Origin of the sequence: Aurantimicrobium sp. MWH-Uga1 (genome assembly GCF_003325955.1) — a bacterium.
In the GTDB taxonomy this organism is placed as follows: domain Bacteria; phylum Actinomycetota; class Actinomycetes; order Actinomycetales; family Microbacteriaceae; genus Aurantimicrobium.
Genome location: NZ_CP030929.1, coordinates 225,213 through 280,284 on the forward strand (window position 1 = coordinate 225,213; position 55,072 = coordinate 280,284).

Consider the following 55,072-nt stretch of genomic DNA (forward strand, 5'->3'; position numbering starts at 1 on the left):
GCGCTCACGAGGGGGGATGGGGCCCCAGAGTTCTTCTCGCAACAGGCGAAGCTCTCGGCTGATGGGTTCTTTCTCGTGCCAGGTGGTGCTGGGGATCTTTTCTGGTGCAGACATAGTCGCCTCCTTGGTGTTGTGGAGGCAGCGGTGACTGCACTCCATTGACTTATATGAGCGCGGATGCGCTCATATCTGTTCTTCCCCTAGGGCACCCCACTCAATGGTTGGGGGTTGCCGGATAGCTAGCTAGGTACTTGGCGCTATCGCTCTGGAACGTTGGTGTTGAGTATGACACAGGGTTCGGACATTTGTCATTTGGGGCAGATTTTTCTTGAAAAGAAGTAGCAAATATCGAGATTTTGTACTTTTGCCCCACGTGAGCAGGAGGGGAAAACACCTAAACTTTTTGGTATGTGGCTTCGTGGACTTAAACAATTAAGCGCTGTGGGGGCAGCACTATTCTCAACTGTTTTTCTCGTGATTCTGGGCACTGGCGTTCCAGCCGTGGCGGCGCCGGCGAACCAGATGCAGCTCGAGTTTCGGACCAACATGATGTTCGAAAACATCAATATTTATCTCAGTGGTGAACTCACGAACGTTGTTATCAACTGGGGAGATTTAGATTCTGATCCAAACACCCCCAACGTTACGCAGACCGTGCCCAACCAAGGACCAGGCTCCGGAGAGGTGACACTCACTCAAGCACCTGACTTTGACGGTGTTTATGTTGTTTCCATCACAGCAACAAAGTTGGAACGTTTTGGTAAATGCCTTAGTGGTTCCGATACAAACCTGACCAAAGTATTGAGCTGGGGAGACTTCGGCATGACGAGCTTGCGCTGTGGTTTTGACCACCGCAGTGAACTCAGACAAGTTCCGGCTACTCTTCCAGCCACGGTGACTGATCTCAGTAATGCATTTTCTTATGCAAATGCTTTCAACCAAGACATCAGCGGATGGAACACCAGCAACGTCACCAACATGTCAAAGATGTTTGAGTCTGCAGTGAGCTTCAATCAATCACTTGCTAACTGGAATATTTCAAACGTTACGAATATGACCGACATCTTCAAAAAGGTGGTGTCCTATTCAATGTCGAATGAAAACTACTCCAGCACACTCGTGGGCTGGGCTGCGCAGACCGTGCAACCTAACCTCAACCTTGGTCCAGTAACAATGCAAGCTGTGACGTGTGACGCAGTGAATGCCCGAGCCACATTATTAGCAAGTCCGAACAACTGGACTATTTCAGATGTTGCGCCCACTATTTCGTGTCCGACAAATAACAATCAGAACAACAACCAAAACAACTCAAGTTCTTCAAGCGTTGCGGCAAATGAACTTGCTCAAACAGGTTCTTCGGTAAACGGATACTCCGAGTTCGCATGGCTCCTGGTTATCGTGGGCACACTCGTCCTGGTATCACCAAGGGTGCTCAAGAAATTCAATCAGTAGAGGTGCTTCAACACCCCGGCACCTGATCCCGGTCAGCAATAGCTCTCTGCAGTGCTTCACGTGCTCGGGTGAGCTCTGACTGGTTGTCAGCTATGCGTTGGCGTTCGAACGCTATCTCTTCATTCGAGTCCACGCGCCATACATAGGGAGTTCCATCGGGATTCCATTGGAATACTTCAATGGGTCTATAGGGAGCAGCTAAGAGTTCTTCTAAGTGAGCAGTGTTACTGGCTATCCAGCCTTCTACGGTGCTCACATAGCTTTGTGCTTGATCAACAGCAACTTGCTTAGTGGTACGAATGTTGCTGTAGTAGGTCTGTTCTGCCGGGGTATAGGGGCAGGGTTCAGCTGTGGTTATGAATCCCGTGCTGGGGTTAGTTCCTGCTTGGGCATCTGGTGTGCTGCTTGAGGTCCCTGGTGTTGTTTCTGAATCAGAACTGCCGTTGGCAGTGCTGGATTGTGGATCCAGCACTGTGGTCAGGTCCTGGGTCTCGCTCGTGGCTTCGTTGTTACTTGAGGTGCTGGTTGTGGTGGTGGGGCCATCGGTGTTGTTCAGAGCAATAGCTCCGCTGACCCCACCACCGGCCAGCACGATTGCTGCGATGAACAGTCCATATACCTCGGCGCGCGATGCGCGCCCTCCTGTGAACTTCTTGGTGTGTGTTTTCATGTTTCCCTCCTGGTTTGACTGTAGGAGGGGGTACGGACATTCCACCACAAGGAGATGCCGAGCACCTTATCCACATCGTGGGATTTAGGTCATTTCCTTACGCCACTGTCTTCCTACAGTGGCGCGCATGGTATTCGAATCCTTTGCGCATGTTCCTGTTACGGAGGAACTCCTTCGGCACGTGTGGGAAGGTGAGCCGAATGGCCGCCAAGGCGGCCATCGCTCTGGTTTGGGACGTGAAGGGAAAACCGAATTTCCGGAGGATTGGACTCCTGAAGTTGTTCGACTGGGTATCGAGTTGACTTTGGCTCAGCCGCAGTGGCTGAAGAGAGCAGAACACAAGATCACAATAGTTTGACAGGTTGCACAGGTAATGATTGCTGTTGAGCTCAAATCCCAAGCAAAAGAACTTTACTTATTCACTGCTTATCCCATGAATGGCGTGGGTGTGTATAGAAATCAGAGAGGTATCAGAGTGTTGGTACCCCTCGAGTTACCGAAATGGGAGGCATAGGATGTTGTTCATGGATGAAAGCACACTGTTAGCACATGCCCTGAGGGACTTCCTCCGGCCGCAGTTGAGCAATGATGACATCCTGATGATGGATCTACCACTTCACGCAGGTGAATGGGTGTGCGCAATAGATTCTGGTCTCTGTCTTGCCAGCGAACACAAGATTGCTCTTCCGCCCATTTTCGGTGAGAAGATTCTTGGCATCGAGGGCTTGAGTGAAGCTGACATTGAGATGTTCACACTGGACTTAAGCACTATTCCTCGTTGGTATGAGCTCGCTTCTTAAACTCGCTTTTTTCCTAACACCCCGGTCGGGTCAGTAGTCATGACAGTGCGGTTGGTTCGTTCTCGAAAGAAAATGAAAATTCTGAATGCCTTTCCACTTTCGGGTGAGGGTGTTTATCAAAATCGTGATGGGTTGAGGGTTTCCCGCCCCCTCGATTTATCAGTATTGGAGGCATAAAATGAGCACTATGTTCGAGGAAACCTTTATTGCTCATGCACTTCGGGATTACTTGCGCCCTATTGCAGGTGAATCAGAAGTGAAGTGGATGGATCTGAGCCTCAGCGCTGGAGAGCCGGTCGATGCAATCTGTATGGGGCTCGGCATTGCCGAACATTTTTCTGTTTCTTTGCCTCCGCTGTTTGTAGAGAAGATTGAGGCCATTGAAGGCCTTCGAGAAATTGAAAGCCAATTCATTCAAGAAAAATTAGCTAACCTGCCTACCTGGTGGGAGTTAGCTTCTTAGTTTGAGGTTGAAATGTGGGCGGAGCGGAGGCTTCGCTCACACTTCTTTAACCGCTGTGTCACATTAAGCAACCATCCTCACCACAGCCCTCCCCAACCGAGGTTTGTCTACAGCCAAGCTCGTGAGGCGCCGAGAGTGAGCATTGTCTTTCTACAGTGGCGCGCATGGTTTTGAATCCTTTGCGCATGTTCCTGTTACGGAGGAACTCCTTCGGCACGTGTGGGAGGGGGAAGCTGATCCCACCAAAGGTGGGCATCGTTTTGGGTTAGGGCGAGAAGGAAAAAACTGAGTTTACTCAGGATTGGGATCTTGCCGTGGTGGAACAAGCCATACACGCACTATTGGAACATCCGCAGAGCATCCGCGTTAGAGGAAGCGAGCTCAGTTGCCTCAGAGTAGTGAGAGAAGTAATGGTCAAAGTTATTCTCAGATCAAACGCCCAAGGCCTATTTATTCACTCCGTTTATCCAGTTTGTGGTGAAGGTGTTGTCACAAACTGCTACGGCAAAGCTGTTTCGGTGCCTCTCGATTTATCAAAATTGGAGTTTTAGAATGTTGATTATGGACAACAGCGAATTCGTTGCACGGGCGTTGCGGGATTATTTGCGACCTCTCGTAACTGAGAACGAAGTCCAGCACTTGGACACTTCAATTCAATGTGGTGAAGCTGATGCTGCAATTTTCAGTGGAATTAGCATTGCTCGCCACTTTGGTATTGCGCTTCCTCCCATTTTTCGCGAGAAAATCATTGAATTAGGAGTCCTCCCCATGGGCATGGATGAGGCAATTCTTCAAGAGTTTGATGCTCTTCCTGCTTATTGGCAGGCCGCTTCCTAATCCCGCTCTTCGTGGTTCCACTCGGCATCAGGATCAAACCCTGAACCGTATTGGGTCTCTGGGTATCCGGTCATTGGTGAGTAGCCGCGGGGTCCGTTGTAGTAGTCCCCGTTGTTCATTCCATCAATGTCGTCTGATGCCGGTGGTGTGTATCTGGTTGGGGTTTGTGTGGGGGAGCTCAAGAGCTTCCCAATGCCTCGGATAAAGGCAATAAAGCCCCACCCAATAAGTCCCAGCCCCACAAGGAGTAGTACTCCTGCAATTGTTTCCATGTGTTCCTCCCTCAATGAGTAGCACTGTAGGACCAGCCACGGACAGTGTTGTGTTTCTACGTGGATTGGCAATGTCCGTGGCTGCTGTGATGCTCACTTTTGTGACGGGGAATCGGCACGGGGGGCTCTGCTGAAACTGCCGGGGGAACCGTCACCAGTGAGGGGTGGTCGCTGATCACCCCTCACTGATTGAAGGGCCCACCCTCCACAGGTGGCAGTGAGGTGGGATGTCCACATGTTGAGATTGGAGCGACTCCTGCAGTTGATGCGCTCCTTAATCTGGCGCGCATGGTCTTTGAATCCTTTGCGCATGTTCCTGTTACGGAGGAACTCCTTCGACACGTGTGGGAAGGTGAGGACGACATCAATAAAGGCGGGCACCGTTTTGGTCTTGGGCGAGTAAGGAAAACTGAATTCCCCGAGGAATGGACTCAAGAAGATGTGCAGAGAGCATTGGCTGAAACACTGAAGTCACCGCAAGTAATTTCAGGGAGGAAGGCTCCCTATTTTTGTGATCGTGAAGTAAATGGAGTTGTAGTTCGTGTTGTATTGAAAGAGGGTATTTCTGGTCTGCAGATGCACGCTGCATACCCTCTATGTGGTCAGGGTGTCTATCGGAATGACCCTGGTGGCAAGGTTGCATTGCCACTCGATTTATATATCTGGGAGGAATAACATGATGCTTATGAACGAGTCTGAGTTTGTCGCACATGCATTGACTGATTACCTCAGTTCTTTTGTCGACCGCTCTTTAGTTTCAGCGATACATCAATCTTTGGTTGCAGGTGAATCCGAGAGTGCAATTGGTTTTGCTCTGGGTATTGCAGCATCTGAGGGAATTCCTATCCCCTCACTTATGAGAGAAAAGATTCTTTCCATTCCGAACTTATCGACTGTAGATCATGAGTGGTTCAATGAAAGTTTGCAACTTATTCCTGTAGTTGAACTGGCAGCTTAGTTGCCTCTTTGTGAGGAACTTTGCCTGCACCATAATTGCTCGACATCATCAAGGAATGGTTAGCTGTTCAGCGCAACAATCAGGGTGCAGATAGCGCTAACCAACAGAACTGGAACCCAAAGGTTTCGCTCCTTCTTGCTTCTGCTCATGCTGTTGACAATGAGACCTAAGACGGCAAAGCCAAACCAGAACCAGTTCACGATGGCGTTCTGTCCGGGGCTCAGTGCAGGGGTGAGAATTCCTGCTTGGGCGAGGTAGTGACCACACTGGGCAAGCATCACGATTGCTGAGACAGCTGCGGCGATGCGCAGCTGCCCAGGCAGCTTGCCGGGGTTCTGTCCACCGAGGGTGTATTCGCCCCAGGGAGCACCTGAGAGAACTGCGATTTGAAATCCTGCGACGCCCAGTGAAATCAGTGCCTGTATGAGTGCTGCTGTGGTGACGAGTGTGGTCATGGTGCAAGTTTATGAAAGATGTTTTCCACATGAATATTTCTGAGGCAGAATCCACAACTGGTCAAATCAATCGGTTTCGAGAGTGTTGATCACCGCAAGCTGTCAGTATGACTTTTCTGGATTATTCGCATGTCGAGCTCACTGCGGTATTCATTGCTCATGTTTTGTTTGGTGAAGACGGTGATTTAGGAAAAGGTGGTCATTTATCTGGGCAAAAAAGAGAAAACAAGACTGAATTTCCGCCTAGTTGGGACGAAGAGCGCATCACAATTGCCTTGAAGAGCGTTCTCAAACAACCACACTTTGTCTTGTTTCTTCTTCCACGCATTATTTTGCAGAAAGAGGTTGATGGCGTTTTCATCGAATTAGTTCTCAGAGCCACAAATTCAGGGCTTGTTCCGCATTCAGCTTTCCCGATGCATGGCGAAGGTGTAGTTCAAAACATCTTGGGCCAGCAGTTCCATCTTCCCCAGTCCAATTCAAGGAAAGGAAAGTAAAATGACACTCATGACCGACCCGATGACCACTTCACGCGGCATACTCAAACTCATCAGTGAGTCAGTGAGTGAAGCCGATTTGGCCAGAGCTTATTCAACCTTGGAGCTGGGTTATCCTCGGGATGCCATTTTCTATGCCCTAGTCGCTGCTCGTGACAGTGGAGCCAGTATTTCCAGCGGAGTCAGAGAGCTCATCCTCACAGGAATTTCTTGGCCAGAAGATGAGTTGAAAGATATCAATTCAACCCTCAACGACATCCTTTTCCTAGCTTCGTAACGTTGCACATTCAGGTGCTTACTGCCGCCTGCCTTGCTTGAAATAGAGTTTCCAACAAACAAGATTTTAGGCAGTATTGCTGACATTTTTAGCTCGATTAGGCTGGAGTAATGTCCTACAACGTTGTTGAGAAATCCTTGAGTGAACTGCGCCATGATTTGGCTGCTGGAGTGGTCACAAGTGTGGAGCTGGTAGCTCGCTATCTTGATCGCATTGCGTTCTATGACCGACACGGAATTACTCTCAACGCCGTCCCTGTCTTGAGCCCCAGCATGTTTGCTGAAGCGCGCGCTGCTGACGAGCGCCGCGCTCGTGGTGACGTGCTCAGCCCACTCGATGGCATTCCTTATACCGCTAAGAACAGCTACAAAGTTAAAGGCATGACGGTTGCTTCCGGGTCTCCGGCATTTGCCGACCTTATTGCCACCGATGATGCCTTCACTATTGCGCAGCTGCGCAAGGCAGGTGCCATTTTGATTGGCCTGACCAACATGCCCCCAATGGCGAACGGGGGCATGCAGCGCGGTCTCTATGGCCGCGCGGAAAGCCCCTATAACGCTAACTTCCTCACTGCTGCTTTTGGATCTGGCTCGTCTAATGGTTCGGGAACAGCAACCGGAGCAAGCTTTGCTGCTTTTGGGTTGGGTGAAGAGACGTGGTCTTCTGGTCGTGCTCCGGCATCAAACAATGGGCTGTGTGCATACACACCCTCTCGGGGTGTGATTTCTACCCGTGGTAACTGGCCATTAGTTCCCACCATGGATGTGGTTGTTCCTCACACCCGAACCATGGATGACATGTTGGAGCTGTTAGATCTCATCGTGGATGACGACTGGGAAGTCCGAGGAGATTTCTGGCGCATGCAGCCCTGGGTTCCAACCCCCAAGAGCTCACAGCTACGACCTGACTCGTATGTGGGGTTAGAGAACCCAGAAGCGCTGCGCGGAAAGCGCATCGCGATTCCGCGGATGTATATCAACAAGGATCCCGAGACCATTGAGCTTGCGGAGATTGACCGCATTCACACCCGTGACTCGGTCGTTCAGCTGTGGAATAAAGCCAAGGCGGACTTAGAAGCTTTAGGTGCAGAGGTCATCGAAACTGATTTCCCTGTGGTGACCAACTATGAAAGTAGAGGACCCGGGGCCACCAACCTCGTTTCACGAGGTTTGGTTCCAGAGACGTTTGCCGAGCATGAGCTGTGGGAACTGTCCATGTGGGGATGGCATGACTTCCTTGCCGCCAATAATGACCCTCACCTCAATGCACTTGAGCAGGTTGACGGAGACAAGATTTTCCCCGTACCCACCGGGTCGGTGCCTGGTCGTTATGACGACCACCTGCACCGTTTTGCTCCTGAGGATGTTCCCCTCGAGGAATATGTGGTGCGTGCCAAGCGCGATGGCATTCCTGAGCTTGTCGATATTCCCGACATGGCCGAGGGTATTCCTGGTTTAGAAAAGGCACGCAAGTTAGACCTTGAAGACTGGATGGACGAGCTGGGCCTGGATGCTGTGGTGTTCCCCGCTTCTGCTGACGTGGGCCCCGCTGACGCTGATGTTAATCCTGCTTCAGCAGATCTGGCCTGGCGTAATGGAACCTGGGTTGCCAATGGCAACCTGGTTCCTCGCCACCTCGGTATTCCCACGGTGACTGCGCCATTAGGCGTCATGGCTGATATCGGCATGCCGGTGGGATTGACCTTCGCTGGCCGCGGTTATGACGACAGTAATCTCTTAGCTTTTGCGTGGGCATTTGATCACCAGCGCAACCGCCGCATTGCAGCACCGCGAACCCCTGAACTTGGGGATGTTTCTTGGAACGCAACCGGTCACGCAGGTGAGGGAACTCCAACACTGGCGGTCACCGCCACCGCCGGTGAGGTGACCGGGGGTGTGGTTCCCCTTCGCGTGGTGATCAACACCACGGCTGCCGAGGTTGCCATCACCATTAATGGTGTTGCTCACTCAGGTGTTCTCACCGACGAGGGATATGTGGTGGAAACGACTGTTCCTGAGATAGAGCACACTCGTATTCACAGCGAATGGCGCGGCGGTTATGGCTCGGTGATTGTGGTGCTGGCACGCACCGGCCACGATGTTGTCGGAGACTACGTCGTGGTCGGAGGCGTGGCCTAAGCCAGAGAATCCCGCCAGGCGGTGTGCAAGCTGGCGAACTTCCCCTCACCCTCAATGAGGTCATGAGGTGTGCCATCTTCGATGATTTCCCCGTGTTCCATCACGAGAACGCGGTCAGCAATGGCCACCGTCGACAGGCGGTGGGCAATGATGATGGCGGTGCGGTCAGAAAGCAAGGTTTGTAAGCCGCGCTGCACCAAGCGTTCGCTGGGGATATCCAAAGAGGCTGTCGCCTCATCCAGGATCAAGACGGTGGGGTCGGCAATAAAGGCACGGGCAAAGGAAAGTAGCTGGCGCTGTCCTGCTGAGAGGCGACCGCCGCGCTTGTTCACATCGGTGTCGTAGCCTTCGGGCAGACGCATGATGAAATCATGCGCGCCGACGGCGGTCGTGGCGGCAATGATCTCGTCCCTGGTGGCACCGGGCTTACCCAAGGCAATGTTCTCGGCCACGGTTCCCGAGAACAGATACGACTCTTGGGTCACCATAGTGACGGCATTGCGCAGGTCTGCATTGCTCAGACGGCGTAGGTCAATACCATCTAGGCTGACGGTTCCTGAGGTGGGGTCATAGAAGCGGGCGACCAGCTTGGCCAAGGTGGATTTACCGGCACCGGTTGTGCCGACCAACGCAATGGTTTGGCCAGCAGGAATGTGCAGATCCAAATCAGGCAGCACCACGGTGTGCTCGTTGTAACCAAAGCGCACGTGGTTAAAATCCAACGCACCTTGGGGGTGGGGAAGAGCAATAGGGTCTTCGGGTTCGGTCACTGTGGCACGCTCTTCGAGCATGCCCGAGACTTTCTCTAGTGCTGAGGAGGCATTCTGGAAGGAGTTGTAGAACATGGCCAACTCTTCCATGGGTTCAAAGAACCTGCGGGTGTACAAAACCGCCGCCAGCAGCACGCCCACATCCATGACACCGTTGACCACACGGAATGAACCCAGTATCAACACAGCAGAGAGGGTGAAGACACCAATAACTTTGAGGCCTGGGTCATAGGTTCCAAACAGGCGAATGACTTTCCTGTTTGCTTCGCGGTAGTCATCCACGGCAACGGCATAGCTTTGTTCGTTGCGTTCCTCGCGGCGGAACGCTTTAACCGCACGAATACCGGTCATGGTCTCCACGAATTGAACAATCAATCGTGCAGAAAAAGTGCGAGCTTCACGGAACTGCTTCTTGGAGGTTTCTGAGAACCACTTGGTGAGATAGAAGCAGGGAATCAAGGCAACCAGCAGCGGCACAGCACTCGAAGGATCGAGGGCAATGAGGGCGCCTGCCGTAAAAGTCATCAGCAGCACACCTCTAAAGAGGTTGCTGATTCCACCGTCAAGAAGTTCGCGCAGAACTTCAATGTCGCTGGTCTGGCGGGCAATCACTCGGCCTGAGGTGTAGTTCTCGTGGAAGCTCATGCTCAAGTTTTGGGTGTGCTGGAAAACACGCTCGCGCAGATCAATGAGCACGGTCTGGCTGATCACCGCGGAAGAGCGCATATAGACCGCCATCATGGTGGAACCAGTGATGGCGGTGATGACATAGGCGGCCACGATGAGTTGTGCTGGGAGCCAGTTGTTGTTCTCCAGTACTTGGGTAAGTCCTTGGTCGATACCAAGGGCAAGCAGGGCAGGACCTGCAACTTGGGCTGCCGTGCTGATGACAACAACAAGGAGCGTCCAATACACACGCACGCGCACAGGATGCAGCAACGATCCCAGCAGCGCTAAAGAGCGCTGACGTAGACGCTTGCCTTCTGCTTTTGTGAAGTCGGAGCGTTCTTCTCCGCGAACACCGGTAATGGTCATTGCTTCTCCTCATCCAGTGAAGCAATCACATTGCGGTATTCAGGGCAGCGAGCCAGCAACTCAGAGTGGGTGCCCACATCCAAGATTTTTCCCTCGTGCAGCAAAGCAACACGATCGGCCAGCATCACTGTTGAGGGGCGGTGCGCCACGATCAATGCTGTCGTGGTGTTGAGCACATGGCGCAGCGCTTTCTCAACAGCTGCCTCAGTGGTGACGTCCAGTGCAGAGAGGGGGTCATCGAGAACAAGAATGCTGGGCTGCACAGCGATAGCTCGTGCTAACGCCAAGCGTTGGCGTTGACCACCAGAGAGGCTGAGGCCTTCCTCGCCTATTTTGCTTTCAACTCCGTTGGGCAAATGGCGAGCGAAGTCTGCCTGAGCAATATCAAGCGACTGATTGAGCAGGGCTTCTGCCTGCTGTTGTTGTTCTGGGGTTCTTGCATCACTGAGTTCTTCACGGCCTAAGAGAACGTTCTCTCGGACAGAGATGGAGAACAAGGTGGCGTCCTCGAAGGCCATGGCAATGCGGGTGCGCAAGCTTTCGATGGAGACATCGCGAATGTCGACGCCGTCAATGAGGATGCGTCCGGAGGTGACATCAAAGAGGCGGGTAGTCAGTGCAGTGAGGCTGGTTTTTCCCGATCCTGTTGCCCCCACTAATGCCATGGTTTCCCCGGGCTCAATGCTCAAGTTGATGCCATTGAGGAGGTCGGGGTGTTCGGGAGAGGAATCTTCATAGTGGAAGTGAACATCTTCAAAGACCAGTGCACCGGGCCCCGCAGGGGCCTGTGGTGCACCGGGCTTGTCCAGGATCTCTATTGGAGCATCCATGACTTCGTGGAAACGGTTCAGGGAGCTTGCTGCCTCAATCGAGATGGACAGCATGGGAGCAATCGATTGCATAGGTCCTTTGAGCAGGGCAGCGGTGGCAAAGAAGGCCACCAGTGTTCCCACTGAGACCACACCGCGTTCTGCCTGCACAATTCCCAGCAGCAAGGTCAGCGCAAAACCGAGGTCTGGAATCAGCAGCATCCAAAACCACATACGCCCGTTGGCTCGGCCTTTAGCAAGCTCGGTGCCACGCAGAGTGTTGGCCTGATCGAGGAAGTCATCAAGGGCTTCGCCCGCGCGACCAAAAGATTTGAGAACACGAATACCGTGAACAGATTCTTCAATGGTGGTGGCGAGGTCACCCTGCTGGTCTTGGGAGTCTCTTGCCAAGACAGCAAACTGCCGCTGGAAGCGAATGCTGAAAATAATCAGCGGAAGCGAACAGGCCAGGAAGATTCCACCGAGCAATGCACTGAAGGTAAAGAGCATGGTGAAACCAGCAATCAACATGATGCTGCTGGTAATGAGCTGCACAAAAGCGAAAGAGATCCAGCGGCGGACCGTACTGATATCTCCCATCGCACGAGAAAGAAGCTGGCCACTTTGCCACTTGTCATGAAAGGCCACCGGCAGTTTCTGCAGGTGAATATAGATGGCATTGCGCATCTTGCCTTCAAGATGAACACCAGGGCCGAGCGTTAGCCAGCGGCGCAGATAGATAAAAATCACCTCGGCTATGCCGAGAGTGAAAATCACGGCAACGCCGGGAATGATTTGGGCAATATCTCCCGAAGAGAGAGGGTTATCAACCAACCAGCGCAGAGCAAGCGGAATAGTCAGCGCCGTTGCAGCAGCCGCGAGTGCAATAAAGACGCCCAGAAACAACCGCGGGAAAGCACCTTGCACATAAGGAATTACGCGCCACAAACTCTTCACAGTTGATAACTGCTCGGTTTGTGTGGTCACGAGGAATTCTTTCTCAGAAAAAGCATGGCAGGCTCACCAGAACATGAGCCAAGTGTGGTTGAGGAGAGAAAAGTAAGCTCCCGAACCCACAAACTGTAACGTCTGTGCACCCTGTAATTATTCCGGATAAGGCTCAGCAGAAATGCCGGTGCCCGCCCCAACTTACTCTTCGGGCGAGACGAGCGTAAAGTTTTCATTTCCTTCATGGGGAAGAAGGTGACAGAGTCGAAGTATGACCATGGATGCTTCAGAGAGAACCCCGTACGCTCACGCCCTGGGAGAGTTTGCTCGCAGGGAGACTCTGCGACTGAATACCCCCGGCCACAACGCGTCAGAGTTGGCTTCAGAAGCTCTAGCCGCATTCTTTGGCCCCGAGGCTCTCCTGCTTGATGCCCAACCGTTGCTCAGTGGCTTGGACAAGGGAGACAACAATCCTTTTGACCGGGCTGTACTGGCAGCAGCACGCGCGTGGGGTGCACGTCGGAGTTGGTTCCTGACCAACGGTGCCTCCCAAGGAAACCGGATGGCTGCCTTGGCTATTGCTCAATATGGTGAGCCAGATGCTCCCGTGATTACCCAGCGCAGTGCTCACTCGAGCTTTATTGACGGCATTATTCTCGGCGGAATCTCACCGCGCTTTGTTCAGCCCACTATTGATACCCAACACGGCATTAACCACGGCATAACTCCAGAAGTTTTTGCTCAGGTGGTTGCCGAGAATCCCGATGCCAAAGCTTCCTATGTGATTAGTCCCTCCTATTTCGGAGCTGTGGCAGATATTGCTGCGTTGGCAGATATTGCTCACACAGCTGGAATACCCCTCATTGTTGATGGCGCCTGGGGAGCACACTTCGGTTTCCACCCTGATGTGCCAGAGAACCCACTTGCACTGGGTGCTGATGTGTTGGTCTCTAGTACCCACAAACTTGGTGGATCACTGACCCAATCGGCCATGATCCATGTGGGCAAGGGCCCTTTTGCGGATCAACTCGAGCCATTACTCGAGAGTGCTTTTTCTCTCAACCAGTCCACGAGTGAAAGTGCGCTCCTGCTGGCTTCACTGGATATTGCTCGAGACCAGTTGGAATTTGGTCACGACCGCATCGCGCTCGCGATCGCCTCGGCCGATCGCTTACGCGATGCCGTGCGCGCATCTGAGTTATTGTCTGTGGTCAGTGACGGGTTTGATCAGTTCCCTGACATTGTTTCCCACGACCCCCTGCACGTCTCCATTGATGTTCACCGCTTAGGACGCAGTGGCCCTGATCTGCGCGAAGCACTCATGGATGAATTCGGCATTTATTGTGAGATTGCCTCCCACAGCTGCATCGTGGCTTTGGTCGGGCCAGGCATGGAATTTGATGCGGACTTCTTTGTCTCTTCACTGGTTTCTCTCGCTGCTCCGGAAGGAACTTCTTCCTCACTGGCTACCGAAGTTCTTCCCTTGCCTGCGCCAGGAGAGATGAAGATTCTCCCTCGCACAGCCTTCTTTGCCGCACGTGAACTCGTTTCTGCCGAAGAAGCCATCGGTCGCATCAGTGCAGATTCCCTGGCGGCCTACCCGCCAGGAATACCGAACGTACTCCCTGGCGAAGTGATTACTACTGACGTGGTGGAGTTCTTGCAGGCTATTGCTTCTGGTCCTGGAGGGTATGTGCGTGGAGCACATGACTCAGCAGTGAGTTCATTCTCGGTGGTTCGAGAACACTAGGTTGTCCGACAGGTAGGACACACTTTCGCACTGAATGTCTAAAAAGGCTTAACCCCTCGACGTAGCCTTCATATATGGATCACAACCTTCGTTTGGGCGCTGCGCGCAAAGACATTCTGCACTCCACCTTGGAAACCGTTACCCAGGTGTGGGAAGGATTCGACAAAGCTCGAGAAGAAGAACCTGAGCTCACCCAGAAGACCGTCCAGCTGCTCTCTGAGCACCTGCCCGAACAGGGCATGACTAAAGTCGACGCCCTCGACGAGGCCGTCGATGTGCTCGACCAATCCCTTGCACAGTCACGCCCCCGCTTTCTGGCCTACATCGGCTCCAGCGGTTTAGAAATCGGCGCTATCGCCGACTTCTTGGCCGCCTCCTATGACATCAACCTTGCTGTAGATGCCCGAGCTGCATCCATGCTGGAAGTACAAACCAGCAAATGGCTGGGGGAATTCATTGGCTTTCCCAATTCCCGAGGATTGTTCACATCCGGTGGAACCGTGAGCAACATCACGGCGCTTGCCGCAGCTCGCCACCGTGCTGTTCCCGAGTCCCGGGAGTTTGGTAACACCATTCCGATGGCGGTCTATGTTTCTAGCGAAGCCCACTACTCCAACAAGCGAGCAGTGGAATTGCTGGGACTGGGAACACGAGCTGTTCGATCGATTGCCATTGATGAGCAGCACCGCTTGATTCCTGCTGCGTTGGAAGAACAGATCAAGGCAGATATCGCTGCCGGCGTGAAACCAATGGCCATTATTGCCAGTGCAGGAACAACACTTACTGGTGCTGTCGACCCTCTACGAGAAATTGCCCGCATTGCCCAGACCTATAACGTCTGGATGCATGTCGACGGTGCGTATGGTGCTCCTGCAGCAGGAACAGATGTTGCTCGTGAACTCTTTGACGGCATCGAGTTAGCTGACTCGGTCACTATCGATGCGCACAAGTGGCTCTTTGTGCCCAAAGCGTGCTCGATTGTGTTGGTCAAAGACTATGCAGCCCTTGCAGCCACCTTCGGTCACAATGAGGCCTATATGCCGCACGAAGGAGAAGAGCCCAACCCCGTAGATGTGACCCTGGAATATTCACGCCCTCTGCGCGCACTAAAACTGTGGCTGGGTTTCAAAGCCCACGGAGCTGGAGCTTTCCGCGCAGCCATTGAGCACAACATTGCTTTGGCAGAACTCACCTACTCGCGAGCGAGCGTGAATCCGTCCTTCCGAGTTCTGCCTCACCGTCCCCAGCTCTCGATTGTTCCGTTGCAACACATTCCTCACGGCATGACAGACCCTCAGCAGATCAGCGAACACAACGCGAAGTTGTGTACGGCCATCGAAAACGATGGCCGAGTATTCCTCTCACCTGCGGTGATCAATGGTGAAGTGTGGCTTCGTCCCTGTTTCACCAACTTCCGCACCGAAGCCAGTGATGTTGACGTGCTCTTCGAGGTCATTGAGGAACTGAGCCACTCTCTTCACCACTAACTTCAGTGGAAGAATAATGGCTATGACCCACGCCATTGTGATCTCTGAATTCGGAGACTCCTCTGTTCTGAACTTCACCGAGGTTCCTACCCCCACACCAGCACCTGGGCAGGTGCTGGTGAAGATGCGTGCCACGGGTGTGAACTTCATTGAGATCTATCAGCGCAAGGGTCTTTACTCTGTTCCTCTTCCCATTGTCCTCGGTGCTGAAGGAATGGGTGTCGTGGAAGCTCTCGGGGAGGGTGTAACCACCCTCGAAGTGGGTCAGCGTGTGGCCTTCACCGATGGAATCTCCACCTATGCCGAGTATGCACTCGTTGATGCCCAGAAAGCATTGCTCATTCCTGAAGGCATGGACGACCACACGGCAGCTGCGCTGCCGTTGCAAGGTCTGACCGCGCACTATTTGTCTTCTTCCACGTTTGCTTTGGGTCCTGAACACACCGCACTGATTCATGCCGGAGCTGGTGGCGTGGGATTGCTCTTGATTCAGTTGGCCAAGATGCGTGGGGCACGGGTCTTCACCACCGTCTCCGATGAATTCAAAGCTGAGCTTGCCCGAGAAGCCGGTGCCGATGAGGTGTTGTCCTATGACGGTTTTGACGTTCGCGTCCGGGAGCTGACCAACGGCCGTGGCGTGGACGTCGTCTACGACGGCGTTGGTCAAGCCACCTTTGACCGTTCGCTGATGTCTTTGGCTATTCGCGGAATGATGGTGCTCTTTGGTGCCGCCTCTGGACCGGTGCCCGAATTTGATCTGCAACGACTCAATTCCGGTGGCTCCCTCTTTATTACTAGGCCCACACTGTGGAATTACTTATTAACTGCTGAAGAACGCAATTGGCGCTGGGGTGAGCTGACGCAGGCCGTTATTTCCGGCAAACTCCACGTACGTATTGGCGGAACCTACCCGCTCGCTGAGGCTGCACAGGCTCACGATGACTTGGCTGGCCGCAAAACCACCGGCAAACTGTTATTGCTTCCCTGAGAAAGATAAGGCACACATGAACAAGGGCGAATATCAGATTATTCACCGGCAGTCATCGGACTATGACTCTAAGCTTCTGAGCTCGGACGGTGTTGAATCGGTCACTTTAGGTGAGCACACTTTTACTCAAGTGTCTCCTGAAGCCCTCGAGAACTTGGCGTATACCGCCTACCGCGAGATCAACTACTTCCTGCGCCCCGCCCACCTGGCACAGCTGCGCAAAATCTTGGATGACCCTGAAGCTTCCGGTAACGATAAGTATGTTGCGCTGGATCTTCTCAAGAACGCCAATGTTGCCTCCGGCGGTGTTCTGCCCATGTGCCAGGACACCGGAACTGCACTGGTCATGGCTAAGCGTGGCCACCGCATCTTGACCGATGGTCGCGATGCTGAATACATCACTAACGGTATTGCCAAGGCGTATCACGACCTCAACCTGCGTTACTCCCAGATGTCTCCAGTGACCCTGTGGGATGAGGTCAACACCGGAACGAACCTTCCAGCCGAGATCGACATTTCTCTCACCAAAGGTGACAGCTATGAATTCTTGTTCATGGCTAAAGGTGGCGGTAGCGCCAACAAGACCTTCCTTTACCAGGAGACCAAGGCAGTACTCGAAGAGCAGCGTCTGCTGAAATTCCTTCGAGAGAAGATTGCCAGCCTGGGAACGGCTGCCTGCCCTCCCTACCACCTGGCCATTGTGATCGGTGGAACTTCCGCAGACTTCGCCGTGAAGACAGCCAAGCTCGCCTCCACCCACTACCTGGACTCCCTTCCCACCGAAGGTGGCAAGGAAGGCCAAGCCTTCCGTGACGAAGCTTTCGAGCAGAAGGTATTCGAGATGACCCAAACCATCGGGTTTGGTGCACAGTTTGGTGGCAAGTATTTCTGTCACGACGTCCGTGTTGTTCGTCTGCCTCGTCACGGTGCCTCGTTGCCTATTGCCATTGCAGTGTCCTGCTCCGCAGACCGCCAGCTACTGGCCACCATCAATAAAGATGGTGTCTTTATTGAAGAGCTCGAACACGACCCTGCCCGCTTCATTCCGGAGACCGGACTCGAGGCAATCGAGGAAGCATCACCTGGTGTTCCTATCAACTTGAACCAACCCATGCCCGAGATCCTTAAAGAGCTCTCTGCCTGCTCTATTGGTACTCGAGTGATGCTCACCGGAACCATGATTGTTGCCCGCGACATTGCACACGCACGCATGCGGGAGCGTCTCGAGCGTGGTGAAGGCTTGCCTGACTACGCGATGAACCACCCCATCTACTACGCAGGCCCCGCAAAGACTCCCGAAGGTTTGCCCACTGGCTCTTTTGGTCCCACCACGGCAGGCCGCATGGACAGCTATGTTGAAGAGTTCCAGAAGGCTGGCGGCTCGATGATCATGCTGGCCAAGGGTAACCGCTCCTCTGTCGTAACCAAAGCCTGTGGCACCTACGGTGGTTTCTATCTGGGTTCGGTCGGTGGTCCTGCTGCCCGCTTGGCTCAAGACAGTATTCGCTCCATGGAAATCATCGACTATCCCGAACTCGGTATGGAAGCGGTCTACAAGATCGAAGTAGAGAACTTCCCTGCCTTCGTTGTTGTGGATGACAAGGGGCATGACTTCTTCACCATGGACACCAGTAAGCCGCTGTTGTTAGGTCCCACCCGAACAAAGTAGCCACGGCCTTCTTCTTCAGTGCCAGACTGGAAAGATGAACACGTTTCTTACCTTTTTGCGTAAGAACCCCCTGTTCAGTGGCACGGGGGTTGTTGCCCTCGTTGGTGCCGCATTCGCACTCTCAGGTGCGAACGAGATAACTCAATGGCTGTTGAGTATTTTTGCGCTCATTGTGGCGGCCAAAGAATCTGTTGGCATGGTTCGCTCAATTCTCAAAGGGCACTGGGGTGTAGATGTTCTGGCGGTCACCGCCATCATTGCCACCGTGCTGGTGGGGGAATACTGGGCCAGCATCATCATTGTGTTGATGTTTACCGGTGGTGAAGCCCTCGAGGACTATGCCGAACGTCGAGCAAAGCAAGAGCTCACGGCACTACTGGATAAGTCACCTCAGATCGCCCACCGTGAGGTGTATTCCAGTGCGGGGGCCGAGCGCGGAGCGCTCTTTGCCACCGAAGATTGCCCCGTGGGCGATTTGAACGTGGGCGATGTTGTCGTGGTTAAGCCTGGGGAACTCATTCCTGTCGATGGCACACTGCTTTCTCCTGAGGCCACACTTGATGAATCTTCACTCACCGGGGAAAGCATTCCGGTGGAGCGCGTCACCGGTGAGGCGTTGATTAGTGGTGCAGTCAATGGTGCTGCTGCTATTCGCATGGAGGTGACCGCCCGCGCTGAAGATAGCCAATATCAGCGCATTGTGCAGTTGGTCACCGAAGCTTCCGAGAGCAAAGCACCCTTTATTCGCATGGCGGATCGCTATGCCATCCCCTTCACTATCGCCGCGTATGCCTTGGCCATTACAGCCTGGGTGCTGAGCGGTAACCCCACCCGTTTTGCAGAAGTGTTAGTAGTGGCAACACCCTGCCCACTCATCATTGCGGCACCCGTTGCTTTTATTGCCGGTATGAGCCGAGCAGCTCGTCACGGCATCATCGTGAAAAACGGTGGCACCCTAGAAAAGCTTGCCCGCATCAAAACGGTGGCTTTTGATAAAACCGGAACTCTCACTCATGGCCAGCCTGTGCTCAGTACAGTGATCACCGCTGCAGGTGTAGACGAGAACGAGCTGATACGCCTAGCCGCCATTGCAGAGCAATACTCGGCACACACCCTCGCCCACTCGATTGTCGAGGGTGCACGCGCTCGCAGCATCCCCATTGCTCCGTGTGACAACGTGAAAGAAACCACTGCTTCAGGACTGACCGCTACCATTGATGGCAAAACAGTCATGGTGGGCAAATACAGTTTCATTGCTGAGCATGACCCACAAGCTGTTCGGGCAGAGATTTCCGCCGGTGAACTCGCTGTGTATGTCGCGATCGATGGAAAGTTCGCCGGAGCATTACTGCTCCGTGACGAACTGCGCAGCGATGCGCCAGATACCCTGCAGTGGCTTTCTGCCCTCGGCATTAAGCACACCCTGATGCTCACCGGCGATGGCAAGGTCACCGCTCAGCATGTGGCTGATTCACTCGGTGTGACCAACGTGCAAGCAGAATGCCTCCCGCTGGATAAAGTCCGTGCGGTTGAAGCGGTGACCAACCGTCCGGTCATGATGGTCGGCGATGGTGTCAACGATGCCCCCGTGCTCGCCGCAGCAGATGTTGGTGTGGCAATGGGGGCACGAGGTTCGACGGCCGCCAGCGAATCCGCAGATGTGGTGATCATGAAAGATGACCTACACCGCGTGGCCAGATCGATTGAAATAGGTCAGCAAACCATTCGCATTGCCACCCAAAGCATTTGGATTGGAATCTCACTGAGCTTGGTCCTCATGGTCTTAGCAACCTTTGGCTTTATTCCTGCTGTGGTGGGTGCTGGATTCCAAGAAATTATTGACGTGGTGACAATTCTTAACGCGCTACGAGCTCTTGGAACCTCGCGTTTGCTTGCACGGCTGAATCTAAGCCAACCGTCACGACAGCCACAGAAAAGTCTTGTGTGATCTGGTTGAGTGTCTCGCTTCCGCCAGAAATAATGGCCGTTGCTAACACGTCAGCAGTAATGATGTCGTGGGCAATCACGGTGGCTTGAACAAACTCTGTGGTTGTTTCTGGGCGCATCCAGATGTGTTCTCCCCGCTCGGCGGAACCGGAGGTCGCCATCGCGGGAAACTCTTCTGTCAGGCGAACAGCGGCGAGTAATGTGTTGCGGTCTGAGGGCTCGACGATGCCGGTAATCCAGCCAGGAATATCTTCGGCCTGATTACCGGACGTGGTGAGATCACCGCCAACATTCACACTGAAGTTGGCAAAGCCAGCTTCAGTGAGTATCCCTGCAGCTTGATCAATAGCAACCGCCTTGATGGTGCCTGACAGGTCAATGACGCCATCGGGGCGATGCGGGGTGAACGCACCTCCGGTGCGATCACGCCACTGCAGAGCCCGGGCGTATTCATCACGCATGAGTTCACTGGAATGAGCCAGAGCGAGCTCGCCGGAGGCGATGCGGGAGGCTTCGGAGTCTGCCCGATACAAACTGAATGTCTCGTTGAGCTGGGCAAAGCTGTGTTCCACCTCGTTGAGAACCGAGATGGCATCAACAGCTCCTAGGTCAGCATCAGCGAGTCTGATGCTGACCATGGTTCCCATGGTCTCAAACGAGTGAACGGCCATGATGCTTAGCCAGTGAAGCCAGCAGCATCTAGTGCAGACTGCAGCGACTGGAGGTAGGCCTGAGTTGTGTAGGTACCACCAGAGATGTTGGCCACGTGTGCTGACTGTGCAGTCAACACTTCCGAGCGAACCATCGGAGCAACCTGCTGGCTAATTTGAATGGACTTGCGGTCAGCATCCGTGAGCTTCACGGCAATGACGTCGGTGATCTTTCCGCCGGAGATGACTGCCTGAACCTGAACAGTTCCAAACCGAGTGTTCACCACAGAACCGTCATAAGTGCCATCGGCAGGGCCGGAGGCAACAGGCGCGGTGGCAGCAGCAGGTGCTGCCGCACTGCTGTCTGTTGTGTTCGAGGAGTTGGAGGTGGTTGCTGAGGTGCCGGTGGAGACAGAGTTGCTGGTTCCGGAGGCAGAAGCCTGGCTTTCAGGAAGAGCGGAAACAAGAGTTCCCACTCCTGCCTGCCAGCCGACAGCGATGATTGCTGCCGAACCCATTCCGGCGAAAAAAGCACTACGTGCGCGCATTAGAAATCAAACCTTTCTGCATGGATTTGGTGGTCTTGAAGACCAAGACGCTTTGCGTCACGGACCACGAGGTCCGTCCAGGGGGTGGGGCCACAAATGTATAAATCGGAGTTTTTGATCTGGGGGGCCAGAGTAAGCAAGCTTTCACCCTTGCTGTACGCCTCGGCGGAAAGCCAGGTGTTCACACCCTTGGGGCGGTGACCAACCAGAACGCGCAGCGATGCGGATTTCTCAACGCACAGGTCGTAGGTTTCCTGCCAGAGGTAGACATCCTGTGCGTCGCTGCCGCGAAGAATCACGGTTGCCTCCAGGGGATCCAGGTCTGAGCTTTCCAAGATGGCACGGATGGGGGTAATTCCAATACCGGCACCAACAAAGACGGCCTTCTTGGTGGTCCTCGACGCATCAGTGAAGATTCCATAAGGGCCTTCGAAGCTCACGCGAGTACCTGGCTTGAGTGAAAGCAAACGGGCACTTCCCTTACCCAGGTCACGAACGGTGATGCGCAGCGAGCGACCATCGGGGTGGGCTGAGAGAGAGTAGGGGTGTGCGTCCCACCACATGTTGGGAGCCCAGAAGCGCCAGGTGAAGAACTGTCCACCTTGCGCACGCAGAGCATTAATGTCGCGACCGGTCATGGTGACCGAGACAACACCGGGCGCTTCAATATCGACTGAGCTCACGCGCAGGTCGTGACGTAGCGAGCTTGCCACAGGAATGATTACACGGAAGATGGTGATGGAAGCCAGAGCACCAACGTAGAGAGCCATCCAGTACCAGCGAGCCCACGTTCCTTCCGCGAACATCATTCCCTGAGTGAACTGGTGAGGCAGGGCGAGCAGGATTGCTCCATAGCTAAGCAGGTGCACGATGTACCAGAACTCGTAGGAGAGTTTGCGGCGAACAATCACCAGGGAGGTAACAACGACAGCAATCAAGAGTCCAGTCGCGATGAACGCGATCGACATATCTTGCTGGTTGACAATCATGTCGATTGCTTCAGCAATGGGGTTCAAGCCCTGAGCAATGCCGTAACCAATCATGAGCAAGAACATGTGAGCCAAGATCAGGTAGAGCACAGGCTTGCCCAGTTTGCGGTGCACAGCTAATGCCTTGTCGTGACCGAATGTGCGGTCAATCACAGGAATACGTGCAGCCAAGATGAGCATGATGAGCATGAGGTCAGATCCGACCAGGCCGGTGACAATACCGATACCGGTGGTGACATCCTTGAGGCTGAGGAAGTAAGTTGCTCCGCCGTCTGCGAGGAACAGTGCAAGAACGATGGCAACAGAGAAGTAGACAATGGTCTCGAGCAGATCGCCGCGACGCAGACGAGCGATGTAGCGCTTCTTGATCTGAATTTCTCGTTGCGTAGCCACGTTTTTTCTCCGCGCTGCAGCTGAAGTCGGCTTGGGGGCTGTCAATGTCATGGGTTTAATCTGTCAGTCCAGACTGAACAGACCCTATGGGCAACCTATGAATTACTTATGAAGATTATTCTACAAAATGTAGAAGTAGTTTAGGCAAACTGCCACGACCGCTTCGACAGTCCATACCAAAAGCCCTCAATAGTGCTGGTGTTATCTAAACCACTGTCTAATGCAGCACCCAGTGCAACATACAGCGGAGCCCAGTGTTCAATGCGAGGGTGTGCTTCGTGGGCGGCAGGAGCGTCTTCCCAGAAGTTCAATAAGGCATCAATGTCTTTGTTTTCCAACGCTTCGGCAGCCCAGTGATCAAACTCGGCAGAAGCCTGGGGTGGAGCAACATCAGGACCGGCACCGGGGTTGAACCAGCGCAGGTTGTGGGTTGTGAATCCCGAACCAATAATCATTGTTCCGGCATCGCGTAGTGGGGCGAGCTTACGTCCCATCTCGAACAGTTCAACTGGGTTCAAACTGGGTAAAGATAACTGCAACACAGGAACATCTGCGTCCGGATACATCTGGGTGAGCGGAACATAGGCACCATGGTCAAGTCCTCGGCCCTGGTCCTGCTGGACCTGGGGGCCGAGCACACCGAGAACCTCGGTGGCGAGCTCACCAGCTGCAGGAGTGTCATATTGCATCTCGTAGTACTTACTCGGGAAGCCATAAAAGTCATAGACCAGGGGAGTGTGTTCCTTGGTGGAGCTGATGGTGGGGGGAGCTTCTTCCCAGTGCGCGGAGACCATCAAGATCTGTTTGGGCTTATCCAGTTCTTTACCCCACGAGGCAAGTTCACCAGACCAACGCTGGTCATCGACCAGCATGGGTGCACCATGGCTCATAAACAAGACCGGTTGGGTGGTGGTGTTCTCGCTCATGGTGTTCCTTCGAGGTGCTGTGGTGAAGACAAGGCTACGGGAGGAGGAAAAATTCCCGAAGGGGTGTGGGGCGGTGGAGACGACACCACCCCACACCAGATTGCGACTAGGCCTGAAGCACAGCCTGGAAGTCGAGAGTAATCTTGACCTTTTCGCCGACGAGAACACCACCGGTTTCCAGCGCTGCGTTCCAGGTCAGGCCAAAGTCTTCACGGTTGATTTCGGTTTCCGCAGAGGCGGCAACCTTGTAGTTGCCGTAAGGGTCGGTAGCAAAGCCACCGAGCTCAAAGTCAAAGTCAACGCTCTTGGTGATGCCTTTAATGGTGAGGTCACCGGTGACAATGAATTCACCGTCTTCAGCATCCTTAACCTTTACGCCGGTGGAGACGAATGAGATGGTGGGGTAGGTGTCTGCCTCGAAGAAGTCATTAGTGCGCAGGTGACCGTCACGGTTTTCTTCGTTGGTGTTGATGGAGGCAACTTGTGCAACCGCAGACACCGTGGTGTCGAGGGGGTTTTCACCGGTAACGAATGTGGCGTCGAAGTCTTCGAAGGTTCCCTTGACCTTGCTGATCATGAGGTGGCGAACAGAGAAGCCGACCGAGGAGTGGGTCTTGTCGATGGTCCAGGTTCCAGCTTTGTAGCCAGGGATGGTTTCAGCAGTAATTGTCATGAATGTTTCTTTCGTGTTGGGTGTGCATGAGAGTTCTCTCAATCAAGACAAACCCGACAGCGGCGGAACTATTCCCGCGAATGGAAAAGCGTGGATGAACGTTGGATGAACGAGTTCGTTACTTACCGGAAGATAATCGTGCGCTGACCATCACGCAGAACGCGATCTTCGGCAAACCACTTCACTGCTTGGGTGAGTGTGCGACTTTCTTCATCTTGCCCAATGGCGACGAGTTCTTCAGGCGTGCGGGAGTGGTCGACTCGCACAACGTTTTGCTCGATGATGGGGCCTTCATCCAAGTCAGTAGTGACAAAGTGTGCGGTTGCTCCAATGAGTTTCACGCCTCGGGCGTGAGCCTGCTTGTAGGGGTTTGCTCCCTTAAACCCGGGGAGGAAGCTGTGGTGGATGTTGATGATTTTGCCTTCGAGCTTCTCACACAGCTCGGGGGAGAGAACTTGCATGTAACGGGCTAAAACAACCAATTCGATGTCACGTTCTTCCACGACCTCAAGCAGGCGCTTCTCAAAAGCTGCCTTTTGTTCTGGGTTGGTTACAGGCATGGATTCAAACGGGATGCCATAGAAGCCGGCAAGATCTGCCAGGTCTGTGTGATTGCTCAAAACGAGAGGAATATCGACAGGTAGTTGACCTGCACGCTGGCGGAAGAGCAGGTCATTAAGGCAGTGCGCTGCCTTGGTGGCAAGCACGAGGGTGCGCAGAGGGCGACCGACTACATCTAAGCGCCAGTCCATGTCATAGGCGCTGGTGACCGGCTGCAGTGCCAGTTCACATTCTTCGCGGCTGGCAGTGGTCTCCACCTGCAAACGCATGAAGAATGTTCCGGTGTCATCGCTGGAAAATTGCTGGCTCTCAGTGATATTTCCATTGGCTGCAACAATGGCACCGGATACTGCGTGAACAATGCCGGGTTTATCGGCACAAACAAAGGTGAGTACCCAGTGCGTAGCGTCAGACATACAACAAGATTATTGCCTTCAAGCTTGGTAGACTGACACGGTCGCAACTGGCGTTGAGATGGGTATCCATCAGGGAGCGATTAACGGATCGGATGTGGCCGAACGCCTGGGCCATCACGAAAAAAACCTGTTACCGGGTTTGCCCCGGTCTACACCTAGGAGCCAACTGTGTCTTCAGATAACACCTTCAACGCCCCGCTCTCCGAGGTTGACCCCGAGATTGCTGCAGTACTGCAGGATGAGCTCGGCCGTCAGCGCGACTTCCTTGAGATGATCGCTTCCGAGAACTTTGTTCCTCGTGCAGTGCTCGAATCTCAGGGTTCTGTCTTGACCAACAAGTACGCCGAAGGCTACCCCGGCAAGCGCTACTACGGTGGTTGCGAATTTGTTGACGTCGCTGAAAGCCTCGCCATTGAGCGTGCAAAGAAGCTCTTTGGTGCTGCGTACGCCAACGTTCAGCCTCACTCTGGCGCTACCGCTAACGCTGCTGTATTGCACGCGATTGCTCAGCCAGGTGACACCATCCTGGGTCTGGAACTTGCACACGGTGGTCACCTCACCCACGGCATGAAGCTCAACTTCTCCGGCAAGGTCTACAACCCTGTTGCTTACGGTGTTGACCCAGAAACGTTCCTGGTCGACATGGATGTCGTGCGCAAGCTCGCTCACGAACACAAGCCTGCCGTGATCATTGCAGGATGGTCTGCCTACCCACGCCAGCTCGACTTTGCTGAATTCCGTGCCATCGCCGACGAGGTCGGCGCCAAGCTCTGGGTGGACATGGCTCACTTCGCTGGTTTGGTTGCTGCTGGTCTGCACCCCAACCCCGTTCCATACGCTGACGTGGTCTCGACCACTGTGCACAAGACCTTGGCAGGTCCTCGCTCCGGTTTGATCCTCAGCCGTGACGAAGAATTGGCTAAGAAGCTCAACTCTGCCGTGTTCCCTGGTCAGCAGGGTGGTCCACTCATGCACGTCATTGCAGCGAAGGCAACCGCTTTCAAGTTGGCAATGGAACCTGCATTCAAGGACCGCACTGAGCGCACACTGCGTGGTGCACAGATTATTGCCGACCGCCTTACACAGCCAGACATGAAGGAAGCCGGCGTGGACGTCCTCACCGGTGGAACTGAAGTTCACCTGGTTCTCGTTGACCTGCGTAACTCTCCACTAGATGGCCAGCAGGCAGAAGATGTACTGCACGCTGCCGGAATTACCGTGAACCGTAACGCTGTTCCTTTCGACCCACGTCCACCTATGGTGACTTCTGGTCTGCGTATTGGAACTCCTGCCTTGGCTACTCGTGGCTTCGGCGATGCTGAATTCACCGAGGTCGCAGACATCATTGCTGAGGCGCTCAAGCCCGGTGCAGATGTCTCTGCGCTCAAGGCTCGCGTGAAGGTTCTCACCGAGAAGTTCCCACTGTACCCAGGCCTCGAGCAGTGGTAGCAGTCACTCTCGACGGAAAAGCTACCGCTTCTGCCGTCAAGGGTGAACTCGCACAACGCATTGCAGCACTGAAAGCTCAGGGCATTACTCCTGGTTTAGGAACGCTGTTGGTTGGCGATGACCCTGGATCGCATTCGTATGTCTCGGGTAAACACCGCGACTGTGCTGAGGTCGGCATCAATTCGATTCGAATTGATCTGCCGGCAACAGCTACTCAGGCCGATGTTGAAGCTGCCATTAAGCAGCTCAACGACGACCCTGCCGTCACCGGTTATATCGTGCAGCTGCCATTGCCCAAGGGCCTCGATGAGCACGCTGCATTGGAACTGATTGACCCCGCCAAAGATGCTGATGGCCTGCACCCTATGAACTTAGGGCGCTTGGTGATGGGTATTGAAGGAGAGTTGGCTTCGCCACTTCCGTGCACTCCTGCTGGGATTGTGGAACTGCTCACTCGCTATGACGTTCCCCTGTCGGGCAAGCACGTCACGGTTGTTGGCCGCGGGTTGACCGTGGGACGTCCCCTAGGGTTGCTGCTCACTCGTAAAGGTATTGATGCCACAGTAACCCTCACCCACTCGCGCACCGTCAACATCGAGGACGACATTCGTCGTGCTGATGTTGTCGTTGCTGCGGTAGGTGTTCCTCACTTCATCAAACCGGAGTGGGTGAAGCCTGGTGCTGCTGTGTTGGATGTCGGCATTACTCGTGTGGAGAACGAAGAGACCGGCAAAGCACAGCTCACCGGTGATGTTGATCCTGCGGTTGCTGAGGTTGCTGGGCACTTCTCTCCCAACCCGGGAGGTGTTGGTCCGATGACCAGGGCAATGCTTTTGGCGAATGTGGTGAAGGCTGCGGAACAGGCGCTTTCTTAAATTCTCAAAAGAATAAAGAATGGGATTTTCCGGCTAAGTGCATAAGTCGGAAAATGAAGCCTAGTTTTTCCGACTTAGTAGGTAACCCGGAAAAACTTCCATCGACGAATGGTATTTACGCTGTTGCTTCAGCTTTGTAAATCTCTAGACGCTTGCGGTAGTTTGCCGCGTTCTGGCGCACAGCCTCTTGCTCTTCTGGAGTGAGTTCGCGGCGCACCTTCGCTGGAACACCAGCAACCAGAGACCCCGGAGGAACAATGGTTCCCTCCAGCACGAGTGCCCCAGCAGCAACCAAAGAACCCTTGCCGATCACAGCGCCGTTCATCACGGTGGCATGCATGCCAATAAGGCAATCATCTTCTACTGTGCAGCCGTGAATAACAGCGTTGTGTCCCACAGACACGTTCTTTCCCAGGGTGAGCGGATAGCCAGTGTCAACGTGACCACTCACATTGTCCTGGATGTTGGAGCCTTCACCAATCACAATTGGTTCATAGTCCCCGCGCAGCACCGCGTTAAACCAAATACCCACGTTGGCGTGCAGGGTGACATCGCCGGCCAGGCGTCCGCCTGGTGCGATGTAGCACGAGTCATCTACAACCGGAGTGCCATAGGTGGGGACAGAAATAATCTGAGCGTCAGAAGAAGTCATGCCCCTAAGCCTAGAAGGTTAACGCCGAGGTGGTGGAGGAAGTTTGGGGCCGATGTCAGGATTGGTTTTCGCATAGTGGCGTGCAGCATTCCACGCTTGCCATTTACGCAGTGCACGCCACCAGGAAGCTGACTTATGCTTCCACGCTTTCGTGAGCTCTTTGCCCCACAGCTGCAATATTGCCTCGTCATTGAACCCTTGCACGGTTGCAATTGCCGCCTCACGCATGGCCGTCACCTTTTCAGCAGGGAGCTGCTGCAAAGTGGCAATGGCTTGTGCCATGGCTGTGACATCCCCATCGGGAATAAGGAACCCATTCACTTCATGGGTAATGAGATCGCTGGGACCGTAACGAATATCAAACGCGATGGGAATGCACCCAGCTGCCATTCCTTCGAGTAACACCAGAGGAGTCCCCTCTGTTTCTGAAGTAATGAGCAGGAAGGAAGCAGTCTTGGTCTCTTCCAGGGCTGCGGTGCTGTAGCCGTGCAAGGTGGTGTACTCGGCTGCGCTGTGCTCCGCCAGCGCAGCTTCGACCTCGGGACGCGTCTCACCCTCGCCATAGATGTCAAGACTCAAACCTGAACCCACCATGAGCTGCGCTCGAGCAGTTGCCTCAATGGCAAGATGCACGCGCTTACGAGGAATAAACGCCGCCACAACGAGTCCCCGGTTCACGGGGCGCTCTACCGTAATCGAAGCCGGATCAGGCAGTGGGACCGAGTTCGGAATCACCACGAGGTTGGGGCTCGCCCCCATGACAGCCGAAATGTCCTTGCGCTGACGTTTCGTGAGTGCTGCGACAAGGTCAAAGCCGGGTAACTCACGGATACTCTTGTGGCGTGCATCCGAGAGAATGGGGCGACCATCCGCGGTTTCGCCTTCAATATGTGCACCCTGAATGACGTGCACTGTCAGTGCATTGCGACGGCGATAGCCCACAAACATTCCCACCGCGGTCTTGCTATCGATCAAGAAGGTTGTCTGTTGTGAACCAAATCTGCGATCAAGCACCCAGTGATAGAAATCGTTCGGAAACTTCCACAGCTTGAAGGGTTCACCAGCATGGTCACAAAGGATGATGCGGCGTCCGCCTCGGATTCCGCGCTCGCGGAAGTCCCGGCGGTCGCTGAGCATCAGCGTTCCATCTGAACGGTAGTGATCGGTTTGCAAGATGGTGAGTTCGTCTGCGGCATAGCGGATGCGACTATATAGAACACCGTCGCGGTAAAGCTCCTCAAATTCATCACCGTCACCCAGGGGAGTGAAAGCCTCATAGAGTTTGGGAGAGGGTCCTGAAGGTCGTGTAGGAATGTGTTCTGTGCGTAACCAGTCCCAGATGTTCTCAATCGAGACGTCTCCGTCGAGGCGACCGAGCTGCCGCATCTGCTCTTCAATTTGGTCATAGTGAGGATAGCTATCGAAGGTGAGCACAGTCACATGACCGGCACCTGATTTACTCAGTATGCTCGCGCGATGAAGCAACGTGACGGTGAGTCCACCTGATTCGGGCCGAACACCCCATGTCACACTGACATATTTCGAGGCGGGGAGGGAAAAACTCACCTGCCTATGTTAGTTCGTTCACAAGCCGAATGTGACGGCTCGCGACTAACCAGCAAGCGTGGAGGAAACTCACAAGTTACTCTTAACCAGGATTTTCCCCCGCACACCCAATATGAAAAGAGAGTGTTCTCCCGATGGCTAAGTCATCTTTTCTCGCCTCGCTCAAGAAGGCATTCCGTTCCGGCGCAAAGCAGGCCGGTGCAACCGCAGCAGAAGTTGTTGTCAAGGTTGAAGACGTTGCAGCAGATGTGACCGCAGCATCCAAGGATGCCGCAGCCACCATCAAGAAAGACGCAGCAAAGACCACCGCAGCAGTCAAGAAGACAGTTGCAGCTAAGAAGCCAGCTGCGAAGCCCGCAGCGAAGAAAGCTCCAGCTAAGCCTGCCGCAAAGCCTGCCGCAAAGCCTGCTGCGAAGCCTGCCGCAAAGCCTGCTGCAAAGAAGCCTGTAGCAAAAACCGCGGCAGCAAAACCTGCTACCAAGGTTGCAGCAAAACCTGCCGCGAAGAAGCCTGTTGCTAAAACTGCTGCGGCAAAACCTGCCACCAAGGTTGCCGCGAAGCCCGCTGCAAAGAAGGCTCCAGCGAAGCCCACCGCGAAGCCTGCAGCAAAGGCACCAGCTAAGCCCGCTGCGAAGCCTGCAGCCAAAACCGCTGCTGCGAAGCCTGCAGCAAAGAAAGCACCTGCCAAGCCAGTAGCTAAGCCTGCTGCCAAGAAGGCACCCGCAAGCAAGCCTGCTGCGAAGCCCGCAGCCAAGAAGGCACCTGCTAAGCCAGCTGCAAAGCCTGCAGCTAAGCCAGCAGTCAAGAAGTAACTTCGGTTCTTAACTCAGTCAATGGCACCCTTCGGGGTGCCATTGATGGTTAATGGGAATACTCCAAGAACAATTCGACTTATCAGTAGTGAATCACACAAAGGAGAACACGATGCCCGCAGTTACCGCTGATACCTTTACGCTTCCTCACCTGGCTCCTGCCGTTGGTCGAGCACGAGCCATTAAGTCGGTAACTCGAGGGCCGCAAGCATTTGAGGGTGACGGTTTCCCCGTGACCCGTGCTTTTGCCGGAGTCTCTTATCAAGACATCGATCCCTTCATTCACATGGACCAGATGGGTGAAGTGGAATACGCACCCTATGAACCACGTGGCACCTCATGGCACCCCCACCGTGGTTTTGAGACTTTCACGTACATGATCGATGGAACCTTCCAGCACCAAGACAATCACGGCGGTGGTGGCATAATTGAAAACGGTGCGACCCAGTACATGACTGCTGGATCTGGTGTGCTGCACATCGAGACTCCACCAGATGAGCTGGTGATGTCCGGTGGTTTCTTCCACGGAATTCAGCTCTGGATTAACCTGCCGGCGGAAAAGAAGATGACGGCGCCCAACTACCAAAACCTTGCCGGTGGTGACGTGGAGTTGCTCTCCAGCCAAGATGGTGGCGCACTCATTCGCGTTATCGCAGGTGAGATTGATGGCCATGTGGGTCCTGGAAAGTCTCAGACTCCTATGACGATTGCTCACGTCACGCTAGCTCCCGGAGCATCTGTATCTATTCCGTGGAACCCGGAATTCAATGCCCTTGCCTACACTCTTGCCGGTCAAGGATTCGTGGGCGAAGGTGAGTTTGGTGGCAGCGCTGCACCAATTAGCGCAGGAAGCCTTGCCGTGATGGTTGATGGTGATCGTGTTGTTCTCACAGCAGATAAGAATCAGGATGCTCGTAACGGAGCACTGGACGTTCTCTTACTCGGTGGTTTGCCCATCAAGGAGACAGTGGTTGCCTATGGGCCGTTTGTGATGAACACCAAGGAAGAAGTTATTCAAGCACTTGAAGACTTCAACTATGGGCGCTTTGGTCAAATACCTGAGGATGCGCTGCAGCCCTTCCACCACAGGCACTCAATCGAATGATTCAGCGCGTATATTTAGGGAGGTAGTTAACTCAAAGGCAGGTGTTCGTTAGTGGTGTTCTTGCGTGCAAGAAGAGCAGCAATAGTTGGTGCAACGGTATTGGCCTTGGGTTCTGTTTCAATGTTTGAAGCGCCAGCGATGGCTATTTCTTCCACGATCAGCGCCCCAGTGAACACCTCAAATTGCCCTAGTTCTCCTCCCGCTTTGGTCAACGGTGGATTTGAGGACTTTTCTAACCCAGCAACAGAACCTAATTTGGCCAGTGGCAGCCATAATGGATCTGCTTATTACGGATTTTGGCACGGGTACGCCAACGGACCGGACCAGATTTTATTTCTTAAACCATCTGCAACCCCAGGCGCTGGTCAAACCGCAAACTATGTAACCGGTTGGCGATCAACCTCGCCGCTTATTGAAATTCAACGACAGGTCTCCAGCTACAGTTCACGCCACGATAATGCCGGAAACATGACCGCTGTCAACCCACCCCTTTCCGGCGTTGCAACAGCTTCGACGACAGGTACTACCGCATATTACGATCTGTATAGCGCTCAAGCTGCACAGGGTACTTATTGGGCAGAACTCAATGCAATCGATAACTCTGCACTGTTTCAAGACATCGAGGTTCCTTCGTCAGCTCGTTTGTTCTGGAGTTTGAAGCACCGAGGACGAACAGATACTAATGAACAGATGAAAGTGTTGATTGGACCAGTTGCCAACAATACGGCGTCAACTACACAGCAAACCACGGTGTACAAATACGCTCCAACAAATGTTGATAAATACTCTGGTTACCCGACATACGGTTCATCATTCACGACTGAATCCACGCTCACTAGCAAGCTCTCAGACGGGTGGAATCGCTTTGAAGGAACGTACCCAGCAGATACGTCACAAGGTGCTCCTGCGACACGAACGATGAGACTTCAATTCGAGGCAGTTGCTGGGGGTTTTGGATGGACCTCATTCGGAAATTTGCTCGATGATATCCAGTTCACTGCCTTTATGGCTTGTCCCGTTACCCAAACCCTTACCGTTGGCCAAACCGCGCAGATAGATGTGACAGGCTTGCAGCCGAATAGTTCTTCGGAATCTGTTTCATATGGAATTAGACAAGCCCTATCTGCTTTAGGCAACACAACAGCACCATCTTCTCAGTTTGCAACTACAGGTGACGTCGTCTCTTTTACTCCAACAGCAGCTGGCACCTATACGGCTGACTATCAAGTAGAGATGGTTTTTGGTGGGCAAACGTATTCAGCTGCATCACAAATCACCTATGTTGTTTCGGCTAACCCTAATGCCCCCACTGCGAGTAACCCACCAACGCTTCCAGCAACAAGCGCTCCTTTTGTCCCGCTCGGCATTCTTGGGGCAGTACTTGTAGCACTGGGCTTCTTTGTGCGCACATGGAGTCATAAACGAGGCTAGCTGATGCAAAAATCCCTCACCGTTGAGGTGAGGGATTCAGCTGTAGGCCCCGTGGGGATCGAACCCACGACCCTCGGATTAAAAGTCCGATGCTCTAACCAACTGAGCTAGAGGCCCGCCGTGCTTGAAAAGCACGTATCTAGTCTAGAACAGACCAGAAGTGTCTAATTACTCCAGCCCAGCTGGTTGAACAGTTCATAGCTGGTGGGGTCATCTGGCAGGTACCAGTTGAAGCCTTCGAGAGCGAAGACGGCAACCAGGTTGGCCACGATGGTGAACAGGAAAATTCCAATCACTACCCACGCCACCACGCGACCGAAGGTCGAGCTGGGGCGAACAGGCAGGAATTCAGTTCCGAAGGTGAGCAAGACACCAGCGAATACCAACACCACAACGAAGCTAATCAGTGCCCAGGTGTACAGGTGCAGGCCCAGGACGGCTCCGCCGTAACCGGGGTCACCGGGCATGATGTGCAGCAAGATCTGACGAATAGACATCGTGGCACCCAGAAGTGCGCCCAAGATGGCAAAGCCCAAACCAGTCATGAAACCAGAGGGTGAGAGCGTTCCTCGCAGCGAGTTCACCACGACATAGAGTGCGCCCAGTGAGGAGAGCATCATGCCCATGCGCTGGGTGATGCACAGCGGGCAGGGGAATTCGCCCAAGCCGAACTGGAAGTAGAACATTGCACCGGAGAGAACTCCGATGTAGGCAAGCATGAAGCCGATTTGTGCCCAGAAGCCCAACTTTCCTAACAGGATGTGGTGAGGCTTGGTGGGTGGGGGAACAACAACGCGGGTATCCCCAACCACAACTGTGGTGTTGCCGGTTTCGTTTTGCAGGGCTGAAACGTGGATCTCACTCATTAGAAGCTCAAATCAAGGGTGCTGGTGACGTGGTGAGAGAAGAGAAATGCTGTAGCAATAAAAGCCACCGCAAAGCCGAGAACAACGACCCAACGTTTTTTGACGAAAATGATGAGAAGTGCTGATGCCAGGATGAGGGCGAAGACGATTGTGTCCATATATTCACCCTAGTCTCCGGCAGAATGAATACATGTCTGCGCCGTATCGAAAACCAGCATTGTTTGCTGGCCATGAGTTCAGCGCATTTCAGGGCGGAGATGATCCAGCTGAAGTTTCGGCCATTGCTCATGACACCGCGCGGGCATTGTTATCACGTGTACAGGAGGGTGCCTCAGCAGAGGTGGTGCAGCGGGTAGTTTCTTTCGCCGATGAGAACGGCATCGATACTCTGGCGGAACTGTGGTCCCGCTCCAGCGCACACTCCTTACCTGGTGCACTTTGGCGGATGTATCTGATCCGTGATCTTATTCGTGCCCAAGCACCCCAGATGAGCGTGCTCTTTAGCGAAGGTCTTGACCAGCTCAGCACAGCTGATGTTGTTGTTGCCGGTGCTCCCACGCCAGCAGGTCCAGATGAAATGGTGACACTTGCGGATACGATTTTGCACGGTGCATTCACCGGTGATTTCAGCGGTGCACTCGATCGTGCAGCGGCATTTTGTCGCATCGTGTCCGCTGGGTGTACTGCAACAGCAAACGTGTCTGATCTGACTCATCCAGAGCGTGCTGCAACACTCACTCAACAAGCTGCACGATTGACGCAAACTGCCCATGAATTGGCTGTGTGTGCCCGGTTATGGCGTGACCACGCTTTGGACTAATTGCTATTGTTGTTGTGCCGGACCGTAGTAACCCCGGGCTCCAATATTTCGCCGCTGCGAGCGGCCTTCCGCCGAGAGGCGTTCACTGCGGTCCGGTTTTTTATACCTGCTACTTAGAGCAAGGACGAGTGTGTCTCCACGGCAATAATGCCTGAGGAGGGGTGCGATGCACTCAGGTGAACGATGCTAAATGCTGCGGTATCGAGCAGGCCTGCCTCATCAAGTGCCGAGGTGCGAGGCGTGCCGGTTGCCAAGGCAAGCTCTCGAATGACTTGAGGGGCAACAGGTCCGTGTGTGCAGACAACCGCACTCTTGCGCTTGCGCACAATCTCTCCCACCACTGAGCGCACATCACCCTTGCCGGTTTCGTAGGCGTCTTGACTGACTTTCTTGGTGAACCTAATGTCCTTGTCCAAAGCTTTGGCAGTGGGGGTAATTGTTTCTTTGCAGCGCACAGCAGTGCTGGAAATCAGACGCTTGGGCTTCCACGCTGTGATGGTGCGAACAATGCCGTGAGCTTGGGTGAGTCCTCGCTCGGTCAGCGGGCGGGAGGCGTCGTCTCCTCGCCAGTCTGACGGCGAGGTTGCCTTCGCGTGACGCAAGACCACAACGGCAAATGTTTTTGTCACTCCCTCTTTAACGAGGGCAGCAAAGTTGTCGAGAATTTCTTTATCTGGTTCATAGCTGAGCTCACCGCGTGCGGTAGCAAGGGGGAGCCATTCCAACGCAGCAACTTCACCATTGGGAACAAACTTGGACTTCTGGATTGCTTTGGTGGTGACTTCCGCAGCCCAGTAGTGCACAACCTTGTTTTTGCCATTGGGCATCACATATTCGGTGACTCCCACAGGAACACCGAGAGAAACTTTGATGCCGGTTTCTTCACGAATCTCTCGGACAGCCGTTTGAGGAAGTGTTTCGCCTGGATCAACTTTGCCTTTTGGCAGGGAGACATCTTTGTGTTCGGTGCGGTGAATGACAAGAACGTGAATGTCGTCACCAATGTGACGCCACAGGACAGCGCCTGCCGCGTACACCGTGGCAGAAGGTTTGGAACTCATCGATGTCCTCCGGGGCGACGACGTTTGGAAATCTGCTGCATCACATGATCTTGCAGATCAATCAGTTGCGCACCGGATGAATCTACAGTGTGTCTGGCCCAGGTTCCATCTGACTCAAGCCACCACGAGCTTGTTGTGTCATCGAGTGCTAGGTCAAACAGCTCAGAAAGTTCAGTGATGTGTTCTGGAGTAGACAGACGAACCAAGGCTTCAACACGACGGTCCAGGTTCCGGTGCATCATGTCGGCACTGCCGATGTAGACCTGGGGGTCACCATTGTTCTCAAACATGAATACGCGAGAGTGTTCGAGGTAGCGACCCAGAATAGAGCGCACCCGAATGTTTTCGCTCAGGCCAGGAACTCCCGCCTTGAGTGAGCAAATACCGCGCACCCACACATCCACCTGCACGCCTGCTTGGCTGGCCAAGTAAAGGGCATCGATGATTTTCTCATCCACCATCGAGTTGATCTTGATGCGAATGCGGGCAGGTAAACCTGCCTGGGCATTCTTTGTTTCTGCGTTGATGAGTTTGAGTAGACCCTTACGCAAGTGCAACGGTGCAACAAGCAGACGCTTGAACTTCTTTTCAATGGCATAGCCCGAGAGCTCATTGAACAAGCGGGTGAGGTCTTTACCCACCACAGGATCTGCGGTGAGCAAACCAAAGTCTTCATAGAGTCTGGATGTCTTGGGGTTGTAGTTTCCAGTACCTATGTGGCTGTAATGCTTGAGCTCACCTTTTTCTTGGCGAATCACGTGAGCAAGCTTGCAGTGGGTCTTCAGTCCCACCAAACCATAGACAACGTGCACGCCAGCTTTTTCGAGCTTGCGCGCCCAGCTAATGTTGGCCTGCTCATCAAAGCGAGCCTTGATTTCCACCAGAGCAAGAACCTGCTTGCCAGCCTCGGCGGCGTTAATAAGCGCCTGCACGATGGGGCTGTCACCACTGGTGCGATACAGGGTCTGCTTAATGGCCAACACGTTAGGGTCTGCAGCTGCTTGTTCCAAGAACGACTGCACGCTGGTTGAGAATGATTCGTAGGGGTGGTGCAACAGCACATCCCCTCGGCGAATCGAAGAGAAAATACTCCTGGGCTCATTCGCGTCGGCAGCTGTCAGCCCAGCAGCGGTGGTGGGGACATGGGGTGCATAGTGCAACTCGGGACGTTTGATTCCTGCAATCTCAAACAATCCGCCCAGGTTCAGAGGTTCTGGCAGGCGGTAGACCTCTTGCTCGGTGATATCAAGTTCACGAATGAGTAAATCTAGGGTGGTGGGGTCCATTTTCTCTCCCACTTCAAGACGAATGGGGGGACCAAAGCGGCGCTTGAGCAGCCCCTTCTCCAACACCTGGATGAGGTCTTCGGTTTCATCCTCATCAATTTGGACATCCTCGTTGCGAGTGACGCGGAAGGTGTGGTGTTCCAAAATCTCCATACCGGGGAAGAGGTCTTGCAGTTGGTTTGCAATGAGGTCTTCCAAGGCGATGTAACGCACGTTAGTAATAGCTTCACGGCTGTCTACCCGCACGAACCGGGGCAACATCTGGGGAACTTTCAAACGTGCAAACTCTTCGGTCCCGGTCTTGGTGTTGCGCACACGAATAGCCAGGTTCAACGACAACCCGGAGATGTAGGGGAAGGGGTGAGCGGGGTCTACAGCCAATGGCATCAACACGGGGAAGATTTGTTCAGTGAAGTAGTCGTGCAGGATGTCGTGATCGGCGGCGTCAAGAGAATCCCATGTCACAATCTGAATGCCTGCGTCAGAAAGTGCAGGCTTGACGCTGTCTTGATAGACACCTGCGTGACGTAGTTGAAGTTCGTGGGCTCGGGCAGAGATATCTGCCAGCACATCTGCAGGAGCACGACCAATGTTGGTGGGCACGGCCAGTCCGGTCATGATGCGGCGCTTGAGACCTGCCACGCGCACCATAAAGAACTCATCTAAGTTGCTAGCAAAGATAGCTAAGAAATTTGCCCGCTCGAGCAACGGCAGATTGGCATCCTCTGCCAGTTCTAGGACCCGCTGGTTAAAGGCAAGCCAACTCAGTTCCCGATCGAGGAAGCGATCAGCAGGCAACGATTCGGTTGCGACAGCAACGAACTCGTCAAAGTCGTTATCTACGTCGACAGAGTCCGAATCGATTTCGTGCGGGGCCATATATTCATATTGGCACGCGCAGGTAACCGGAAAGAAACTAGGAGGTTACCGAAGAGCGTTCGTGAGACTCATCAGCCACATTGAAGCGGTATCCCACGTTGCGCACGGTACCAATGACCTGCTCCATGTCGCCCAGCTTGGCGCGCAGGCGACGCACGTGCACATCCACTGTTCGGGTACCACCGAAGTAGTCATATCCCCACACTTCACTGAGCAACTGTTCACGGGTGAATACGCGTGAGGGATGGGTTGCCAAAAAGCGCAGAAGTTCAAACTCTTTATAGGTCAGGTCCAAGGGCTTGTCGTGAACCTTCACCGAGTAAGAGGCTTCATCAATAACGATGCCAGAAGCAGAAATGCGTGCTTCAGAAGGGGAGTCCTGCTCAGCACGACCAAGAGCTAAACGAATACGAGCATCAACTTCAGCAGGACCAGCTGTGTCGAGAACAACATCAGTAATGCCCCAGTCTGCCGTGACAGCAGCCAAGCCACCCTCAGTGATGATCAGAAGCAGGGGAGAGCTCAACCCGGTGGCAGTGAGAATCTTGCACAGACTCTTGGCGTTGGCTAGATCGGCGCGCGCATCAACCATCACCACATCACAGTGCGGTGCTGAGACCAGTTGAGCCGGCTCTGCAGGAATGGTTTTGACCGTGTGGGAGAGCAAGCCCAGAGCGGGAAGAACCTCGACGCTGGGGCGCGCAGTGAGAATCAGGATGCTTGCCATGATTATCACCTCGCTTCGGCTTGTTGTTTTTATTGTAAACGGGCTGTGTTTCAGTCAGGTTACATACTTCCTCAGTGTGGAATGCGGTATTACCGTTGAAAGCACCTGCTCGGAATAGGATAGAAACATGCTTCTCGCACTTGAACTCTTCTTCATTGGCCTCCTTGCTCTTGCAGGCTTGGCTATCGCGTGGGTTTCTGGCATCGTCGTGTACAAGCTGTTCAAGGGACAGCGCTAAGCGCAGACAATGGCTGACGCATCATCGTCGGCATCCAGCTCACCCCTAGCTGAATTACCTGCTGCCATCGTTGGGAGCACTGGCGTTGCACGTGCCTACGGCAACACATTGACAGAGCAGCGCGCGCTCACCGCTGGCAATGCGCTGGTGGATCTCTCCCACCGCGGTGTTATCCAGTTGTCTGGCCCTGAACGCTTGAGTTGGTTGGACTCCCTGCTGAGTCAACGCCTCGACAGCCTGAACGCAGGACAGAGTTCAGAAGCATTACTACTGGACCCTCACGGGCACCTCCAGCACGCTCTGCGCATCCTCGAAGACGGCGAGAACACGTGGCTACTTGTTGATGAGGGTCGTGCACCGGCACTGACAGCGTGGTTGATCAAGATGCGCTTTATGAAACAAGTTGAGATTGTGGACCGCTCTGAGGAGCTGGCAACTATTGGCTACTTCTCTGATTCCATTCCGAAATTACTCGAGCCACTTGTGCTTAACCACACTGGAACACCTGTTGTGTGGCATGACACCTGGAACCAGATCAGTGAAGGCGGGTGGCAATACTCAGCCAACCACCCGGCAGGTGAATGGAATTATGCCGAGGCAGTCATTCCACGCGAAGGGCTCAGCACGCTTGCCCAGACGGCTGCTGCCGGTGGCGTAACTCTTGCCGGAACGGATGCCCTCGAAGCACTGCGCATTGCTGCGTGGCGTCCACGGATCACCACCGAGGCAGACGAGAACGCCCTGCCACACGAATTTGACTGGCTGCGCTCAGCCGTTCATCTCAATAAAGGTTGCTATCGGGGGCAAGAAACCGTGGCGAAGGTACACAACCTCGGCCACCCACCCCGTCGCTTAGTTTTCCTCAGTCTGGACGGTGTTGCCGAAGTGCTTCCAGAAACAGGTGACCCGGTGATGGATGGCGAAAACGAGGTGGGCCGCATCACCGCCGCAGCACGCCACTACGAGGAGGGCATGATTGCGTTGGCCATTCTCAAACGCAACACCTCGGTCGAGGCGATACTCAGTGTGTACTCCCAAGGTGAAGTCATTCCGGCAACTCAGGTTGTGATTGTTCCGCCGGAGGCAGGGCGCACAGCAAACGTTCCACGTTTGCCGCGCCTGGGTGCCGTCAAGCGCGAGAGCTAGTCTGCTCTCACCGCGTCATAGGCGACGGTAATCTCCCCTAAGCGCCATCTGGTCTTGCCTCCGGTAATTGGCCAACCGGCATCTTTCATGCTCTGTGCTGTGGCGATCCAACGTTGTGTGGCCCCAAAACTACTCAGAGCAGCATGGGTAAGCCAGAACTTATCTAAAGCGGAGAGAAAGTCATGAATACGTTCGCCGGGAACATTGTGGTGAATGAGGGATTTAGGTAACCGCTCTGCCACAATTGAGGGTAGTTCGATGGCATCCAGTTTGAGTGCAATGCTCAAGGTTTGTGGGCCTGCCTCGGTGATCGCTATCCAGCTGGAGATGCGACCAATCTCATCACAGGTGCCCTCCACCAGGACCCCGCCTGGTTGCAGCCGAGAGATCATGAGTTCCCAGGCGTCATGCACCTCGGACTCTTCATATTGACGCAACACGTTGAACGCTCGAATGATGACCGGTTTTCTAGTGCCGGCAACAGGAACTTCGAAACCTCCGCGGGCAAAAGTAATGGAGGACGCAACCACTTCGGAAACAAGACCATCGGCTCTCCATTTAGCGAGTTCTTCCCGCGCAATCGTCACACGTTCAGGATCAATTTCTAGTCCGAGTAATTCCACATCCGGGCGAACTTTCGCGAGCCTGCTGGCTAGTTCGGTAGTTGTTGCCGCGCTGGCGCCATAGCCGAGGTCAACCACGAGAGGGTCGCTCGTGCTGCGCAGCGCGGGCCAGGTGGAAATCCACCTGTCGATGCGGCGCAGGCGGTTGGCGTTGGTTGTCCCACGCGTGATGTTTCCCACGGGCATAGTGACCAGTTAACCACCCAATAAACTGGAGGTATGACGCACACTTTGATTTTGCTCCGACACGGAAACAGCGACTGGAACCAGAAGAACCTCTTCACCGGCTGGGTAGATGTTCGCCTCAGCGAACAGGGCGTTGGCGAAGCCAAGCGTGCTGGTGAACTTCTTGCAGAATCAGGTGTCCTTCCTGACGTTCTTTACACTTCTGTTCTTAGCCGTGCTATCCAGACGGCAAACCTGGCTCTCGACACTGCCGATCGTCTCTGGATTCCCGTTAAGCGCAGCTGGCGCCTCAACGAGCGTCACTATGGTGCTCTGCAGGGTAAGGACAAGGCTCAGACTTTGGCAGAGTATGGCCCCGAGCAATTCATGACCTGGCGTCGATCCTTCGATACGCCACCTCCTCCCATTGCTGATGACAATGAGTACTCTCAGGTCAACGACCCTCGTTATGTGGGCATCGATGGTGAGATTCCTGCAACCGAGTGCCTCAAGGACGTCATCGAGCGCATGCTTCCCTACTGGGAGTCCGACATCACCAAGGATCTCGCCGCTGGAAAGACCGTTCTTGTTACAGCACACGGGAACTCTCTGCGTGCCCTCGTGAAGCACCTTGATGGCATCTCAGATGAGGACATCGCAGAACTCAACATACCTACCGGTATTCCTCTGGTGTACAAGCTGGACGAGAACTTCCGCCCAGTTGGTCCAGCAGAGTATCTCGATCCAGAAGCTGCCGCAGCAGGTGCTGCTGCTGTTGCTGCACAGGGAAACAAAAAGTAGAACTTCAACGCCGAAGTTTTCTTCAATACCAGGCGGCTTTGTGCCGTTGATCACAACATCACCAGAAATTGAGGAAAAACATGAAGCTATTTGGTTGGTTCAGGAAATCAGAACCTGTCGTGGACATCACTTTGACCGAGTCCATCATTGTTCAGAAGTCGAAAAAGAATCCAGACACGTTGACCAAGAAGGAAATCGAAGCGCTCAAGAAGATTGTTGAGCGGGTCGAAAACACCAACTCTTTAACCAAGAAGTGACCAGGAAAACCTGGTCACTTCTTTGTTCAGTGTGTTACTTCGAGATCGTGATCACGTTCTTGGGAGCCAAACCGTTGTATTCAGGCTGGCCTGAGGTGAGAACAGGGACCAGAACGGTCTTCATGTCACCGTCTACTTCGAATGCAACCTCGAGCAGTCCACCAGGCTGGGTGTTGATGCCGCCGAGAATAATGCGATCTTCATCCTTGGTACCAAAGGAGGTGGGAACCTTAGCGTTGCTCGGAATATCGACGTGGCCATCAATAACGGTGTTGTCTGAGATAAAGCCAATGTGAAGTTTGACATCTTCACCTGAGCTGTTGACGGCGCTCAGCAGGAAGTTACCGGTCTTGCCGTTGTCGCTGATGATCATGAGGTTACGAAGGTCTAGACCGCCCACGTTGACACTGACACCGTCGCTGGGGTCGTAGGCAAGACGAGTTGCCTGGGGCTGGATGAGGTTACATCCTGCGGTACCCAACGCGACGGAAACTGCGAGTGCAGCAGCGACAAGAACACGAACCTTCACGGCGTAAGCCTCCCGAGCTTTGAGGCGGCCCTTGTGTACAGGTTTACCCGCCATTTCTACCCTTTGACTCTAGCGCATGGCTCGATTGAGAACCGAAGATGCAGCACCGCTCAGTGGGAAGCAGAGGGCAGAATTTAGTGTCAGATAGCCGTGGTAAACTAGGGGTTCAATACAAGGAGTCCCACACCTATGCAGTTCATTGTTGGCGAAACAGTTGTTTATCCTCACCACGGCGCAGCAAAGATTACGGAAGTAAAAAAGCGCGTTATCAAGGGTGACGAGAAACTGTATCTCAAGCTCCACGTTGTTCAGGGCGATCTCACCATTGAGGTTCCTGCAGAAAACGTTGACCTTGTCGGTGTCCGTGACGTTATCGGCAAAGAAGGACTTGAGCAGGTCTTCGAAGTTCTGCGTGCTCCTTTCACCGAAGAGCCCACCAACTGGTCTCGTCGATACAAGGCGAACCTCGAGAAGCTTGCTTCTGGAGATGTGATTAAGGTTTCTGAGGTTGTTCGTGACCTGTGGCGTCGTGACCAGGACCGTGGTCTTTCCGCTGGTGAAAAGCGCATGCTCGCTAAGGCTCGTCAGATCCTTATTTCTGAGCTCGCTCTGGCTAAGAAGACCGACGAAGAGCAGGCTTCTGAATTCCTTGATGGAGTTCTCGCGTCCTAATCACGCGAGAGGGCAGGCAAATTCAGCATGTCTGGTGACCTGCATATCTCCACAGCAGTCATTGTTGTCGCTGCCGGTAGTGGCACCCGTTTAGGTGCTGCGCTTCCGAAGGCTTTTGTCGACCTTGCAGGTCAGACGCTCTTAGAGCGCAGTTTGCGCTCTATCATCCTGCTGCCCTACCCCGTCCAGGTTGTCGTTGTAGCACCTGTCGACTTCGTCGACGCCGCCCACGTCATTGTGAACAAGGTTGCTCCGGGTTTGGAGGCGTTGGTTTCAGTGGTGACAGGTGGGTCTACACGTCACGAATCCGTTGCTGCCGGGCTGGCAGTTGTTGATGCCAGCGTTGAGGTTGTGTTGGTTCACGACGCCGCCCGTGCCCTCACCCCGACATCTTTATTTGCTGATGTTGATATGGCTGTGCAGGCAACTGGCGCTGGAATTGTTCCAGCGCTTCCTGTGGTGGATTCCCTCAAGCAGGTGGATGTCACTGGGGGTGTGCTCGGGATTGCCGACCGGGAACAACTGCGTGCAGCACAAACACCTCAAGGTTTCCCGCGTGCTGGACTTGATGCAGCCTATGCAGCCGCAGGTTCGTCTGACTACACCGACGATGCCGCAGTCTTTGCTGCGAATGGGGGAGCAGTGACCACCATTCCAGGCGATGAAGTTGCTTTCAAAATCACCACAGCATGGGATCTGAACCGTGCTCATCAAGTACTCGGTGGAATTCCCGATCGTCATCGCGTCGGCACTGGTGTCGACGTCCACGCCTTTGGAGAAAACGAGAACCTCTGGCTTGCCGGCTTGCACTGGCCAGGTGAAAAGGAACTTTCCGGGCACAGCGATGGCGATGCTGTCGCGCACGCCATCTGTGACGCACTTCTTTCTGCTGCCGGGTTGGGTGATATTGGTTCGCGCTTTGGCACTGACGACCCCGCCTATGCAAATGCCTCGGGAGAGGTGTTTATTCGCGGAACCGTCGCGCTGCTCGAAGAGAACGGTTTTGACCCCATCAATGTCTCCGTTCAAATTGTGGGAAATAAGCCTCGGTTTAGTCCGCGACGTGAGGAAGCACAAAAAGTGCTCAGCAGCTGGGTTGGTGCACCTGTCACCGTCTCTGCCACCACCACGGATGGTCTGGGCTTCACCGGTCGAGGCGAAGGTATCGCCGCCATCGCAACAGCCCTCGTTCGCCAGCGCTAAGGCGCTGCGCCGATAGGCTTGAAGAGTGAGCATGCGTTTATTTGACTCGAAGGAGCAAAGCCTTCGGGACTTTACTCCCCGTGTTGTCGGCGAGGTCGGGATGTACGTGTGTGGACCCACCGTGCAGTCCAGTCCGCACGTGGGACACTTGCGCAGCGCACTGGTCTATGACCAACTGCGCCGGTGGCTCACGCATGAGGGTTACAACGTCACCCTGGTGCGCAATGTCACGGATATTGACGACAAAGTTCTAGAAAACGCTCGTGCTGCCGGGGTGGAGCAATGGTGGGCTTTGGCATACCGCATGGAGGCAGAGTTCACTGCAGCTTATGACCTGCTGGGAATTCAACGCCCCACCTATGAGCCCCGCGCGACCGCAAGTATCCCCGAGATGATTGCCATTATTGAGCGCCTGATTGAACGCGGCCACGCCTACCCAGCACCGGGTGGTTCCGGAGACGTCTACTTCGACACCGCGAGCTGGCCAGCCTATGGTGAGCTCACCAATCAAAAGCCTGCCGAGATGGAAGCTGCAGCAGATGCAGATCCTCGTGGCAAGAAGGCACCCCAAGACTTCGCACTGTGGAAGGGCCACAAAGAAGGCGATCCCGAGTCTGCCTCCTGGTCTTCCCCCTGGGGGCGTGGGCGTCCAGGCTGGCATATTGAATGCTCGGCCATGTCCACCAAGTACCTCGGTAGTGCTTTCGACATCCACGGAGGTGGGCTCGACTTGCGCTTCCCCCACCACGAAAACGAACTTGCGCAGTCCAGTGCTGCCGGTGATGGTTTTGCCCAGTATTGGCTGCACAACGGCCTGGTCTCGGTGGGGGGTCAAAAGATGAGTAAGTCTCTGGGTAACTCCGTCTTTGCCAAAGACCTCCTCGACAAGGCGAAGCCTGTAGTTTTGCGCTACCTCTTAGGTTCAGCCCAGTATCGCTCCACGCTCGAACTGCACGATGGTGCCATCGAGGAAGCGAAAGCTTCCTTCGATCGCATCGAAGGTTTCCTCTCACGCACCCAGCGTGAGGCAGGACAGATCGGCTCTGCCGATGTTCCTGCCAGTTTTCGCGATGCCATGAATGATGACCTCAACATTCCTGCTGCGCTCGCGGTGGTCTTTGAGCTGGTTCGCTCCGGCAACACTGCCTTGGATGCCGGGGATTCTGCTACTGCCTCTTCACAAGCAGCACAGGTTGTGGCGATGTTGGATGTGTTGGGTGTGAACCCACTGGATGAACAGTGGTCAGCAAACTCAAGCCAGGGTGATGCAGCTCTCGAGCTGTTGATGACTGAACTTCTCGAAGCTCGTGCTGTGGCTAGAGCGAATAAAGATTTTGCAACCGCAGATCTTCTGCGTGAGCGTTTAGCTGCAGCAGGAATCACTATCGAAGACACCCCTAGTGGTGCACATTGGAGTTTCAATGGCAGGTAAGCCTCGGGCTGGAGCAGTCCGCAAATCAGGTAAAGGCCCCTCGAAGGGAACCGGTGGTCTAGGTCGCCGTGCCCTCGAGGGCAAGGGTCCTACCCCGAAGGCAGAGGACCGCGAGTGGCACCCCGCTGGAAAAGCAAAGATTCGTCGCGAAAAGCTTGCCGCGATGGGCAAGCTCAACCGCAACAACAAGGATGGTCAACGCAAGGCTGCGCCCAAGCGCAGTAAAGCTGCTGACGATACTGAGATCGTCACTGGTCGTAACTCGGTACTCGAAGCACTGCGTGCCAAGATTCCGGCAACAGCTTTATATATCGCTACGCGTATCGAGATGGATGACCGCGTGAAGGAAATGCTCGCCATTGCCACTCAGCGCGGCATCCCCATCTTGGAAGTGATGAAGCCTGAGCTTGACCGTATGGGTGGGTATGACTCAGTGCACCAGGGCGTTGCCGTCAAGGTTCCCCCTTACAACTACGCTCACCCCAACGATCTTCTCGAAGCAGCTTTCGAAGCAAACAAGACACCCTTGTTTGTGGCACTTGATGGCATCACCGATCCACGCAACCTTGGTGCGATTATTCGTTCGACTGCTGCCTTCGGTGGAAATGGCATCATTTTGCCTCAGCGTCGCTCGGTGGGTGTCACTGCTGCTGCCTGGAAAACCTCCGCAGGCGCGGCTGCGCGCCTGCCAGTATCCATGGCAGCGAACCTCACTGCAACTATCAAGTCCTTCAAAGACCAAGGTGTCTTTGTGATTGGTTTGGATGGCGGTGGCGACACCATGCTTCCTGGACTCGAGCTTGCTGACCGCCCACTGTTGATCGTGGTGGGTAACGAAGGTAAGGGGCTGTCCAAGCTTGTCACCGACAACTGCGACGCCATCGTCTCGATTCCTATTTCTTCCAGCACAGAATCACTCAACGCGGGTATTGCAGCCAGCGTTGCACTCTATGAAGTTGCACGTTTGCGTTCAGCATCCGTTTAGTAATTTCACAGAGTTCCCCTCTAAGGTAGTTCCAGCACGTGTGACTGACTGTCCACGTGTCCCCTCACATTTTGGAGAGTAACGAGAATGAGCACCGGAGCCCACGGCAACCGACCCACTCGAAACCAGCAGCGTGAAGCTGCTCGTGCAAAAGCTAAAGAACTTCGCGAACAGCAAGTCAAGACAGAGAAGCGTCGCCGCCTGTTCCTTCAAGGCGGTATTGGCTTGGGCATCATTGCCATCGCCACTATCTTCATCGTGACCTTGGCCACCTCCGGCCCCAAGGAAGGCCCACGTCCTGCCAACATGGCCAGCGACGGCATCGTGCTTTCTGGCTCTGGAATGGGTGCGATTCTCTCTGACGCGGGCGCTCCCGGTTCAGACCCCATTGCAACTACGCCAACTCCTGGATCCTCAACCGTGAACATTGTGGTTTACCAGGACTACCTCTGCCCTGCATGTAAGGCATTTGATGAGGCAAACGCTCAGCAGCTCCAAACACTTGTTGAAGCTGGGGCGGCAACTCTAGAACTTCACCCCATTGGTATGTTGGCTAACCGTTCGGCTGGAACCCAGTACTCGTTGCGTTCAACTGCAGCTGCAGCCTGTGTTGCTGAATACTCACCCAACACTTTCTGGGCAGTCAACCAGGCGTTCTATCTCAACCAGCCTCAAGAAGGAACCCCTGGTTGGAACGATGACGAGCTCAAGGCTCTGATTGCCAAGCAGAAGCCAGAGAACCAAACCAAGATTGATAAGTGCATTGCAGACCAGACATTTATCCCCTGGGCTAAGCAGGCAACTGACTATGCGCTCAACGGCCCCATGGCTGATGCAGCAAAGCAGTCAGGAGCTAACGGTGTGGGCACACCTACCATCTTGGTCAATGGCAAGGTCTACACCGGATCCATCGTGGACCCTAAGGAATTCCTTGCTTTCATTACCCAAGTTGCCGGTGACTCTGCATCGACGACACCCGCTACTCCTGCCGCAGGTTAGGATTAATGGGTCGTGAGGTGATCATCACCTCACACAAGCCGACTTGGCGCAATTGGTAGCGCACCGCTCTTGTAAAGCGGGGGTTGTGGGTTCGAGTCCCATAGTCGGCCCGTGTTAGACGAGCGTGATCGTGCCATTCTCGATTTCGAACGTGAATGGTGGGAACGCTCAGGCGCCAAAGAGGATGCCATCAGACAAACCTTCGGTTTGTCTCCGGCTCGCTACTACCAAGTTCTGGGCACGATTATGTCCTCTGCAGATGCACTCGCTTATGATCCTGAGTTGGTCAATAGGCTCCAACGCGTCAGGGAAGAACGTCACCGTTCCCGCCACAGGCGCGTTAACCCTGAATCTTCAGGCAAGAACTGAAAGAATACTGAGATGGCTGAAAAGAACGTGCAGGACATTTTTGATGATCTGGTGATCACATCAGATCGTCGCGGTGTTCACCGTGCTCCGAAGCGCCCCGGCGCTGGCTGGATTAAGTTTGCCTGGGCAGCTCTAGCTACTGGTGTTCTTGTCGTCGGAGGCGTGGGAACGTTGATTGTCTCCAGTGACAGCATCAGCATGAAAGATTTTGAGAGCATCTTTGCGCTGCCTACCCCAGCCGCCTCAGCAACACCTAAGCCCACGGCAGCACCAACAATCGATCCAGCATCTGTGGTGAACGTGCTCAACGCAACCGGCCAAGCTGGATACGCCACCCAAGTTGGTGACATGCTTGCCGCTGAGGGGTGGACAATTGGCGCGAAATCTAACGCGAGCGAAAACACCACAGAGACCTTCATTTATTACGGAAACCCTTCCTTGGAGGGTGCTGCACGAGGTGTTGCCCAGTCGCTGGGATACGGCACAATCAAGCTCACAGACAAGTACATTGAGAGCTCCGCCGCCATCACGTTAGTGCTCGGTTCAGATTACGTTGGCTAAATCGTTGCCATAATGCGACATTAATTGTGAGGTTAGGCTAACCAAACTTCCCGATTCACCAGTAGTGTGAGAGCAACGGCACAAGCGATTTGTGTGTGTCGGTTGGGATACTGCAATTGGAGTTACACATGGCCACTGGAACCGTTAAGTGGTTCAACGCTGAAAAGGGCTACGGTTTCATCACCGTAGATGGCGACGAGCAGGACGTTTTCGTCCACTACTCCGCTATCACCATGGACGGCTACAAGGTCCTCGAAGAGGGTCAAAAAGTAGAGTTCGAGGTTGGTACCGGAAACAAGGGTCCTCAGGCTGAGTCGGTTCGACTGGCTTAAGTCTCGTAATATTCGGGCACGCCCGAGCTAACGCCGTCCACCAATGTGGGCGGCGTTAGTCTGTGGTCGTGACTAAAACTTCGCGTACTCTCACTCGTGCTGTCGGAATAGCTGCTCTGAGCGCTCTTGCGTTTGGTCTGGTTGCGTGTTCTGGTGGATCTCCATCACCAACTACCCCCAGCTATAAATCCACGTATAAAGCACCTGCTCCCGTTGCTTATGCTCCGTTGACCGGGCTTGTCCTCCCCGAGGGCACCACGGTGGGGCCTGCACTGTCGGTGAAGATTTGTAACGTCTACAACTGTGAGCCACAAGATGGTCTTAACCAGAGTGATGTGGTTTTTGAAGAAATCGTCGAAGGTGGCATTACTCGCTATGTCGCCATTTGGAACTCGAACGTTCCTGCCGTGGTTGGCCCTGTTCGTTCATTGCGTCCCATGGATGCGGACATTGCTGCACCATTTGGCGGAATCATTGCGTACTCCGGTTATGGAGCTCAAGAAACGCGTGACTTGGCCGTCGACACTGGTTTGGTCAACGTCACCGAAAATGATCCAGCGATGTTCCGCAACGACTACAACGTCGCTCCCTACAACCTGATGCTGCGCGCTCAGGAGGTTATCGCTGCGAACCCCGGTCTTGCCCCACCTGCACAACAGTGGGCTTACTCTTCTTCACTGGCAACCTCCACGGCGGCATTGGATGGAAGCCCAGCTTCGTCTGTTCAGTTAGTGTTTAGCAACCAGTCTGACAACATGTGGACATACGACGCTGCGTCAGGCAAATATCTGCGCACCCAATGGGGCGGCCCCGACCTTGACCTCACCGGTGCTCAGCTGAGCACTAGCAACGTGGTTGTCATGAAGGTGAACGTGGACGAATTTGTGGGTGTTCCCCGCACCCGCATGGTTGATAGTGGCGAGATGTGGGTGCTCTCCGGTGGCAAGGCTGTCCACGGAACCTGGAGCAAAGCTGCAACTGCTGCGCCGATTGTCTTCAAGGGAGACAACGGTGTGACCGTGCGTCTGGCACCAGGAAACACCTGGATCGAAATGGTTCCCAACGATTCCTACGTTCCCGGTGGAAGCGTGACCATCAACCCCTAGAGCTGAACTGTGAGTTCTCTTTAGATAACCCCTGGCACATGCTGGGGGTTATCTGTTTCGCACTGAGCGTACACACTTGCACTCTGGTGCAGAGAGTGCCAATATTGAATTAGCACTCGAAAGAACTGAGTGCTAATCCTTTGCAGTATTCGTTACGTCCGGGAGGGACGAAAAACAACCATGGCAAAACTAATTGCTTTTGATGAAGAGGCACGTCGCGGTCTAGAGCGCGGTCTGAACATCCTCGCTGACACCGTCAAGGTCACCCTTGGCCCACGTGGACGCAATGTCGTCCTCGAGAAGAAGTGGGGCGCCCCCACGATTACCAACGATGGTGTGTCCATCGCTAAGGAAATCGAACTGGACGACCCTTTCGAGAAGATTGGCGCCGAGCTGGTCAAGGAAGTTGCCAAGAAGACTGATGACGTTGCCGGTGATGGAACCACCACCGCAACCGTTCTGGCTCAGGCACTCGTTCGCGAAGGTCTTCGCAACGTTGCTGCTGGCGCAGACCCCATCTCGCTCAAGCGCGGTATCGAGAAGGCTGTTGCAGCTGTTTCCGAGGAACTGATCAACAACGCTAAAGAGGTTGAGACCAAGGAAGAAATCGCTGCTACTGCATCTATCTCTGCAGCTGACCCCGAGATCGGCTCACTGATTGCTGAAGCGATCGACAAGGTTGGTAAGGAAGGTGTGGTCACCGTTGAGGAGTCCAACGCTTTCGGAACCGAGCTCGAGCTCACCGAGGGTATGCGCTTCGACAAGGGTTACCTCTCCGCATACTTCGTCACCGACCCAGAGCGTCAGGAAGCAGTCTTCGAAGACCCCTACATCCTGATCGTCAACAGCAAAGTTTCCAACATCAAGGACTTGCTGCCCATCGTGGACAAGGTCATTCAGACTGGTAAGCAGCTGCTTATCATCGCTGAAGACGTTGACGGTGAAGCACTGGCAACCCTGGTTGTCAACAAGATCCGCGGAATCTTCAAGTCCGTAGCTGTGAAGGCTCCAGGCTTCGGTGACCGCCGCAAGGCCATGCTTCAGGACATCGCCATCCTCACCGGTGGTCAGGTTATCGCTGAAGAGGTCGGCCTCAAGCTCGAGAACGTTGAACTCGACATGCTGGGTAAGGCTCGCAAGGTTGTAATCACCAAGGACGAGACCACCATCGTTGAGGGTGCTGGAGACGCAGACCAGATTGCAGGTCGCGTTGCCCAGATCCGCGCCGAGATCGACAACACCGACTCCGACTACGACCGCGAGAAGCTCCAGGAGCGCCTGGCTAAGCTCGCCGGTGGTGTTGCTGTCATCAAGGCAGGTGCAGCTACCGAGGTTGAGCTCAAGGAGCGCAAGCACCGTATTGAGGACGCTGTCCGCAACGCGAAGGCTGCAGTTGAAGAGGGTATCGTCCCCGGTGGTGGTGTTGCACTGATCCAGGCTGGCAAGACTGCTTTCGAGAAGCTCTCGCTGACCGGCGACGAAGCAACCGGTGCAAACATCGTGAAGGTAGCTATCGAAGCTCCTCTTCGCCAGATTGCACTCAACGCAGGACACGAGCCCGGCGTTGTTGTTGACAAGGTTCGTTCACTCAACATCGGCTGGGGCCTCAACGCCGCAACCGACGAGTATGTTGACCTGCTCTCTGCTGGCATCATCGACCCTGCGAAGGTAACCCGCTCTGCTTTGCAGAACGCCGCATCTATCGCAGCACTGTTCCTCACAACTGAGGCAGTTGTCGCTGAGAAGCCAGAGAAGGCTGCTCCACCTATGGGTGACCCCTCCGGTGGAATGGACTTCTAAGTCACACACCAACTAAAGAACGCCTCCCCGCCGATTGGGGAGGCGTTCTTTGGTTTAGTGCACTAACCGCGGAACATGCGCGCTGTAGCGAGCTCAATGTCCATGTAGTGCTGTGCTGCGAGGGAGAGTGCGTGATTGATGGAGCTGAGGTTCTCATCAACCCTGGCTGCTGTTGACCGCCACTCTGAAACCACTGCCTGAAATGCCGTGGCGGCAGAGCCGCTCCAAGAGCTTTGTAGGTTGGTCAGCTGAGCGTGCAGAGCGGTGACCTCAGACTGGATCCGGGCAATAGATTGTTGGGCTTGGACGCTCGCAGTGCTGACAGCATCGCTGTCGACATGAAACATGGGCATGACTTTCTCCTCCAGGATGTTCGTGATGGAAAGAGCGCATCCGATCCCTAAGCATGAGGGGGAGTGCTGCGGACCGGATGCGCTCTGGTGATGACGATAGAGCGCGAGAATATCCAGCCGTGGAGCCAGAGCTGCTTCTGTGGAGGAGTTAGAGCTCGGTAGGGGTGTGGACGACAGGCAGGCTGACGGAGAAGGTTGCCCCGCCACCCTTGGTTGCGGTGACCTTGATGTCTCCGCCATGTGCCTTCACAATCGAGGCCACGATGGCTAGTCCCAGTCCACTTCCGCCTGTCTCGCGCGCACGAGAGTTATCGGCACGATAGAAGCGCTCGAAGATTTTCTCTCGCAGTTGCTTCGGGATTCCTTCACCGTGGTCAACAATCGAGATGGTTGCATTCTTTGCCCCGTCGTTGTGAGAGACAACGAGTTCCAGGGGGGAGCCCACGGGAGTAAAGCGCAAAGCATTACCCATCAGGTTGGTCACAACCTGACGAATCTTGTTTTCTTCGGCTTGAATCTCAACAGAGTCACCGCTGACGGTGATGGTGCGCTCGGGGTCAAAAGCTCCTGCATCTAATGCTGCATCTTGGGCAACAGCAAGCAGGTCAAAGGTGCTGATTTCGAGGGGACGACTTTCATCCATGCGCGCTAGTTCCAAAAGGTCCTCAACCAAGGCACCCATGCGAATGGCTTCCTTCTCGATGCGGTCCATGGCTTGAGCTACATCTTCGGGTGTTTGGAGTGCACCCATGCGATAAAGCTCGGCATAGCCGCGGACAGAAACCAGGGGGGTACGCAGCTCATGGCTTGCGTCACCGACGAAGCGTTGCATTTGGTCAATAGTGCGCGCACGATCGGCAAAGGCGCGGTCAATGCGCGCAAGCATGATGTTCAGGGAGCGGTTCAGTCGCCCCACCTCGGTGTTGGTGGGTGCGCTGGCAGGCAAACGAAGGCTCAAGTTACCATCAGCAATTGCCACAGCTGTTTCTTCCACTTGGCGCAGCGGGGCAAAGGTTGTGGTCACCAAGAACCGTGTCAGCAAAGCTCCCACAATCACGATGGCAATCCCTAAGCCGAGGAAGATCGAGAGATAGGTGGTCATGAGTCGGTCCACGCTTGCGGTGGACAGTGCAACGACCACGGTGCCCAGTGTTCCGGTGGAATCATCGAAGGTGACGGGCACAGCAATCGCATGGAAGAGGGTGCGATTGTTTTCCGACTTGATGGGGAAGATGGCACCGTCAAGCGTTCCAGCCTGGGCAACAGTAATGCCATTGGGGAGGTCGGGACGGCTCGCTGCTGGCTTATCTGACCAGTTTTGCTCGAGCAGGATGCCGCTGGCGCTATAGACCGCGTAGTAGTAGTCCGTGGGGGCTGTTTGCTGGGTTGTACCGGTTTTACTCAGCTGCAACACACTGGATAGATCCTGCTCCACAGCCTTGAGCTGTGTATCCAGCTGTCCGATCAAGGCGGGCTTGAGCATGGCCATGGTTCCAATGCCCGAAACCAGCAATCCAATCGTCAGCAACAACACTGTGACGCCGGTCACCTTGGTGCGCAAGGAGATGGCGTTCCATGTGTCTGTGAGATTGAAAGGCATCACTAGCAATCTAAGCAGGTGAGGTGTGTAAATGCTGAAAGGGCGAGATCCCTGGGAGGGAGTCTCGCCCTTTCTTCTGGCGTTGGAGGCGCTGTGTTAGGAGGCTTTGGCAACCTTGAGCATGTAACCGAAGCCACGCTTGGTGGCAATTAGAGGCTCTGTGGAGACGGCATCAAGTTTGCGGCGCAGGTAGGAGACATAGGATTCCACGATTCCTGCATCACCGTTGAAGTCGTATTCCCACACGTGATCAAGAATCTGAGCTTTGCTCAGCACACGGTTGGGGTTGAGCATGAGGTATCGCAGTAGCTTGAATTCGGTGGGGCTCAGTTCCACGACGCTATCGTTGACAACGACTTCGTGAGTGTCCTGATCCATGGTGATCTCACCAGCACGGATGAGTGCTTCCTCGTCTGCTTGCATCGTGCGGCGCAAAATCGCCTTGATGCGAGCGACGATCTCATCGAGACTAAATGGCTTTGTGACGTAGTCGTCTCCGCCGACGGTGAGACCCGTGATCTTGTCTTGGGTGTCATCTTTAGCAGTGAGGAAAAGAACGGGTGCGGTGTATCCGGAGGAGCGCAAACGCTTCGTCACGGAGAAACCGTTCATGTCTGGGAGCATGACGTCGAGGACGATGAGGTCAGGTTCTTCTGCCAGAACTGCAGAAATCGCTGCGGCACCATTTCCGACTGCCTGAACATTAAACCCGGAGAAGCGAAGGCTGGTGGTCAGCAGGTCGCGAATGTTGGGTTCGTCATCAACTATGAGGATTTTTGGATTTTCCATGCCTCTAGTATCTGACTGTTTCCTGAACGTAACCTGAGAGTTTTTAGGAAGGCAACTGTGCGCAGCCTGTGGACAGGTGTATTCCCAGTGAATATGCGGAAGATTGGCAGAAATTAGATGGTGTGACCGTCAATGATTTCGTAGGAATACCCTTGTTCAGCCAAGAAACGTTGACGGTTCAGCGCGTAATCCTGATCCACCGTGT

59 protein-coding genes, 2 tRNA genes, 1 pseudogene and 2 riboswitches (2 of these 64 only partly in view) are annotated in these 55,072 nt (G+C 54.2%); of the genes and pseudogenes, 35 read left to right on the forward strand and 27 right to left on the reverse strand.

Annotated features, from left to right (window positions below; translation table 11 throughout):
- Positions 1–114, reverse strand: the 5' portion of a protein-coding gene (locus AURUGA1_RS01185) for a hypothetical protein (protein WP_114128514.1). 624 nt of this gene lie to the left of the window's left edge; 114 of the gene's 738 nt are visible here — the first part of the coding sequence; the start codon lies at positions 112–114; its stop codon lies off the left edge, out of view.
- Between the two features lie 40 nt (positions 115–154).
- A riboswitch (SAM riboswitch) is annotated at positions 155–272 on the reverse strand.
- 136 nt (positions 273–408) lie between these two features.
- On the opposite strand from AURUGA1_RS01185, the gene AURUGA1_RS01190 reads away from it, so the two are divergent.
- On the forward strand, positions 409–1,452 hold the full coding sequence (locus tag AURUGA1_RS01190; protein WP_114128515.1) for a BspA family leucine-rich repeat surface protein: 1,044 nt from the start codon (positions 409–411) through the stop codon (positions 1,450–1,452).
- A gap of 7 nt (positions 1,453–1,459) precedes the next feature.
- Here the strand turns inward: AURUGA1_RS01190 and AURUGA1_RS01195 are convergent, their stop codons facing one another.
- Entirely contained in the window at positions 1,460–2,122 is a 663-nt protein-coding gene (locus AURUGA1_RS01195; protein WP_114128516.1) for a hypothetical protein, read from the reverse strand.
- Positions 2,123–2,249: 127 nt separating this feature from the next.
- On the opposite strand from AURUGA1_RS01195, the gene AURUGA1_RS01200 reads away from it, so the two are divergent.
- The 4 genes from AURUGA1_RS01200 (at position 2,250) to AURUGA1_RS01215 (ending at position 4,222) form a co-directional block, all read left to right on the forward strand.
- On the forward strand, positions 2,250–2,480 hold the full coding sequence (locus AURUGA1_RS01200) for an EndoU domain-containing protein (protein WP_114128517.1): 231 nt from the start codon (positions 2,250–2,252) through the stop codon (positions 2,478–2,480).
- Between the two features lie 166 nt (positions 2,481–2,646).
- The gene (locus AURUGA1_RS01205) at positions 2,647–2,922 is read left to right on the forward strand and encodes a hypothetical protein (protein WP_162784020.1); all 276 of its coding nucleotides are present in this window, start codon (positions 2,647–2,649) and stop codon (positions 2,920–2,922) included.
- A 178-nt stretch (positions 2,923–3,100) separates the two neighbouring features.
- Complete coding sequence (locus AURUGA1_RS01210; protein ID WP_162784021.1) at positions 3,101–3,385, forward strand: hypothetical protein; 285 nt, start codon at positions 3,101–3,103, stop codon at positions 3,383–3,385.
- A gap of 561 nt (positions 3,386–3,946) precedes the next feature.
- A complete protein-coding gene (locus tag AURUGA1_RS01215; RefSeq protein ID WP_148664059.1) occupies positions 3,947–4,222 on the forward strand; it encodes a hypothetical protein in 276 nt (91 codons plus the stop codon).
- Here the strand turns inward: AURUGA1_RS01215 and AURUGA1_RS01220 are convergent.
- A complete protein-coding gene (locus tag AURUGA1_RS01220; protein ID WP_114128520.1) occupies positions 4,219–4,494 on the reverse strand; it encodes a hypothetical protein in 276 nt (91 codons plus the stop codon). The two genes, AURUGA1_RS01215 and AURUGA1_RS01220, sit on opposite strands and share 4 nt — an antisense overlap.
- 222 nt (positions 4,495–4,716) lie before the next feature.
- Between AURUGA1_RS01220 and AURUGA1_RS01225 the strand changes: the two genes are divergently transcribed.
- Positions 4,717–5,169 (forward strand): EndoU domain-containing protein, encoded by a 453-nt coding sequence (locus AURUGA1_RS01225; RefSeq protein ID WP_114128521.1) that lies wholly within the window; start codon positions 4,717–4,719, stop codon positions 5,167–5,169.
- Position 5,170: 1 nt separating this feature from the next.
- Positions 5,171–5,452, forward strand: coding sequence for a hypothetical protein (locus AURUGA1_RS01230; protein ID WP_114128522.1), 282 nt, complete (start codon positions 5,171–5,173; stop codon positions 5,450–5,452).
- Between the two features lie 59 nt (positions 5,453–5,511).
- Here the strand turns inward: AURUGA1_RS01230 and AURUGA1_RS01235 are convergent, their stop codons facing one another.
- Positions 5,512–5,907 carry a hypothetical protein gene (locus AURUGA1_RS01235; protein WP_114128523.1) on the reverse strand — a complete coding sequence of 132 codons (396 nt, stop codon included), beginning with the start codon at positions 5,905–5,907 and terminating at the stop codon, positions 5,512–5,514.
- A 107-nt stretch (positions 5,908–6,014) separates the two neighbouring features.
- Between AURUGA1_RS01235 and AURUGA1_RS01240 the strand changes: the two genes are divergently transcribed.
- From AURUGA1_RS01240 to AURUGA1_RS01250, 3 genes and pseudogenes are all read left to right on the forward strand, one after another.
- Complete coding sequence (locus AURUGA1_RS01240; protein WP_114128524.1) at positions 6,015–6,404, forward strand: EndoU domain-containing protein; 390 nt, start codon at positions 6,015–6,017, stop codon at positions 6,402–6,404.
- Position 6,405: 1 nt separating this feature from the next.
- Positions 6,406–6,681, forward strand: a complete 276-nt coding sequence (locus tag AURUGA1_RS01245) for a hypothetical protein (protein WP_114128525.1) — start codon at positions 6,406–6,408, stop codon at positions 6,679–6,681.
- Between the two features lie 110 nt (positions 6,682–6,791).
- Positions 6,792–8,486, forward strand: a pseudogene (locus AURUGA1_RS01250) (amidase); the annotation flags it as partial.
- 329 nt (positions 8,487–8,815) lie between these two features.
- On the opposite strand, the gene AURUGA1_RS01255 reads toward AURUGA1_RS01250, so the two are convergent.
- On the reverse strand, positions 8,816–10,624 hold the full coding sequence (locus tag AURUGA1_RS01255) for an ABC transporter ATP-binding protein (protein WP_114128527.1): 1,809 nt from the start codon (positions 10,622–10,624) through the stop codon (positions 8,816–8,818).
- Positions 10,621–12,420, reverse strand: a complete 1,800-nt coding sequence (locus tag AURUGA1_RS01260; protein WP_114128528.1) for an ABC transporter ATP-binding protein — start codon at positions 12,418–12,420, stop codon at positions 10,621–10,623. Before AURUGA1_RS01260 ends, AURUGA1_RS01255 begins: the two co-directional genes overlap by 4 nt.
- 232 nt (positions 12,421–12,652) lie before the next feature.
- On the opposite strand from AURUGA1_RS01260, the gene AURUGA1_RS01265 reads away from it, so the two are divergent.
- The 5 genes from AURUGA1_RS01265 (at position 12,653) to AURUGA1_RS01285 (ending at position 20,223) form a co-directional block, all read left to right on the forward strand.
- Positions 12,653–14,131, forward strand: a complete 1,479-nt coding sequence (locus AURUGA1_RS01265) for an aminotransferase class I/II-fold pyridoxal phosphate-dependent enzyme (protein WP_114128529.1) — start codon at positions 12,653–12,655, stop codon at positions 14,129–14,131.
- Between the two features lie 74 nt (positions 14,132–14,205).
- A complete protein-coding gene (locus tag AURUGA1_RS01270; RefSeq protein WP_114128530.1) occupies positions 14,206–15,618 on the forward strand; it encodes an aminotransferase class V-fold PLP-dependent enzyme in 1,413 nt (470 codons plus the stop codon).
- Between the two features lie 22 nt (positions 15,619–15,640).
- Positions 15,641–16,606 (forward strand): quinone oxidoreductase, encoded by a 966-nt coding sequence (locus tag AURUGA1_RS01275; RefSeq protein ID WP_114129666.1) that lies wholly within the window; start codon positions 15,641–15,643, stop codon positions 16,604–16,606.
- Positions 16,607–16,622: 16 nt separating this feature from the next.
- Positions 16,623–18,275: a FumA C-terminus/TtdB family hydratase beta subunit gene (locus AURUGA1_RS01280; RefSeq protein WP_114128531.1), complete on the forward strand. Its 1,653-nt coding sequence runs from the start codon at positions 16,623–16,625 to the stop codon at positions 18,273–18,275.
- A gap of 34 nt (positions 18,276–18,309) precedes the next feature.
- Positions 18,310–20,223 carry a heavy metal translocating P-type ATPase gene (locus tag AURUGA1_RS01285; RefSeq protein WP_114128532.1) on the forward strand — a complete coding sequence of 638 codons (1,914 nt, stop codon included), beginning with the start codon at positions 18,310–18,312 and terminating at the stop codon, positions 20,221–20,223.
- Here the strand turns inward: AURUGA1_RS01285 and AURUGA1_RS01290 are convergent.
- The 6 genes from AURUGA1_RS01290 to purU all read right to left on the reverse strand — a co-directional run bounded on the left by AURUGA1_RS01290 (position 20,132) and on the right by purU (position 25,378).
- Positions 20,132–20,893, reverse strand: a complete 762-nt coding sequence (locus AURUGA1_RS01290; RefSeq protein WP_240187374.1) for an FAD:protein FMN transferase — start codon at positions 20,891–20,893, stop codon at positions 20,132–20,134. The two genes, AURUGA1_RS01285 and AURUGA1_RS01290, sit on opposite strands and share 92 nt — an antisense overlap.
- A gap of 5 nt (positions 20,894–20,898) precedes the next feature.
- Positions 20,899–21,420, reverse strand: a complete 522-nt coding sequence (locus AURUGA1_RS01295; RefSeq protein WP_205214653.1) for an FMN-binding protein — start codon at positions 21,418–21,420, stop codon at positions 20,899–20,901.
- The gene (locus AURUGA1_RS01300; RefSeq protein WP_240187375.1) at positions 21,420–22,853 is read right to left on the reverse strand and encodes a ferric reductase-like transmembrane domain-containing protein; all 1,434 of its coding nucleotides are present in this window, start codon (positions 22,851–22,853) and stop codon (positions 21,420–21,422) included. The genes AURUGA1_RS01295 and AURUGA1_RS01300 overlap by 1 nt, the downstream gene beginning before the upstream one ends.
- 89 nt (positions 22,854–22,942) lie before the next feature.
- Positions 22,943–23,728 (reverse strand): dioxygenase, encoded by a 786-nt coding sequence (locus AURUGA1_RS01305; protein ID WP_114128533.1) that lies wholly within the window; start codon positions 23,726–23,728, stop codon positions 22,943–22,945.
- A 106-nt stretch (positions 23,729–23,834) separates the two neighbouring features.
- A complete protein-coding gene (locus tag AURUGA1_RS01310; protein WP_114128534.1) occupies positions 23,835–24,401 on the reverse strand; it encodes a YceI family protein in 567 nt (188 codons plus the stop codon).
- A gap of 122 nt (positions 24,402–24,523) precedes the next feature.
- On the reverse strand, positions 24,524–25,378 hold the full coding sequence (gene purU, locus AURUGA1_RS01315; protein WP_114128535.1) for a formyltetrahydrofolate deformylase: 855 nt from the start codon (positions 25,376–25,378) through the stop codon (positions 24,524–24,526).
- Between the two features lie 33 nt (positions 25,379–25,411).
- A riboswitch (ZMP/ZTP riboswitch) is annotated at positions 25,412–25,497 on the forward strand.
- Positions 25,498–25,546: 49 nt separating this feature from the next.
- Between purU and glyA the strand changes: the two genes are divergently transcribed.
- Positions 25,547–26,827, forward strand: a complete 1,281-nt coding sequence (glyA, locus tag AURUGA1_RS01320; protein ID WP_114128536.1) for a serine hydroxymethyltransferase — start codon at positions 25,547–25,549, stop codon at positions 26,825–26,827.
- A complete protein-coding gene (locus AURUGA1_RS01325) occupies positions 26,821–27,702 on the forward strand; it encodes a bifunctional methylenetetrahydrofolate dehydrogenase/methenyltetrahydrofolate cyclohydrolase (RefSeq protein ID WP_114128537.1) in 882 nt (293 codons plus the stop codon). The genes glyA and AURUGA1_RS01325 overlap by 7 nt, the downstream gene beginning before the upstream one ends.
- 115 nt (positions 27,703–27,817) lie before the next feature.
- Here the strand turns inward: AURUGA1_RS01325 and AURUGA1_RS01330 are convergent, their stop codons facing one another.
- A complete protein-coding gene (locus AURUGA1_RS01330) occupies positions 27,818–28,354 on the reverse strand; it encodes a gamma carbonic anhydrase family protein (protein WP_114128538.1) in 537 nt (178 codons plus the stop codon).
- Between the two features lie 18 nt (positions 28,355–28,372).
- Positions 28,373–29,920 (reverse strand): glycosyltransferase, encoded by a 1,548-nt coding sequence (locus AURUGA1_RS01335; protein WP_162784022.1) that lies wholly within the window; start codon positions 29,918–29,920, stop codon positions 28,373–28,375.
- Between the two features lie 134 nt (positions 29,921–30,054).
- Between AURUGA1_RS01335 and AURUGA1_RS01340 the strand changes: the two genes are divergently transcribed.
- Together AURUGA1_RS01340 and AURUGA1_RS01345 are read left to right on the forward strand one after the other, a co-directional pair.
- Positions 30,055–30,732: a hypothetical protein gene (locus AURUGA1_RS01340; protein WP_205214654.1), complete on the forward strand. Its 678-nt coding sequence runs from the start codon at positions 30,055–30,057 to the stop codon at positions 30,730–30,732.
- 112 nt (positions 30,733–30,844) lie between these two features.
- Positions 30,845–31,837 carry a pirin family protein gene (locus tag AURUGA1_RS01345; protein WP_114128540.1) on the forward strand — a complete coding sequence of 331 codons (993 nt, stop codon included), beginning with the start codon at positions 30,845–30,847 and terminating at the stop codon, positions 31,835–31,837.
- Positions 31,838–31,863: 26 nt separating this feature from the next.
- Here the strand turns inward: AURUGA1_RS01345 and AURUGA1_RS08130 are convergent, their stop codons facing one another.
- A complete protein-coding gene (locus tag AURUGA1_RS08130; protein ID WP_256372960.1) occupies positions 31,864–31,992 on the reverse strand; it encodes a hypothetical protein in 129 nt (42 codons plus the stop codon).
- Between the two features lie 13 nt (positions 31,993–32,005).
- Here AURUGA1_RS08130 and AURUGA1_RS01350 point away from each other — a divergent pair, with 13 nt between their 5' ends.
- Positions 32,006–33,268 (forward strand): hypothetical protein, encoded by a 1,263-nt coding sequence (locus AURUGA1_RS01350; RefSeq protein WP_162784023.1) that lies wholly within the window; start codon positions 32,006–32,008, stop codon positions 33,266–33,268.
- Between the two features lie 43 nt (positions 33,269–33,311).
- Here AURUGA1_RS01350 and AURUGA1_RS01355 read toward each other — a convergent pair.
- From AURUGA1_RS01355 to AURUGA1_RS08030, 3 genes are all read right to left on the reverse strand, one after another.
- A tRNA-Lys gene (locus tag AURUGA1_RS01355) sits at positions 33,312–33,385 on the reverse strand.
- Between the two features lie 47 nt (positions 33,386–33,432).
- Positions 33,433–34,134 carry a disulfide bond formation protein B gene (locus AURUGA1_RS01360; protein ID WP_205214655.1) on the reverse strand — a complete coding sequence of 234 codons (702 nt, stop codon included), beginning with the start codon at positions 34,132–34,134 and terminating at the stop codon, positions 33,433–33,435.
- Positions 34,134–34,292, reverse strand: a complete 159-nt coding sequence (locus AURUGA1_RS08030; RefSeq protein WP_162784024.1) for a DUF5993 family protein — start codon at positions 34,290–34,292, stop codon at positions 34,134–34,136. Before AURUGA1_RS08030 ends, AURUGA1_RS01360 begins: the two co-directional genes overlap by 1 nt.
- 32 nt (positions 34,293–34,324) lie before the next feature.
- Here AURUGA1_RS08030 and AURUGA1_RS01365 point away from each other — a divergent pair, with 32 nt between their 5' ends.
- Positions 34,325–34,954 (forward strand): DNA-directed RNA polymerase subunit beta, encoded by a 630-nt coding sequence (locus AURUGA1_RS01365; protein WP_114128542.1) that lies wholly within the window; start codon positions 34,325–34,327, stop codon positions 34,952–34,954.
- A 113-nt stretch (positions 34,955–35,067) separates the two neighbouring features.
- Here the strand turns inward: AURUGA1_RS01365 and AURUGA1_RS01370 are convergent, their stop codons facing one another.
- From AURUGA1_RS01370 to AURUGA1_RS01380, 3 genes are read right to left on the reverse strand one after another with little or no spacing between them, the layout of a single operon-like run.
- A complete protein-coding gene (locus AURUGA1_RS01370) occupies positions 35,068–36,015 on the reverse strand; it encodes an NUDIX domain-containing protein (RefSeq protein ID WP_114128543.1) in 948 nt (315 codons plus the stop codon).
- Entirely contained in the window at positions 36,012–38,180 is a 2,169-nt protein-coding gene (locus AURUGA1_RS01375) for an RNA degradosome polyphosphate kinase (protein WP_114128544.1), read from the reverse strand. Before AURUGA1_RS01375 ends, AURUGA1_RS01370 begins: the two co-directional genes overlap by 4 nt.
- A 37-nt stretch (positions 38,181–38,217) precedes the next feature.
- Positions 38,218–38,907 (reverse strand): response regulator transcription factor, encoded by a 690-nt coding sequence (locus AURUGA1_RS01380; RefSeq protein ID WP_114128545.1) that lies wholly within the window; start codon positions 38,905–38,907, stop codon positions 38,218–38,220.
- 247 nt (positions 38,908–39,154) lie between these two features.
- On the opposite strand from AURUGA1_RS01380, the gene AURUGA1_RS01385 reads away from it, so the two are divergent.
- Positions 39,155–40,291: a folate-binding protein YgfZ gene (locus tag AURUGA1_RS01385; protein ID WP_114128546.1), complete on the forward strand. Its 1,137-nt coding sequence runs from the start codon at positions 39,155–39,157 to the stop codon at positions 40,289–40,291.
- Here the strand turns inward: AURUGA1_RS01385 and AURUGA1_RS01390 are convergent.
- A complete protein-coding gene (locus tag AURUGA1_RS01390; RefSeq protein WP_205214656.1) occupies positions 40,288–41,100 on the reverse strand; it encodes a class I SAM-dependent methyltransferase in 813 nt (270 codons plus the stop codon). The two genes, AURUGA1_RS01385 and AURUGA1_RS01390, sit on opposite strands and share 4 nt — an antisense overlap.
- Positions 41,101–41,133: 33 nt before the next feature.
- Here AURUGA1_RS01390 and AURUGA1_RS01395 point away from each other — a divergent pair, with 33 nt between their 5' ends.
- The gene (locus AURUGA1_RS01395) at positions 41,134–41,880 is read left to right on the forward strand and encodes a phosphoglyceromutase (RefSeq protein WP_114128548.1); all 747 of its coding nucleotides are present in this window, start codon (positions 41,134–41,136) and stop codon (positions 41,878–41,880) included.
- A gap of 80 nt (positions 41,881–41,960) precedes the next feature.
- Complete coding sequence (locus AURUGA1_RS08035; protein ID WP_162784025.1) at positions 41,961–42,137, forward strand: hypothetical protein; 177 nt, start codon at positions 41,961–41,963, stop codon at positions 42,135–42,137.
- A gap of 34 nt (positions 42,138–42,171) precedes the next feature.
- Here the strand turns inward: AURUGA1_RS08035 and AURUGA1_RS01400 are convergent, their stop codons facing one another.
- Positions 42,172–42,720 carry a hypothetical protein gene (locus tag AURUGA1_RS01400; protein WP_114128549.1) on the reverse strand — a complete coding sequence of 183 codons (549 nt, stop codon included), beginning with the start codon at positions 42,718–42,720 and terminating at the stop codon, positions 42,172–42,174.
- A 135-nt stretch (positions 42,721–42,855) separates the two neighbouring features.
- Between AURUGA1_RS01400 and AURUGA1_RS01405 the strand changes: the two genes are divergently transcribed.
- From AURUGA1_RS01405 to groL, 11 genes are all read left to right on the forward strand, one after another.
- Positions 42,856–43,338, forward strand: coding sequence for a CarD family transcriptional regulator (locus tag AURUGA1_RS01405; protein WP_096382189.1), 483 nt, complete (start codon positions 42,856–42,858; stop codon positions 43,336–43,338).
- A 27-nt stretch (positions 43,339–43,365) separates the two neighbouring features.
- Positions 43,366–44,541, forward strand: a complete 1,176-nt coding sequence (gene ispD / locus AURUGA1_RS01410; RefSeq protein ID WP_114128550.1) for a 2-C-methyl-D-erythritol 4-phosphate cytidylyltransferase — start codon at positions 43,366–43,368, stop codon at positions 44,539–44,541.
- Positions 44,542–44,566: 25 nt separating this feature from the next.
- A complete protein-coding gene (cysS, locus tag AURUGA1_RS01415) occupies positions 44,567–45,973 on the forward strand; it encodes a cysteine--tRNA ligase (protein ID WP_114128551.1) in 1,407 nt (468 codons plus the stop codon).
- The gene (rlmB, locus tag AURUGA1_RS01420; RefSeq protein WP_114128552.1) at positions 45,963–46,958 is read left to right on the forward strand and encodes a 23S rRNA (guanosine(2251)-2'-O)-methyltransferase RlmB; all 996 of its coding nucleotides are present in this window, start codon (positions 45,963–45,965) and stop codon (positions 46,956–46,958) included. The genes cysS and rlmB overlap by 11 nt, the downstream gene beginning before the upstream one ends.
- 87 nt (positions 46,959–47,045) lie before the next feature.
- The gene (locus AURUGA1_RS01425; protein WP_114128553.1) at positions 47,046–47,957 is read left to right on the forward strand and encodes a thioredoxin domain-containing protein; all 912 of its coding nucleotides are present in this window, start codon (positions 47,046–47,048) and stop codon (positions 47,955–47,957) included.
- A 37-nt stretch (positions 47,958–47,994) separates the two neighbouring features.
- A tRNA-Thr gene (locus AURUGA1_RS01430) sits at positions 47,995–48,067 on the forward strand.
- Position 48,068: 1 nt separating this feature from the next.
- Positions 48,069–48,326 carry a DUF3263 domain-containing protein gene (locus tag AURUGA1_RS01435; RefSeq protein ID WP_114128554.1) on the forward strand — a complete coding sequence of 86 codons (258 nt, stop codon included), beginning with the start codon at positions 48,069–48,071 and terminating at the stop codon, positions 48,324–48,326.
- 12 nt (positions 48,327–48,338) lie between these two features.
- Positions 48,339–48,887: a LytR C-terminal domain-containing protein gene (locus tag AURUGA1_RS01440; RefSeq protein WP_114128555.1), complete on the forward strand. Its 549-nt coding sequence runs from the start codon at positions 48,339–48,341 to the stop codon at positions 48,885–48,887.
- Between the two features lie 128 nt (positions 48,888–49,015).
- Entirely contained in the window at positions 49,016–49,219 is a 204-nt protein-coding gene (locus AURUGA1_RS01445; protein ID WP_096382174.1) for a cold-shock protein, read from the forward strand.
- Between the two features lie 68 nt (positions 49,220–49,287).
- Positions 49,288–50,325: a DUF3048 domain-containing protein gene (locus tag AURUGA1_RS01450; protein ID WP_162784026.1), complete on the forward strand. Its 1,038-nt coding sequence runs from the start codon at positions 49,288–49,290 to the stop codon at positions 50,323–50,325.
- Positions 50,326–50,505: 180 nt separating this feature from the next.
- Positions 50,506–52,125 carry a chaperonin GroEL gene (groL, locus tag AURUGA1_RS01455; RefSeq protein ID WP_114128557.1) on the forward strand — a complete coding sequence of 540 codons (1,620 nt, stop codon included), beginning with the start codon at positions 50,506–50,508 and terminating at the stop codon, positions 52,123–52,125.
- A 62-nt stretch (positions 52,126–52,187) separates the two neighbouring features.
- On the opposite strand, the gene AURUGA1_RS01460 is transcribed toward groL, so the two are convergent.
- The 4 genes from AURUGA1_RS01460 to AURUGA1_RS01475 form a co-directional block, all read right to left on the reverse strand.
- Positions 52,188–52,478, reverse strand: coding sequence for a WXG100 family type VII secretion target (locus AURUGA1_RS01460; protein ID WP_114128558.1), 291 nt, complete (start codon positions 52,476–52,478; stop codon positions 52,188–52,190).
- 148 nt (positions 52,479–52,626) lie between these two features.
- Positions 52,627–54,078: a cell wall metabolism sensor histidine kinase WalK gene (locus AURUGA1_RS01465; RefSeq protein ID WP_114128559.1), complete on the reverse strand. Its 1,452-nt coding sequence runs from the start codon at positions 54,076–54,078 to the stop codon at positions 52,627–52,629.
- A gap of 96 nt (positions 54,079–54,174) precedes the next feature.
- Complete coding sequence (locus AURUGA1_RS01470) at positions 54,175–54,867, reverse strand: response regulator transcription factor (RefSeq protein WP_114128560.1); 693 nt, start codon at positions 54,865–54,867, stop codon at positions 54,175–54,177.
- A gap of 113 nt (positions 54,868–54,980) precedes the next feature.
- Positions 54,981–55,072, reverse strand: partial view of a DNA repair helicase XPB gene (locus AURUGA1_RS01475; RefSeq protein WP_114128561.1) — the 3' end only. 1,543 nt of this gene lie beyond the right edge of the window; only the last 92 of its 1,635 coding nucleotides appear in the window; the start codon falls outside the window, past its right edge — the gene reads right to left on this strand; it ends in the stop codon at positions 54,981–54,983.

Excerpts from the sequence above, each read along its gene's own strand:
- AURUGA1_RS01395 (WP_114128548.1), top strand. The coding sequence starts at position 41,134 with ATGACGCACACTTTGATTTTGCTCCGACACGGAAACAGCGACTGGAAC.
- AURUGA1_RS01345 (WP_114128540.1), top strand. The coding sequence starts at position 30,845 with ATGCCCGCAGTTACCGCTGATACCTTTACGCTTCCTCACCTGGCTCCT.
- AURUGA1_RS01390 (WP_205214656.1), bottom strand. The coding sequence starts at position 41,100 with ATGCCCGTGGGAAACATCACGCGTGGGACAACCAACGCCAACCGCCTG.
- AURUGA1_RS01255 (WP_114128527.1), bottom strand. The coding sequence starts at position 10,624 with ATGACCATTACCGGTGTTCGCGGAGAAGAACGCTCCGACTTCACAAAA.
- AURUGA1_RS01385 (WP_114128546.1), top strand. The coding sequence starts at position 39,155 with ATGGCTGACGCATCATCGTCGGCATCCAGCTCACCCCTAGCTGAATTA.
- AURUGA1_RS01300 (WP_240187375.1), bottom strand. The coding sequence starts at position 22,853 with ATGACATTGACAGCCCCCAAGCCGACTTCAGCTGCAGCGCGGAGAAAA.
- AURUGA1_RS01370 (WP_114128543.1), bottom strand. The coding sequence starts at position 36,015 with ATGAGTTCCAAACCTTCTGCCACGGTGTACGCGGCAGGCGCTGTCCTG.
- AURUGA1_RS01275 (WP_114129666.1), top strand. The coding sequence starts at position 15,641 with ATGACCCACGCCATTGTGATCTCTGAATTCGGAGACTCCTCTGTTCTG.
- AURUGA1_RS01235 (WP_114128523.1), bottom strand. The coding sequence starts at position 5,907 with ATGACCACACTCGTCACCACAGCAGCACTCATACAGGCACTGATTTCA.
- AURUGA1_RS01280 (WP_114128531.1), top strand. The coding sequence starts at position 16,623 with ATGAACAAGGGCGAATATCAGATTATTCACCGGCAGTCATCGGACTAT.
- AURUGA1_RS01295 (WP_205214653.1), bottom strand. The coding sequence starts at position 21,420 with ATGCGCGCACGTAGTGCTTTTTTCGCCGGAATGGGTTCGGCAGCAATC.
- AURUGA1_RS08030 (WP_162784024.1), bottom strand. The coding sequence starts at position 34,292 with ATGGACACAATCGTCTTCGCCCTCATCCTGGCATCAGCACTTCTCATC.
- AURUGA1_RS01230 (WP_114128522.1), top strand. The coding sequence starts at position 5,171 with ATGATGCTTATGAACGAGTCTGAGTTTGTCGCACATGCATTGACTGAT.
- AURUGA1_RS01265 (WP_114128529.1), top strand. The coding sequence starts at position 12,653 with ATGACCATGGATGCTTCAGAGAGAACCCCGTACGCTCACGCCCTGGGA.
- AURUGA1_RS01380 (WP_114128545.1), bottom strand. The coding sequence starts at position 38,907 with ATGGCAAGCATCCTGATTCTCACTGCGCGCCCCAGCGTCGAGGTTCTT.
- AURUGA1_RS01240 (WP_114128524.1), top strand. The coding sequence starts at position 6,015 with ATGACTTTTCTGGATTATTCGCATGTCGAGCTCACTGCGGTATTCATT.
- AURUGA1_RS01460 (WP_114128558.1), bottom strand. The coding sequence starts at position 52,478 with ATGCCCATGTTTCATGTCGACAGCGATGCTGTCAGCACTGCGAGCGTC.
- AURUGA1_RS01330 (WP_114128538.1), bottom strand. The coding sequence starts at position 28,354 with ATGACTTCTTCTGACGCTCAGATTATTTCTGTCCCCACCTATGGCACT.
- AURUGA1_RS01195 (WP_114128516.1), bottom strand. The coding sequence starts at position 2,122 with ATGAAAACACACACCAAGAAGTTCACAGGAGGGCGCGCATCGCGCGCC.
- AURUGA1_RS01365 (WP_114128542.1), top strand. The coding sequence starts at position 34,325 with ATGTCTGCGCCGTATCGAAAACCAGCATTGTTTGCTGGCCATGAGTTC.
- AURUGA1_RS01375 (WP_114128544.1), bottom strand. The coding sequence starts at position 38,180 with ATGGCCCCGCACGAAATCGATTCGGACTCTGTCGACGTAGATAACGAC.
- AURUGA1_RS01205 (WP_162784020.1), top strand. The coding sequence starts at position 2,647 with ATGGATGAAAGCACACTGTTAGCACATGCCCTGAGGGACTTCCTCCGG.
- AURUGA1_RS01220 (WP_114128520.1), bottom strand. The coding sequence starts at position 4,494 with ATGGAAACAATTGCAGGAGTACTACTCCTTGTGGGGCTGGGACTTATT.
- AURUGA1_RS01310 (WP_114128534.1), bottom strand. The coding sequence starts at position 24,401 with ATGACAATTACTGCTGAAACCATCCCTGGCTACAAAGCTGGAACCTGG.
- ispD (WP_114128550.1), top strand. The coding sequence starts at position 43,366 with ATGTCTGGTGACCTGCATATCTCCACAGCAGTCATTGTTGTCGCTGCC.
- AURUGA1_RS01470 (WP_114128560.1), bottom strand. The coding sequence starts at position 54,867 with ATGGAAAATCCAAAAATCCTCATAGTTGATGACGAACCCAACATTCGC.
- AURUGA1_RS01400 (WP_114128549.1), bottom strand. The coding sequence starts at position 42,720 with ATGGCGGGTAAACCTGTACACAAGGGCCGCCTCAAAGCTCGGGAGGCT.
- AURUGA1_RS01465 (WP_114128559.1), bottom strand. The coding sequence starts at position 54,078 with ATGCCTTTCAATCTCACAGACACATGGAACGCCATCTCCTTGCGCACC.
- AURUGA1_RS01305 (WP_114128533.1), bottom strand. The coding sequence starts at position 23,728 with ATGAGCGAGAACACCACCACCCAACCGGTCTTGTTTATGAGCCATGGT.
- AURUGA1_RS01245 (WP_114128525.1), top strand. The coding sequence starts at position 6,406 with ATGACACTCATGACCGACCCGATGACCACTTCACGCGGCATACTCAAA.
- AURUGA1_RS08035 (WP_162784025.1), top strand. The coding sequence starts at position 41,961 with ATGAAGCTATTTGGTTGGTTCAGGAAATCAGAACCTGTCGTGGACATC.
- AURUGA1_RS01360 (WP_205214655.1), bottom strand. The coding sequence starts at position 34,134 with ATGAGTGAGATCCACGTTTCAGCCCTGCAAAACGAAACCGGCAACACC.
- AURUGA1_RS01270 (WP_114128530.1), top strand. The coding sequence starts at position 14,206 with ATGGATCACAACCTTCGTTTGGGCGCTGCGCGCAAAGACATTCTGCAC.
- AURUGA1_RS01200 (WP_114128517.1), top strand. The coding sequence starts at position 2,250 with ATGGTATTCGAATCCTTTGCGCATGTTCCTGTTACGGAGGAACTCCTT.
- groL (WP_114128557.1), top strand. The coding sequence starts at position 50,506 with ATGGCAAAACTAATTGCTTTTGATGAAGAGGCACGTCGCGGTCTAGAG.
- AURUGA1_RS01190 (WP_114128515.1), top strand. The coding sequence starts at position 409 with ATGTGGCTTCGTGGACTTAAACAATTAAGCGCTGTGGGGGCAGCACTA.
- rlmB (WP_114128552.1), top strand. The coding sequence starts at position 45,963 with ATGGCAGGTAAGCCTCGGGCTGGAGCAGTCCGCAAATCAGGTAAAGGC.
- AURUGA1_RS01215 (WP_148664059.1), top strand. The coding sequence starts at position 3,947 with ATGGACAACAGCGAATTCGTTGCACGGGCGTTGCGGGATTATTTGCGA.
- AURUGA1_RS01210 (WP_162784021.1), top strand. The coding sequence starts at position 3,101 with ATGAGCACTATGTTCGAGGAAACCTTTATTGCTCATGCACTTCGGGAT.
- AURUGA1_RS01440 (WP_114128555.1), top strand. The coding sequence starts at position 48,339 with ATGGCTGAAAAGAACGTGCAGGACATTTTTGATGATCTGGTGATCACA.
- AURUGA1_RS01290 (WP_240187374.1), bottom strand. The coding sequence starts at position 20,893 with ATGGCCGTTCACTCGTTTGAGACCATGGGAACCATGGTCAGCATCAGA.
- AURUGA1_RS01445 (WP_096382174.1), top strand. The coding sequence starts at position 49,016 with ATGGCCACTGGAACCGTTAAGTGGTTCAACGCTGAAAAGGGCTACGGT.
- AURUGA1_RS01405 (WP_096382189.1), top strand. The coding sequence starts at position 42,856 with ATGCAGTTCATTGTTGGCGAAACAGTTGTTTATCCTCACCACGGCGCA.
- purU (WP_114128535.1), bottom strand. The coding sequence starts at position 25,378 with ATGTCTGACGCTACGCACTGGGTACTCACCTTTGTTTGTGCCGATAAA.
- AURUGA1_RS01340 (WP_205214654.1), top strand. The coding sequence starts at position 30,055 with ATGGCTAAGTCATCTTTTCTCGCCTCGCTCAAGAAGGCATTCCGTTCC.
- AURUGA1_RS01425 (WP_114128553.1), top strand. The coding sequence starts at position 47,046 with ATGAGCACCGGAGCCCACGGCAACCGACCCACTCGAAACCAGCAGCGT.
- AURUGA1_RS01285 (WP_114128532.1), top strand. The coding sequence starts at position 18,310 with ATGAACACGTTTCTTACCTTTTTGCGTAAGAACCCCCTGTTCAGTGGC.